Origin of the sequence: Amycolatopsis sp. WAC 01375 (genome assembly GCF_003947325.1) — a bacterium.
Taxonomy (GTDB): domain Bacteria; phylum Actinomycetota; class Actinomycetes; order Mycobacteriales; family Pseudonocardiaceae; genus Amycolatopsis.
Map to the genome: position 1 here is coordinate 1 of NZ_QHHW01000018.1, position 57,671 is coordinate 57,671.

The following is a 57,671-nucleotide window of genomic DNA, read 5'->3' on the forward strand; positions in this document are numbered from 1 at the left end:
GGTGGGCACCGAGGGACGGCTGGGTGGTCAGGCGGACGTCAAGGGTGTGTCGGGGACGTGGAAGGGCCTGACCGAGTCGGTCAACGTCATGGCGGACAACCTGACCGATCAGGTGCGCTCCATCGCCCAGGTCGCGACCGCCGTCGCCAGGGGCGACCTGTCCCAGAAGATCACCGTCGAGGCCAAGGGCGAGGTCGCCGCGCTCGCGCAGACGATCAACACGATGGTCGACACACTGTCCGCCTTCGCGGACGAGGTCACCCGCGTGGCGCGGGAGGTCGGCACCGAGGGCATCCTCGGCGGGCAGGCCAGGGTGCCGAACGTCGCCGGTACGTGGAAGGACCTCACCGACAACGTCAACTCGATGGCGAACAACCTCACCGGACAGGTCCGCAACATCGCCCAGGTGACCACTGCGGTCGCGCGGGGCGACCTCTCCCGCAAGATCGACGTCGACGCGCGCGGCGAGATCCTGGAGCTCAAGACCACCATCAACACGATGGTCGACCAGCTTTCAGCGTTCGCTGCGGAGGTCACGCGGGTCGCCCGCGAAGTCGGCAGTGAAGGACGGCTCGGTGGCCAGGCGGAGGTCGAAGGTGTTTCGGGCACCTGGAAGCGGCTGACGGAGAATGTCAACGAGCTGGCCGGGAACCTGACCCGCCAGGTCCGGGCGATCGCCGAGGTCACCAGCGCGGTGGCCACCGGCGACCTCACCCGGTCCATCTCCGTCGAGGCGCAAGGCGAGGTCGCGGAGCTGAAGGACAACATCAACGCGATGGTCCAGTCGTTGCGCGAGACCACGCGGGCCAACGAGGAGCAGGACTGGCTCAACACCAACCTCGCCCGGATCTCGGGCCTGATGCAGGGCCACCGGGATCTGCGGGTGGTGGCCACGTTGATCATGAACGAGCTGACCCCGTTGGTCGGCGCGCAGCACGGGACGTTGTTCCTCACCGAGACCGGCGAGAACGGCACCCGGCTGCGGCTGATCACCAGCTACGGGCACAGCGAGGACCCGGACACGCCGTCGGGTTTCGCGATGGGGCAGTCGCTGATCGGGCAGGCCGCGCAGACCAAGAAACCGATCGTGGTCGACCGGACACCGCCGGGTTTCGTGAAGATCTCGTCGAGTCTCGGCTCCGCCCCGCCGGTCACCCTGATCGTGCTGCCGATCGTCTTCGAGGACCAGGTGCTCGGCGTCATCGAACTCGCGTCGTTCGGCGAGTTCACCGCCGTCCGCAAGGATTTCCTCGAACAGCTGATGGAGACCATCGGCGTCAACGTCAACACGATCATCGCCAACGCGCGGACCGATTCCCTGCTGGAGGAATCCCAGCGGCTCGCACAGGAACTGCAGGCCCGCTCGGAGGAACTCCAGGCGCAGCAGGCGAAACTCCAGGTGTCGAACGCGGAACTGGAGGAGAAGGCCGAACTGCTCGCCAGGCAGAACCGCGACATCGAGGTGAAGAACTTCGAGATCGAGCAGGCACGCCAGGAGATCGAGGAACGCGCGCAGCAGCTCGCGCTGGCGTCGAAGTACAAGTCGGAGTTCCTGGCCAACATGTCGCACGAACTCCGGACGCCGTTGACCAGCCTCCTGATCCTCGCCGGGGTCCTGTCGCAGAACTCGACCCAGAACCTGACACCGAAACAGGTCGAGTTCGCCAAGGTCATCCAGTCCGCGGGCACCGATCTGCTGCAGTTGATCAACGACATCCTCGACCTGTCGAAGGTCGAGGCGGGAAAGATGGACATCCACCACGAGCCGTTCCCGCTGCGCCAGCTGCTCGACTACGTCGGCACGACGTTCCGTCCGCTGACGGCGGAGAAGGGGCTCGACTTCCAGGTCACCGTGGAACCGAACGTGCCGGAGCTGCTGTTCACCGACGAGCAGCGACTGCGGCAGGTGCTGCGGAACCTGCTGTCGAACGCGGTCAAGTTCACCGAAGACGGCCGCGTCGAACTGCGGGTCAAACTGGTCGACACGATCGTTTCGCCGTCAGGCCCGCTCCCGCACGAATCGCTGGTGGCCTTCAGCGTCATCGACACCGGGATCGGGATCGCCGAGGAAAACCTCGAATCGATCTTCGGTGCCTTCCAGCAGGCCGACGGCACCACCAGCCGCAAGTACGGCGGCACCGGGCTCGGCCTGTCGATCAGCCGTGAGGTCGCCTACCTGCTCGGCGGCGAGATCCGGGCGGACAGCGCGCTGGGAACGGGCAGCACGTTCACCCTCTACCTGCCGGTGGCGAGGTTCGCCATGGCCCCCGGTTCCGAAGACTTCACAGGGGCCACAGTGGACACCGATGGCGCGGAACAACGCGTACTGGTGGTGGAGACCGAGCAGAACAGCCTGCTGACCCTGCTCGCCCGCGGCGTCGCGGCCGACGTCGCGGACAGCCACGGTTCGGTCCAGGTGAAGGCGGTGTCCGATCCGGCGGAAGCGTTCGAGGAGCTGAAGCGCGACAGCTACCGCTGCGTCGTGCTCGACACCAGCATCCCCGGGACGAGCGCGTTGACGTTCCTCAAACGGCTCGCCGATGGCCCGGATCCGGTCGAAGTCCCCGTGCTGGCGTACGCGACCCGCAAGCTCAGTGCCGCGCAGGAACGGTTGCTGCACGGGCACGCGCGGGTGCATCCGGTCGAGCTGCTGCCGTCGCTGGACATGCTGCGGGAGCGCATCATGCTGCACATCTCGGCGAGTGAACTCGAAGGCATCCTGCCGTTGATGCACCAGCCCGAGGTGAGCCCGGAGGAGACGGCTCAGACCACCGAACCGCCCGCCGGACCACCTCGGCTGCGGGGGCGCAAGGTCCTGCTCGTCGACGACGACGCCCGCAACGTGTTCGCGATCTCCGGGATGCTCGAACTGCACGGTCTCTCGGTGGTCCACGCGCCCAACGGCCGCAAGGGCATCGAGGAACTGCTGGCCGACGACGGCATCGACCTGATCCTGATGGACGTGATGATGCCGGAGATGGACGGCCACGCGACGACGGCCGCGATCCGCGAGATGCCGAGGTTCGCCGGCCTGCCGATCATCACGGTGACCGCGAAGGCGATGGAAGGGGACCGCGAGAAGAGTCTCGCCGCCGGGGCGAGCGACTACGTCACCAAACCCGTGAACGCGGAGGAACTGCTGACCTGTATGGAACGCTGGCTCGCGGACTGAGCCGCGCTCAAGCCGTGTCGGCGCTGTTCGCGCAGAGGCGGCGGATGGCCGCGACGATCTCGGTGTTGGGGCTGCCCTTCACGAGGTATTCCGTGACGCCCGCGGAGGCCATCTGGGCGATGGACCGGGTGTCGCTGTGCGCGGAGAACGCCATCAGCCGGGTGCGGGGCACCCTCCGCCGGATCTCCCGCGCCATCCACGCGCCGCCGCCACCGGGGATCCGGACGTCCAGCACGGCGACCTCCGGGGTCAGCAGTTCCGCGAGCGCGACCGCTTCACCGGCGTCCAGCGCGATGCCGACCACCTCGATGTCCGGTTCGGATTCCAGGAGCGCGCGCAACGCGTCGCCGATCACCGGGTTGTCGTCCGCGACGAGCACCCGAAGTCTGGGGGGCGGCGTTCGGTTCATCACGCGGTCCGTGCCCGCGCGGTCTGCGGCGCCGGTGGTGGTCGCGGGCCCCCCGCCGAACTTGGCGTGACTCAGCAAGAGACTCGGCGATCGCCTTCGCTCAGCTGGTCGACGAGTGTCCTGGCGACGTCGTGGATCTTCATGTTGTTGTTACGGCAGAACGAGCGAAGCATTTCGAACGCCGCATCGATGTCGATCTGGTAACGCTCGGCGAGGATTCCCTTCGCCTGTTCGATGGGAAGCCGGTGATCCAGCGCGTACTGGAGTTGCTCGGCGCGGGCCCGGTAGAAGCGGATGCGGTCGCGCATGGCCACGACGTCGTCGGTCGGGTCGGGAGAGCCGGCCGACGTGGCCGTCGAAAGCATGGTCTCGGACATGAAGTGATCGTCGCAGCGGCGTGACCGCCCCGGGAAGAACAGAACGTCCTGACTCGAATGATGCAAATGAACCTGGTCCGGACGGCGGCGGCCACCCGAACGGGCGCCGAACAAGTCCCTTTGGCCTGTCGCAGTGACCGGTCGTGCGCCGTACGCTCTCATCCGAGGAGGAAAACCGTGGAGGTCGGAATGCTCCGGGTGTTTCTGGTCGACGATCACGAGGTGGTCCGCCGAGGCGTCGCGGACATGCTCGAGGAGGACACGGGCCTGTGCGTTGTCGGCCAGGCCGCCACGTTTTCCCAGGCGCTGGCGAGGATCCCGGCGTTGCGACCGGATGTCGCGGTACTCGACGTGCGGCTGCCGGACGGCAACGGCGTCGAACTCGCGCGGGAACTGCGCTCCAAGATGCCCGAACTGAAATGCCTGATGCTCACCTCCTACACCGACGAGCAGGCGATGCTGGACGCGATCATGGCGGGCGCGAGCGGTTACGTCATCAAGGATATCCGGGGGATGGATCTGGTGGCGGCGGTCAAGGAGGTCGGCCTCGGCCGGTCGTTGCTGGACACGCGGGCCGCCGCGACGCTGATGGCGAAGTTCCGCGACGACGCCGCCAAGAAGGGCCCGCTCGCCGGGCTTTCCGATCAGGAGCGCACGCTGCTGGAACTGATCGGCGAGGGACTGACCAACCGGCAGATCGCCGAGCGGATGTTCCTCGCGGAAAAGACCGTGAAGAACTACGTGTCGCGGTTGCTGACGAAACTGGGGATGCAGCGGCGCACCCAGGCGGCCGTGCTGGCCACCGAACTGCGGCGGCAGTGACGGCGCGCCTCAAGCGGAGATGAGCGTGTCGAGTACGACATCCTCCAGCGGGCGGCGCGGCGTCCACGGCAACGGTGAGCCGTAGCCGACGCGCAGCAGCACCTGGGGCCACACGCCACAGCCGAGAAGGCGCCGGAGTTCGGCACGGGCCTCGCGGACCATGGTCGGCGGGGAGATGAACGACGCGTCGAGTCCGGCGCCGGTCGCGGTGAGCAGAACCCGTTGCAGTGCTTGACCGGCCTGGAGCCGGTCGATCCGTTCGTCGGTCAGCGACCCGATCATCACCACGAGCGGAGCAGGCCGCATGCCGCCGTTCGCTTCGCCGAATTCGTCGAGGATCCAGCTTTCGTCGGCGGGAGCGCCTTCGGTCGCGTAGGACGGCACTCCGTCGCGAGTGCCCGCGGCCAGTCCGGTCCAGCGGCCGAGTTCGGCGAGGAAGGCGGGGTCGGCGAGCTGTGCCCGGCGGGCGCGTTCGGTGAGGTCACGCAGGCGACGGCACTGTTCGGCGTCGAGGCGCGACATCCACGCGTGCTCGAGTTCGGTGGCGTGCCGGAGTACGGCGAGCGTGGATTCCGGGGTGGCACGGGACAGGAACGGTCGCCGGTTGGTCCGGCGGCGCGGGATCGCTTGGGCGAGCCGCGAGACCTTCGGATCCGGCGTGCGTTCGGCGAGCGGGCGGACGACGGCCAGCAGATCGGGATCGGTGCGGCTCGGCACGAGGGTCGTCGCCGGGTGGAAACCCGAGGCGTGGATCGCCGTCCTGAGGGTGAACAGGGCGGCGCCGCAGGAGAGGACGAGTTCACGGCCGTCCGGATCCGTGACCGGGAGGATCCGGCGCGGATCGGCGTGGAGTTCGATCCCGGTGCCGGTGCAGCGGAAGAGCCACGGCTGGGTGTTGTGCGTCGACGGCGCCAGAGTGGCCGACCGGAGCACGGAATTCACCTGTTCGGAGTTCAAGCGCCCGACCCCGGTGACTTGTATGGTCATGGTTTCTCCCGCCGCCGTGCCACGGGTAATACGGTTGTCTCGATGAGACGGTCCCCGTCCGCGGTGCGGGGCCGAAAGAGGAGAAAGTCACCACGGCCGCGACTCGTCCCGATCTTCGGAGGCGCAGCAGGATGTCGGCTCATGACCGGCTGGGCGGAAGCGACGACCGGGTCACTGGCGCGCTTTCCCAGCTGCGGGTCCGTGAAGTGCTGGGGGACCTTCAAGAGCGCATCGAACGGCTCATCGGCACGCGCGACAAGATGGACGGCCTGCTCGAAGCGGTGCTCGCGGTCGCTTCGGGGCTGGAGCTGGACACGACGCTGCGCCGGATCGTGCGGGCGGCGATCGATCTCGGTGAAGCCACCTATGGCGCGCTCGGGGTGATCGCGGACGACGGTTCGCTCTCCGAATTCGTCTACCTCGGTATCGACGGTCGGACGGAGCAACAGATCGGGCATCTCCCGAAAGGGCACGGGCTGCTGGGTTTCGTCATCGATGAGGCGAAACCGGTGCGGCTGGCCGACATCTCGCGGCATCCCGCTTCGGTCGGGTTCCCGCCGCGCCATCCGCCGATGCGGTCGTTCCTCGGCGTGCCGATCCGGGTGCGCGACGAGGTGTTCGGGAATCTGTACCTCACCGAAAAACGCGGGGAGGGGTTCACCGACGACGACGAGGTGGTCGTCCAGGCGCTCGCCGCGGCGGCGGGCATCGCGATCGAGAACGCCCACCTCTACGAGCGGGCGCGGATCCGCCAGCAATGGCAGGCCGCCACCAGCGAGGTGACCACGGAACTGCTCGGCGGCACCGACCCCGTCGACGCGCTCAACTTGATCGCCGGGCGGGCACTGGAACTGACCGGTTCCGACCTGACTCTGCTGGCACTACCCGGTTCCGGCGGGCTCGACGTCGGCAAGGACGAGGCCGACGAACTCACCATCGCGGTGTGCGCGGGCGCGCGGGCCGCGGAACTGACCGGGGCGCGGATCAGCGTCGCCGACTCGGTGCCGGGGGCGGTCTACCGCGACCGGACCCCGCGCAGCGTCCCGGAACTGGCACTCGGTCCCGAGGGCGAGTTCGGCCTCGGCCCGACGCTCGTGGTGCCGCTCCGGGCGCGAGAACGCACGTCCGGAGTGCTGATGGCGGTGCGGAATCCGGGCGCGGTCCCGTTCGAGCTCGCCCAATTGCCGGTGGTGGCCTCGTTCGCCGACCAGGCCGCGCTCGCGCTCCAGCTGGCGGCGCGGCAGCGCACGGCGAGGGAACTCGACGTGCTCGCCGACCGGGACCGGATCGCCAGGGAACTGCACGACCACGTGATCCAGCGGCTGTTCGCGGTCGGTCTCGCCATGCAGAGCACGCACCGCCGGGCGGACACCCCGGAACTGCGGCGGCGGATCGGCGAGAGCATCGACCAGATGCACGAGATCGTGCACGAGATCCGTACGGCGATCTTCGACCTCCACGGCGGCGAGGCGGGGCAGCAGGGAGTGCGGCTGCGGCACCGCCTCTACGACTCGATCGCCGAACTCACCGACGAAACCCCGATCCACCCGACGGTCAGCCTGTCCGGGCCGCTCGACTCGATTCCCCTCCCGTTCGCCGAACACGTCGAGGCGGTGGTGCGGGAGACGGTCGGCAACGTCGTCCGGCACGCGCGGGCGAGCGGAGTTTCGGTGAGCGTCACCGTGAAGGACGACGTCCTGCGGATCGTGGTCACCGACGACGGCACCGGGACCGCCGGTGAGCCAGGTGGACTGCGCGACCGTGCGGAGAAGGCGGGCGGGACGTTCCAGGCGGAGACCCGCGACGAGGGCGGCACCAGGGTCGAGTGGTCGGCCCCTTTGCGCTGACCCGAGTCAGTTCGACGACTGCGCGGTGAGGATCCCGTCGACTTCGATCGAGCGGGCGACGTCGGAGGCGACGGTCTCGAGCAGTTCAGCGGTGAGGTCCGAAAGTGCCCGCGTCACCGCGAGATAGGCGCCGATCTGGGAGGCCGAACTGTTTCTCAGCCCGGCCTCCGCGAGTCCGACACCGACGAACTCGCCACCGTCTTCGAGCCGGAGCAACGCCTCCGCGCGCACTCGATACGGCTCGTGCTGCAGGGACACGTCGATCGTCCAGTTGTCCGTCATCGTCGGCTCCGTTCCGGTCATCGAGGCTCTCACCACCGCCGTTCGTGGCACAGGGTCCCAAGTCCTCGCTCTCCGGGAATCGGGGGCGAAAGTCCTCGGAATTCGTGACCGGCGGCCGCTGCGGTCGCCGGGTACCCCGGCCGAAGGTGGACCAATCCCCAGTTTCCCTCGGAGACCACCATGACGATCCCGTTACCCACACCCGTCGATCAGGCGGTGGCGGCCGCCGTCCGCGCGCCGTCCCCGCTCAACACCCAGCCGTGGCGGTTCGTCGTCGACCAGGACCGGATCGAGGTGCGGCTCGACCGCTCCAGGGTGCTCCGGATCGCCGACCCGGACGCCCGTGAGGCACGGCTTTCGTGCGGCGCGGCGATGTTCAACCTGATCGTTTCGTTGCGGTCCAACGGCAAGACCCTCTCGGTCCGGGTCGTACCGGAACCGGGGGAGCCGGATCTGCTCGCCGAACTCGTGATCGGCGACGACCGGTTTTCCTCACCGGAGGAGCGAAAACTCGCCGAAGCCGTCTTCCGTCGTCACACGAACCGCCGTCCGTTCCTGGACCGGCCGGTTCCCGTCTGGGCACGGACGACGTTGCGCGCGTCCGCGCTGGTGGAAGGCGGGCTGCTGGAACTGTTCGGCCGGGGCGACCGGGCGAACGCGGTCGCGCGCGTGCTGCACCGGGCCGAGGCCGCGCAGGCGCGCAACGGCGTGTTCCAGGCGGAGGTCGCGCTGTGGACCCGGCGGGCGGCCAACGCCCCGGACGGTGTCCCGGCACCGGCCGGACCACCGTCGCCGCACGGCATTCCCGCGCAGGAGTCGTTCTTCGCCGCCGAACCCGAAGGCGGCGAGCCGGTGCTCGGCGCGGTCCTTACCGCGGGCGGCGGCCCCGCCGCGGACCTGCGGGCCGGAATGGTGCTGCAGCGGGTGCTGCTGACCGCGACGGCGGCCGGCCTCGCGACGTCGTTCGTCGGCAGGCCGTTCGAAACCCCGGAGACCCGGGTCGCGATGGACCGGGTCTTCGCCGACCTCGGCCGTCCTCACACGGTACTGCGCTTCGGATACGGCCGCCCGGTGCCGATGACGGGACGCCGTGAGGTCGGCGAAGTGCTGCTCCGGCGGACGGAGGCGCCCCTCTGATCCAGGGTCATCTCGTCGACACCCACGTTTCCGATCACCGCCACCCGGCCGTCATCCGCAGCGGGTTCGGTCTCCGTATGAAGATCATGCGGAAATCCTTGGTGGCGCTGGCCATCGCGGGCCTTTCGGTGGCGGCGTCCGCGCCGGCGGTGGCGGACGCGGGTGGGCGCGATCGCGGTTCGATCGTCATCACCGAGCAGGCGTCCAAACGGATCCTGGTGGTGCCCGCCGACCGGACGTCCTGGCAGAACCGGAAGCCGAGCTGGGCGTGGGCACCGAACGCCGCCAACGGGCTGGCGGACCTCGCGGGCTCGTGGAGCAACCCGAGCGACGCGAAACTCGCCGAACGCAACGGCGAGAAGTACCTGCTGACGTCGGCGTCGGGTGGTTTCGCGGCGGTCGTGCCGTATCCGGCCGGCGACCGGGCGTACTGGGCGGCGAACGTCGGCGGGCCGGCCAACCCGCACAGCATCGAACTGCTGCCGGACGGGAACGTCGCGGTGGCGGCCAGCACCGGTGGCTGGGTGCGGGTCTACACCGCTTCCCAGGGGCAGCGCTCGACGACCTACGCCGAGTATCGGCTGGTGGGGGCACACGGCGTGGTCTGGGACGCCGGCCGGAACGTGTTGTGGGCCTTGGGCACCGACGCGCTCGTCGCGTTGAGCGTCGGCGGGCCCCCCGCGGCGCCGGTGCTCACCGAGCAGCGGTCCGTGCCGGTGCCGAGCAAGGGCGGGCACGACCTCCAGCCGATCCCGCATCGGCCGGATCTGCTGTGGGTGACCACGGAAGCGGGCGTGTACCAGTTCTCGAAGACGAGCGGCGGGTTCACCCAGCGCTACGCGGGCGCGCGCGAGATCGACCGGCCGCATGTGAAGAGTGTGTCGACGAACCCCCGGACCGGGCAGATCCTGACGGCCTCGGTGCAGGACGGCCACCTGTGCACGTGGTGCACGGACACCGTCCGGCTGGCCTTTCCACGCGCCGAGCTGGCGCTGCACGGCGCGTGGATCTACAAGGCCCGCTGGTGGATCGGTTGAGCTGAACTTCCGTGTCGGTACCGGCCGTTCGGGGGGCTGCCCGGCCGGTACCGACACACCAGAGAAGAGGGACCCCCGTCGCGAGAATGACGGCTGGCCGCGTCTTTCACCTGACCGAGTGAATCGCCCGGTTCAGCGCGCGGTGCTGACCCATTCGGGGTATCGGCCTCACCCGAGGAAGGTCAGTAGCTCGTCGGTGACAGCCCGCGGTTGCTCCTCCGCGACGAAGTGCCCGGAACCGGCGATCTTCCGCACCCGGACGTCGGCCGCCTTCGACGGCAGCACCGCGGCGAGGTAGTCGTAGTTGAACTCCGAGCCCAGCCCCAGCATCGGGGCGGCGATCTTCGTGTAGGCCTTCTGGTCCTCGATGTCCTGGCCGAACGTCTGGTACCAGCCGTTCCCCGCGCGGATCGCGTCCGGGCGGTCGTACGCGGCGGCGTAGATCGCCCGGTCCCGGGCCGCGATCGAGGCCGGATCGGCCGCCAGATGGTCGAACATCCAGTCGACGAGGAAGCGGGACCGGCCGGCCAACAGCTGTTCGGGTAGCGCCGCGACCTGGTTGAAGGCGAACCACCAGACGTTCACCGGTTGCCCTGGCGGGGCCAGCATCGGGAGCTGGTACAGGCTTTCGTCGGGATGCGAGACGTCCATGAGCGTGACGGTCTTCGTCGCTTCGGGGTGGTTGGCGGCGAAGGCGAACGCGACCATGGCGCCGATGTCGTGTCCGGCGATATGCGCCTGCCGATGGCCCAGCGTGCGCAGGAGGCCGAAGATGTCGCGTGCCATCGTCTTCTTGTCGTACCCGCCTCGGGGCTTGCCCGAGCCGCCCATGCCCCGCAGGTCGACGGCGATCACGCGGTACCGCTTCGCCAGCTCCGGCATGATCGCGCGGTACTGCCACCACGTCTCCGGCCAGCCCGGCAGCAGGATCAGCGGCTCGCCCCGGCCACCGGCGACGTAGTGCAACCGGACCCCGTCGACCTGGGCGTATTCGCTGCGGAACCCGCCGGGGAGGGACCGGGCGAGTGCCGCGTCGCTCGGGGCACCGGACTGGCCTGCCTCGGCGACGCCACCCGAGGCCACGAGCGCGGCCGCGGCCCCCGCGCCGAGGGTGAGCATGGACCGGCGGTTGAGGAAGGAACGGCTGTCTTCGGTCATGTCCCGATCGTGGCCGGACCGAGGCGCCGACCGTGAGCGGTGTTTTCGCCAACCAAGGTCTGTTTCAGGACAGGATGGGTTCGGGCACGCCCAGCCTGGTCCCGAACGTCTCCCGGTAGGACACCGGCGTGACCCCGACCTGTCGCCGGAAATGCGGGCGAAGCGCGGCGGACGAGGAGAACCCGCAGTACCTGGCGATCTCGTCGACCGGGAGATCGGTGGACTCGAGCAACTGCTGCGCGCGGATGACGCGCTGGTGGGTGAGCCAAGTGCCGGGCGCGGCACCGGTGATCTCACGGAACCGGCGATCGTAGTTGCGCCTGCTCATATGCGCCCGCCTGGCGAGTTCGTCGACCGGGAGCGCCGTGTCCAGCCTGGTCAGCGCCCAGGCCATCGTCTCCGACACCGGGTCGCCCTCGTCGAGCTCCGGCATCGGCGACTCGATGTACTGAGCCTGCCCGCCAGGCCGGTGCGGCGGGACGACCATGCCCTTCGCCAGCCGGTTCGCCACCTCCGCGCCGCACCACGAGCGGATCAGGTGCAGGCCGAGGTCCATCCCCGCCGCGCCACCGCCCGCGGTCAGGATGTCGCCGTCGTCGATGTAGAGCACCGATTCGTCGAGGAGGACGGCCGGGAACCGGGCCGCGAGCAGCGGCGCCATCGCCCAGTGCGTGGTCGCGGGGCGCCCGTCGAGCAGCCCGGCCGCGGCCAGTACGAAGGCGCCGCTGCACAATCCGGCCACCCGGGCGCCCCGGTCGTGTGCCGCGCGGAGCGCCTCCAGCGCGGCTGCCGGCGGATCCTCCATCGGCGACCGCCAGTTCGGGACCAGCACCAGGTCCGCGTCCCGGACCGCGCCGAGGTCTTCGGGGACCGGCACGGTCAAGCCGCCGCCTCGCAGCGCGGTCTCCGGTTCGCCGCCGACGACCTTGAGTTCGAGGTCGGGCAGCTCCCCGAAGGCCGAAGCCATCTCGAACACGCCGAACGCGAACGACATCGCGCCGAGCGACGCCCCGTTGAAGACCACCACGGCCAGCCGTCTCATGGGTCGATCCTAGAGACTTTCGAGTTCGAGCCAACCGTGTCTCAGACACGCACTTGCCGCCGCGTGAGTGGCGGTTTCGCGTGTCGTCCGTCCAGACACGTGAGCCGGCCGTCTGATCACACGTGCCGTCCACTCGATCACGCGAAACCGCCAGTTCGGTCCAGCTGGTCGTGAGTGGCCGGGGCTACCGCCGCCGTCCTGTGTCAGGGGAGTAGACCGGCTCGCCGTGCGTGCGTGACGGCTTGCAACCGCGAAGTCGCGTCGAGTTTGCGCATCGCGTCCCGCAGGTAGCTCTTGACGGTTTCCGCGGTCAGGCCCAGCCGGTGCGCGATCTCGCCGTTGGTCAAACCGAGCGCGACGAGTGCTACGGTGTCCAGCTCCCGCGGTGCCAGGCGCACCGCCGGGGGAGCGGCACCGGCGAGGTTGCCACAGACCGCGTCGAGACGGTCGCGGAGAGTGCTGTCGGTGATCTGGCTGGAGAGTGCTCGGAGTTCGCCGTAGACCTCGCGCAGCCGTTCGCGAGGCGCAGCCTCCTCGTGGTGCTCGGCCAGCGGCTTCGCCTCGGCGAGCCGCCTCTCGATCTCGTCCTCGACGGCCAGGGTCTGTTCGAGGTCGCGCGCGGAGTGCAGGGCGGCGGTGATCGTCCGGTCGGAAAGGACGGCCTCGTCACGCAGGCCGCCGTAAAGCACGGCGCGGACGCGGCGGCGCACCACGACCGGGATCGCGACCACCGAGTGGATGCCCTCGTCGCGGACCGGCTCGTCGTAGTCGTGACTGATCGTGGTGGCGCTGTGATAGCCGTTGGCGACGACCGGCCGGGTCAGTGCGAGTGCCTTGCCGCCGAGCCCGCAGCCCGCGCGGACGGACAGGCCGTTCAGCGCGGTGCCGCGGTTGCCGAGGAACGCGGTCAGCCGCATCCGGGGTGAGGTGCCGGCGATCCCGGCGAAGCCGACGGGCAGGCCGGTGTCGCGGCGCAGGTCCGAGACCGCGCCGAGGAGCTGGGCATCGTCGACCGGCATCGGCTCACCCTCCTCGGTGATCCCCCTCGATCGGGGGTGGTGGACGGATCGGGCCCGCCCGCACGATTCCCGGAACTGTACGCCTTCGCCAACGTCCCGGGAGAAACGATGACCGAAGCTCAAGTCCGGCGGTTGCTCGATGTCTACGGCGACGAGCGGGCGAGCGCCGCCGCCCTGCTGTGCGACCGGCATCCGGCGGATGCGGTCGCGTTCACCGTGGTCGAACCCGATCTGGCGGCTCACGATCTCACCTACGGCGAGCTGCGCGAGCGGTCGGAACGGTTCGCCGGGGCACTGCGCGACCTCGGCGTCGAGCCCGGAGATCGCGTCGCGACCCTGATGGGCAAGTCGGCGGAACTGGTCGTGGCGCTGCTCGCGATCTGGCGGCTGGGCGCGGTGCACGTTCCGCTGTTCACCGCTTTCGCGCCGCCCGCGATCGCGCTGCGCATCACCGGCAACGGCACGAAGGTCGTCATCGCCGACTCCGGTCAGCGCTCGAAACTGGCGCCGTCCGCGGATCTGCCCGCCGACCCCGAGCGCCGGATCGTGGTCGTCGGCGACGGTGACGACGGCGATCTGTCGTTCCATGAACTGGCGGCCGATGCCGCCCCTCTACCGGACGCCGCGGTGACCGGCGGGGACGGAGTCCTGGTCGAGCTGTTCACCTCCGGGACCACGGGAACCCCCAAAGCGGTCCCGATTCCCCTCCGCGCGCTCGCGGGTTTCCAGGCGTACCAGGACTTCGCGCTCGACGTCCGCGCCGACGACGTCTTCTGGAACGCCGCCGATCCGGGCTGGGCCTACGGTCTGTACTACGCGATCATGACGCCGATGGCGACCGGCAGGCGGAGCCTGTTGCTGCACGCGGGTTTCTCGGCCGAGCTGACGTGGGCGGTGCTGGCGAAGTTCGGTGTCACCAACTTCGCCGCCGCGCCGACGGTGTACCGCGCGCTTCGCAACGCGGACGCGCCGGTGCCGGAAGGACTCCGCCTCCGGCACTGTTCGTCGGCGGGTGAACCGTTGACCCCGGACGTCCTGGAGTGGGCGTCGTCGAAGCTGGGCGTCGGAGTCCATGACCACTATGGACAGACGGAACTCGGCATGGTGGTTGGCAACGCCTGGCATCCGGATCTGCGCGCCGAGGTCCGGCCGGGCTCGATGGGCCGGGTGCTACCTGGCTTCGCCGTCGAGGTGCTCCGCGAGGACGCCGACGTGATCGCGGAGCCGGGGGAGCGCGGCCGGGTCGCACTGGATCTTCCCGCGAGCCCGCTCCTGTGGTTCCGGGGCTACCGCGACGCGCCCGAGCGCACCGCGGCCCGGTTCAGCCCCGACGGCCGCTGGTACTACACCGGCGACGTCGCCGCCAAGGACGCCGACGGTTACCTGACCTTCGCTTCGCGGGACGACGACGTCATCCTGATGGCGGGCTACCGGATCGGCCCGTTCGACGTGGAAAGCGTGCTGCAGCAGCATTCCGCCGTGGCCGAGTCCGCCGTCGTCGGCGTCCCGGACGCGCTGCGGGGCGAGGTGATCGTCGCGTACGTGGTGGTCCGGGACGCTGTCTCCGCCGACGCCGCGCTGGCGACCGAGCTACAGCAACTGGTGAAGACCAGGTTCGCCGCCCACGCCTATCCGCGTGAGGTGCACTTCGTTCCGGAGCTGCCCAAGACGCCAAGCGGGAAGATCCAGCGGTTCCTCTTGCGGAAACGGCACTCAGGCGCGCAACCCGTCTGACGGAACGCGGAAGTCCACAAAGGACGTTACTGGTCGACCGGCCAGGTCTCGTCTCGCAGCAGCCGCTTGAGTACCTTCCCGGTCGCGTTCCGGGGCAGCTCCTCCACGAAGTACACGTCCCGCGGCACGGCGAAGCGCGCCAACCGGCGGTGGATGTACGCGCGGACGTCTTCCGCGCTCATCCGGGCGCCGCGTTTCGGGACGATGTACGCCGCGAACCGTTGCCCGAACTCGCGATCCGGCACGCCGATCACGGCCGCTTCGTGGACGCCGGGCAGCGCGACTATCGCCTCCTCGACCGGGCGAGGCGACACGTTCTCCCCACCGGACACGATCATCTCGTCCGCCCGGCCGGTGACGAAAAGGCGGCCGGAGGCGTCCTGGTAGCCGACGTCGCCGGTCGCCATCAGTTCTTCCGCGCGCGGCACGCTGGCGCCGTCGGTGTAGCCGTCGAAGAGCATGTCGTTGCCGACGAAGATCTGTCCCTCCCAGCCCGGCGGGACACGGTTGTGGTCGTCGTCGAGGATGGCGACGCGGGTGCCGGGCGGGCAGCGGCCCGCCGTGGTCGGCGCGGCGCGGAGGTCTTCGGGTGTGGCGATGCTGGCCCAAGAAACCTCTGTGGAGCCGTAGAAGTTGTAGAGCACGTCGCCGAAGGTGTCCATGAACTCGGTGACGATCGTGCCCGGCAGCGCGGATCCGCTGCTGGCCACGATCCGCAGCGACGAGAGGTCGTAGCGGCTGCGGATCCGTTCGGGCAGGTCGAGGATGCGCTGCAACATGATGGGAACGGCGAACAGCACACCGCAGCGATGTTCGGCGATGGTCCTCAGTATCTCTTCGGCGTCGAACCGGCGGATCAGCGAAAGCGAAGCGCGGACCGCCATTCCGATCTGCATCCCGGCGAGCCCCCAGCTGTGGAACAGCGGTGCGGCCACCACGAAGCGGTCTCCGGAGTGGAGCGGGATCCGGTCCAGCATGGCGGCCGACGTCGCGAGTCCTTTGGGCGTCGGACGGCGTGCGCTTTTAGGGGTTCCCGTGGTGCCCGACGTGAGGACGACGAGCCTGCCGATCCGGTCCACCGGTTTGAGTTTGGTGGCGGGAACCCCGGCGATCAGCTGGTCGATCGTCGGATAGCCGTTCTCGGTCTCCGGCCAGGTGGACAGCCGCAGGAAATCGCCGGGGATGTCGGCGATGATCCGCGAGAACTCGTCGTCGGCGAGGACCGCGACCGGTTCGTGCAGGCCGATGACGTCCGCGACCGCGCCGGCGGAAAGGCCGGTGTTGAGCAGGATCGCGTCCGCGCCGAGTTTGCTGCACGCGATCAGCGACTCGACCATCGCGGCGTGGTTGCGGCACAGCAAGGCGATCCGGTCGCGGGAGCGGACCCCGCGCGCGGCCAGCGCGTTCGCGAGCTGGTTGCTGCGGTCTGCCGTCTGCTTGAACGTCCGGACGTTGCGTTCGTCGTGCAGCGCGACTTCTTCGGGTACACGGGCGGCGTTGGCGGTGTAGCCGCCGGCGATGGTGGCGCCCCACTGCGACAGCGAGGTGAGCTGCCGGGCGATCTTGTCCGGCCGCGCGGCCGCGAGCACTCCGGCCTTGATCAGTGTGCTGGCCGTGTGCAGCGTGGTGGCCTTGGTGTGCGCCGGTTCCTCTTGGGGCGACGCCGCCCGGCCGGAAAGGTGCAGATCGATCCGCCGGGTCACCGCGCGGACGGTGCGCTTGAACGACGCGGCGGACACGAGCTGCGAATGTGGCGCCGGAAGCATCAGCTGCGCGATGAGTTCGGTGCCGCCTTCGGCAGTCTGCCTCAGCTCGACCGAGACCCAGTTGCCGTCGTTCTCGACGCCGCACCAGACGACGTGCTCGCCCGGCCGCCAGACCCGGGCCTCGATGTCACCGGCGACGAGCGTGCCCTGCCGCGGTTCCAGCCGGACGAGGCATTTCGGGCCGCGCCCGCGTTCGGCGGGCCGCTGGATCTCGCACCAGCTGATCTCCGCGACGAACCTCGAGTAGGACTCGGGATCGCCGATCACTTCCCAAACCTGGCCGGGGGAATGCCCGAGAATCGAGCTCGCCTGGACCACATCGTCTCGCATGCGATTCGCCTCACCACGCGCGTTCGGGTGTTGACCGGGCCGCTGCCGGCGCCTCCTTCGTCTTCAAGTTCGGCGAACCTACCAGCAATCGGCCGAACGCAATACTCCGAACGACCGCGATTTGCCGTCCGGCCAAGGGAGCCGCCTCGGAAAGGGTATGTGCCGCGGCGGCGTGAAGCCGTCCGCCGTCGGTGTTGATCGCGACGTCCGATTCACGCCAGCCTCCGGCGCGTGAGGCGGCGAAGCTGACGGACGTGACAGTTACTACGTCGGCGGCCGAGGCCGCACACACCCGTATCGAGCCCGGAATCCTGTACTTCGGCACCCCGGTGGTGCTCCTGTCGACGGTCGACCAGGCGGGTGCCCCGAACCTGGCTCCGATGTCGTCGGCGTTCTGGCTCGGGTGGCGGGGCATGCTCGGACTGGGCGCGAAATCGAAGACGGCGCAGAATCTCATGCGCAACCGTGAATGTGTTCTGAATCTCCCTTCCGACGCGCTGGCGGGCGCCGTCGACAGGTTGGCGTTGACCACCGGCTCGGATCCCGTCCCGGCCCGCAAGCGCGAGCGCGGATACCGGTACGAAGCGGACAAGTTCGCCCGCGCCGGGCTCACCCCGGTCGCCTCGGAGACGGTCCGGCCGCCGCGCGTCGCGGAATGCCCGGTGACGATGGAGGCCGTCGTCGAGGCCTTCCATCCTCTCGCCGAGGACGATCCGAAACAACGCGGCGGCGTCCTCGTGTTCGAGGTCCGCGTGCAGCGCGTCCACGTCCACGACGACGTACGGATGCCGGGCACCGAAGATCGGATCGACCCGGACCGCTGGCGGCCGCTGATCATGAGCTTCCAGAAGCTCTACGGACTCGGCCCGCAGGTCCACCCGTCGACGCTCGCCGAAATCCCCGAGCGGCTCTACCGGGGACCCGATATCGAGCGGTCGCGGGATCAGTCGTCGCGGGCGAACGAGAACCGGTTCACCAACGGCAACCAGCGCTGATAGGACACGGCCAGGTCCGGCCACGAACCGCCGGCCAGGCCGCGTTCGAGCTTCGGCCGCAGTTCGTGGTCGTTCATGGACCGCACGATTTCGAGTGCGCTGTCTTCGGGACCCGTTCCGTCGAGGTTCGCGAACCACGAGACGGCCTCCGGATGCCCGACGTGCATCGCGAGCAGGACCAGCACCGCGCGGAACGGTGCCTCACGGTCGCCGTCGGAGAGGAACTCCGCCAGGTCTTCCCCGGCGAACCGTGCCCGCAGCAGGCGGTACAGGTTCAGGAGCCGTTTCGCGGCGCGCGGGGACCGGACGAGCGGCGCCAACGTCGGCAGGAAGTCCAGTTCCGCCGTCGAGATCACCAGTCGAGGAGGTCGTAAGTCTATTGTGGACTGTTCGGACGACGGTCGCGGTGCTTCCGCGCGAGGAGGGGAATCGGCCGCGACCGGAGAGCGATCACCGGTGGCCTGATCCGGTCCGGCGGGCGTGGGCGACGGCGAGACATCCTGGACCTCGGTGTCGGCGAGCCCGCGCACGAGCCCCGCGAACGCTGGATCGTCCATGGGGGACAACGTGAACGGCACTTGGAAGATCTTCTCGAGGTAGTTTTCGGCGAAGGTTTCCGGATCGTCGCCGAGCATCTCCTCGTAATGCTGCTCCACGGCCTTCTTGAGCCAGCGGGAGTCGACACCGACCACGACGACGAACACCGGCAGCGCCAGCAGGAGATGAATGGCTTCGAGGACCTGGACGACGACCTTGGGCGGGCAGCGGTCGAGGTCGTCGATGTAGAGCACGGTCCGTTCGATCTTCCCCGAACCGTGGGGTACCTCGGCGAGCATGGTCGCGAACGTCTCGAGATCTTTGCGCAGCAACGAAACCACGCCAAGGTGTTCGACGTAGTCCGAGACCCGGGACTCCGCGAACGACACCAGGTCCAGCCCGGGCGCGAGTTCGGTGACGGCCTTTTCGAGCCTGTCGGACTCGGCGTCCAGTTCGGCAAGGCGCCGCTCGGTCTCTTCGTCCTCTTCGGACGGACCGCCGAGTTTACCGAGCGCCTGGTGGATCCGGTCCGCGCTGGCGCGCATCCGCAGGACGACGGTCAGCGCGGAACTCACCACCGTGAGCCCGCCGAGCACGCCGGACACCTGCGACCGGCCGACGAGCAACGTGACCACCAGTACCGTCACCAGTCCGCCGATCAGGACCAGCAGAGGCACCGGATCCTGCCGCAGCCGTCGCCAGAATTCGGCGACGTCCGACCGCAGTCCGCCGGTTTCCTGCGCCAGCCGTTCGAGATCCTCGGCGGTCGGCCGGTCGACGCCGATCCTGGACGCGATCCACGCCTTGTCCGCCTCGGTGAGGCTGTCGAACACCGCGCGGACGTACTCGCGTGGCTTCCGTCGTCTTCGCTTCGCTTGTTTCTGCTGGGCCGTCAGGGTTCTGCGTTCGAGACGGACCGCGCTGAGCCTGCCGAGAAGCGTCTTCTCGGTCTTGCGGCGTTCCGCGAGCAGATCGGCCTGGCGTTGCAGATCGTTCTCGGCGCCACTCGCGGCGAGGTTGTCGAAGATGTGCGTGGCGAGACTGGCGAGGAGGTTCGCCTCGCTGTAGTGCCAGGCGTTGAAGCTGATCTGACGGACACTCGAACAGTAGGACGACACGGACTTCCCGTGCGTCCCCGCCTCGGTTTCCGCCGTCCGCGCGGAATCGGCGAGCTCGCGGACACGCGATTGCATCTGGCGCATGAAGAAGCTCTTGCCCGAGCCCCAGCTGCCGAACAGGCCGATCGACAGGGGAGGGGTGATCATCCGGGAGACCACCAGGTCGGCGAGCATGCGGACGTCGGTGCCGATGCCGAGGCGGTCGACGCCGTCGTCGGTGTCGGGCCGGTAGTCGGCGACGTGGGCGGCGAAGGGGTCCGGGACCGGGTTTTCGACCGGTCTCGATGGCTGTTCTTCGCCGGACAGGCGGGCGAGCTCGCCGGCTCGGCGAAGAGGTGCCGCCGCGGGGAACATCTGATCCGCGACGAGGCGCTCTCCGCTGGACAAGTTCGCGGCGAGTCTCACGACCGAGGGACGAAGAGGATCGAGGGCCTCACGCAGCCCCGGGTCGTCGTACCGGTCTTCCCGGACGACTCCCAGTGCTCGGCGCGCGGTGTTCCGGCCGAGCCAGGCGGCCAAGGCGCGAGAGACAAGGCCGAAGTTCTCGTCGAGCTCGCGATCCAACCAGACGACGGCGGTGGCCGGACCCCGTCGTTGGGCGAGTTCGATGCTCTGCGGTTTGACGATCAGTTCGTAGTCGGGGAACAACGCCAGCAACGCTTCGTAGGCCGTCCGTCGCGCTCCCGAATTGTGCTCGTAGACGATCACGGTGAACGGCGCGGCGGACAGTGCGGCGCGGACGTTCCGATCGGCGTCCCGCGGCAGATACGGGCGCAGGTCCCCGCCGATGGGTGAGTTCATCAGCAGGATCGACGGATCGACGTCGCGCACCGGCACCATTCGCGGTCCCCTCCCAAGGCCGAACGGGAGGGCAGTCTAGAGGGTGGCCGCTCAGCTGTGGGTGAAACCCCGCCTCCGCTCGGTCATCGATCGCTACCTTCGATCTCATGACTGGGGAGCGGCTCGACGGCAGGTACGCGAAGGTCTGGGCGGCGAGTACGACGTCGGCGTTGGGCAGCGGTCTCGCGACGGTGGCGGCGCCGTTGCTGATCGCCTCCCGCACCGGCGAACCGCTCGTCGTCTCGGGCGGGTTCGCGATGGCGTGGCTGCCTTGGCTGCTTTTCTCCCTGCCGGGCGGGGTGCTGGTCGACCGGGTGGACCGGCGGAAGCTGATGATCACCCTCGACTGGATCCGTGTCCCCGCGGTCGCGCTGCTCGCGGTCGCCATCACGACCGGCAACGTCAGCATCGCCTTGCTGTACGCCGTTCTCTTCGTGATCAACTCGGGCGAGGTCGTGTTCCGGACGGCGAGTCAGGCGATGTTGCCCTCGATCGTCCCGAAAGCGTTGCTGGAGCGGGCGAACGGGCGGCTCTACGCCGGGACGACCTTGACCCACGGCATGCTTTCCGGCCCGCTGAGCGGATTCCTGTTCGGTGCCGCGGCGAGCATCCCGTTCTACGTCAACGCCGGCACGTACGCGGTCAGCGCCCTGCTGCTCGGCCTGATCGCGGGCGCCTACCGGCCGCGGCCCGGCGGCGATCCCGGCGAGCCGGTCGCGCGGCGCTCGATCCGGTCGGAGGTGGCCGAGGGATTCCGCTGGCTCGCGGGACAGCGCCTGCTGCGGACCATGGTCGGGCTGATCGGCCTGCTGAACCTGACACTCGTCGCGGCCACTTCAGTACTGGTGCTACTGGCGAAGGAGCGCCTGGAGCTGGGTTCCGTCGGATACGGCCTGCTCTTCACCTGCATGGCCGTCGGCGGGCTGCTCGGCTCGATCACGGGTGACCGGCTGATCGCCTGGTGCACGCCGACCTGGACGTTGCGGATCGGGCTGCTGATCGAGGCCGGGACCCATCTGGTCCTGGCGACGAGCACGAGCGCGCCGGTGGTCGGGGTGACGTTGTTCCTGTTCGGGGTGCACGGCGCGCTCTGGGGGATCGTCGCCAGTTCGCTGCGTCAGCGGCTCACCCCGCCGGAGATGCTCGGCCGGGTCGGCAGCACGAGCCTGTTCATCGTCGCGGGAGGCAACTGCGTCGGCGCGCTGCTCGGCGGCGCGGTGGCGTCGAAGTTCGGGCTGACGACGCCGTACTGGGCCGGGTTCGTGGTGGCGGTGATCGTATCCGCGCTCACCTGGCGCGTGTTCGACCGCAAGGTCGTTTCCGCGGCCTACGCGCAAGAGCCTGCTGTCAGCCGTTGATCCTGGTGAGCGCGAAGAACTCCTGGCGCGAACGGGCGTCTTCGCGCAGCGTGCCGAGCAGAGTGGAGGTGACGGTGCTCGAACCGACGGCCTGCACACCTCGCAGGGTCATGCACGAGTGTTCGGCCTCGATCACCACGCCGACGCCACGCGGCTCGAGTTGCTCGTCGAGCCAGTCGGCGACCTGTTTCGTGAGTCGTTCCTGAACCTGTGGGCGGCAGGCGAAATGCTCGACGATCCTCGCCAGTTTCGACAGGCCGAGAATCCGGTCGCCCGGCAGGTAGCCGACGTGCGCGACCCCGACGAACGGCAGCAGATGGTGCTCGCAGACGGATCGGACGGGGATCCCCCTGGCGAGGACGAGTTCGTCGTAGTTCTCGTCGTTGGGGAAGGTCGTGAGGTCGAACGGCCGCGGAGTGAACAGCTCGGCGTACGCACGCGCCATCCGGCCCGGGGTGCCGCGGAGGCTCTCGGAGTCCAGGGAGATACCCAGCGCGGTGAGGAGATCGGCGGCCGCGGCCTCGGCGGCCACCAGGTCCGGTCCCGGCCCGGTTTCGTGGACGACGCGCAAGGCGGGAGTGGACATTAGGCCTCCTAGGCTGACCGCGATCCCCAGTGTATTTAACCAAGACTTTTGGGTGTTTTGCCACCCGTCGGCTCATCGTACATGGTAGATCCGCAGTGCAGGATGTTCCGCCGGTTGAGATAGGCGATATCGTGGTGTACGTGACAGTGCCAGACCCGGACGGCCTCGATGCCCCGGCTATCGCCGCGGTGGCGGCACTCGACGACGACCTCCGCCGCGGGATGTACGCCTACGCCCGGCGCGCGCGGCGTCCCGTCACGCGGGACGAGGCGGCGGCCGCGGTCGGCATCTCCCGCAAGCTCGCCGCCTTCCATCTCGACAAGCTCGTGGCGGCGGGCCTGCTCAGATTCGGCTTCGCGGCGGGCCCGATGGTGAAGGTGGGGCGCAGGCCCAAGGTCTACGAACCCGTCGACGAGACCATCCAGGTGCAGCTTCCCGCCCGGCGTCACGAGATCCTTGCCGGCATCCTCGCCGAGGCCGTGCTCGCCGAAGGGCCCGGTGAGACCGCGCGGGATGCCGTGCGACGGGTCGCGGGGGAGCGCGGTTTCGCGGCGGGCGAGGAGGAACGCGCGCGGACCCGGCCCGGCAGGCTCGGCGTGGAACGCGCGCTCACCGTGGCCGAAGGGATGCTCCGCCGCTACGGCTTCGAGCCGAGCCGGGACAGCACGACCTGCGTCCGGCTGCGGAACTGCCCGTTCCACCCGCTGGCCGCGGAGGCGCCGGACCTCGTTTGCGGGATCAACCAGGCCTTCCTCGCCGGTTTCCTGAACGGCGTGCGCGCCGGGAACGTGGAAGCGGCCCTCGTTCCCGGCGCGGCCGAGTGCTGTGTGGAACTACGGCAGGCCCGGTAGACCGATCAGGCGGCGCCGGCGATCTGCCGGGTGGCGACGTTGAGCCGGTTCCAGGTGTTGATGGCGGCGATGGAGAGGACGAGGCTCGAAAGCTGGGTTTCGTCGTAGTGACGAGCCGCCTCGTTCCACACCTCGTCGTCGACCGGGTCGGCCCGGTCCGCGATGCGGGTGAGGGCCTCGGCCAGCGCGAGCGCCGCACGTTCGGCGTCGGTGAAGTAGGCAGTGTCGCGCCACGCGGCCACGGTGAAGATCCGCTCATCGGACTCGCCCGCCTTGCGCAGTTCCTTCGTGTGCATCTCCACGCAGCCGCTGCATCCGTTGATCTGGCTCGCGCGGACGTGCATGAGGTAGTGCGTGGTCTTCGGGACGCCGGTGTCGCCGGTCGACTCCGCCAGCGCGATCAAGGCCTTCAGGGTGGCGGGATTCGCCAGTGCGGGGTTGGGGATCCGGGTTTCCATGATGTTCTCCTCCAGGGTTTCCGTCTTGCTTTCACCGCATTGACGGATGCCCGGAGGCAGATGTGACCGCGGTGGCTGAGTCTTAGGCGGTCGCGGCCACCGACACCCGGTCGCGGAGCGAGACGTTCAGCTTGAAACCCTCCGGTTTCAGGGTCAGCAGTTCCTGCACCTTCAACCGGTAGGACGGGTCGCCGCGCAGGTCGTACCGGCTCAGCAGCATGCCGAGGACCAGCGTCGCCTCGTGCAGGGCGAACTGCCGTCCGATACAGGCCCGCTCGCCGGTCCCGAACGGCTTGTAGACATGCGCCGGACGGGCCCGGTTACGTTCCGGGGAGAAGCGGTCCGGATCGAACGACTCGGGATCGTCTCCCCAGACGGGATCGCGGTGCAGCGACGGGATGAGGACCAGCGCCCACTGTCCCTTCCGCATCGGATACTCGCCGCCGACGACGGTGTCCACCTGTGCTTGGCGGGCGAACGCGGGCGCCGTCGGCCAGAGCCGCAACGCCTCGTCGAGCACCCGCCGGACGTAGCGGAGCTTGGCGACCTCTTCGTAGGAGGGATCGGGGTTCTCACCCCAGACCTTGTCCACTTCGGACTGGGCGCGGGCGAGGACGTCCGGGTTCCTGGCGAGGTAGTACAGCGCGAACGACAGCGCGCCCGACGTGGTTTCGTGCCCGGCGACGAGGAAGGTGATGATCTGGTGCCGGATGTTGTCCTCGTCGAGCGCGGCGCCGGTACTCGGCTGCGTGGTGTTCAGCATGAGCCCGAGCAGGTCGTCGGTGCTCGTGTCGCCCCGGCGCGCCTCGATGACCTCGGCGACGACGGAATGGAGGAACGCGAGGTCGGCTTCGTTGCGCCGGTTCGCCTTGCGGCTGAGAAGCGGACCGATGACCGGCGGCTGGAGCGCCATCCGCTGCGCATGCCGCAGCGTGCGGACCATCGCGGCGACGAACGGGTGTGGTTCCGCTCGTTCGAACGACGAGAAGCTGTAGCCGAATCCCGTCCGGCCGATGGTCTCCAGCGTCAGCTTGGTCATGTCGTCCGCGACGTCGACCTCGCCGCCCGTGTCCCACGCGTCCAGCAGTTCGCGGGTGATCGCCAGCATCGCCGGGTGGTAGCGCTGCATGGCGTTGCGGCTGAAGGCGGGCGCGAGGATCTCGTGCGCGCGCCGCCAGTTCGGCTCTTCGTTGTGCGCGGTGAACAGCCCGTCACCGCCGAGCGGGCGCAGGTTCGAGATCGCGGGCGTGACGTGTTTCGCGAACCGCTTTTCGTCGGAGAGGTCGGCGACCATTCCGGCGCCATGGACGAACACGATGCCGCGGCCGAACACCTTGCGCTCGAAGACGGGGCCCAGCTCGGCGGCGTGCCGCATCGAATCCTGGACCGGCGTCTTCGGCGAAACGCCGAGCACGTCACCGATCAGCGGGATCCGACGCGGGGGATGGGGGAGAGCGGTGGCCATCGAGCCCCTCCAGGGTGAGCGCTGTTGAATCGACATCCAATAGCGAGCGTGGCCTGCTACTGAACCCGTGTCAAGTAGCTACGATGCCCTGATGGCGCCGAGTACTTCCGGGAAGCCCCGCAGCAGGCTGAGCACCGCCGAGCGGCGGGAACAGCTGCTGCGGATCGGCGCCCGCCTGTTCGCGGAGCGGCCGTACGACGACGTGTGGATCGAGCAGGTCGCGGACATCGCCGAGGTGTCCCGAGGGCTCCTCTATCACTACTTCCCGACGAAACGGGACTTCGTCACCGAGGTCATCAGGGCCGAGGGCGAACGGCTGCTCAAGATGACCGAGTCCGACCGCACGCTGCCGTTCGAGGAGCAGTTGACGGCCGGGCTCGACGCGTACCTCCGCTACGTCGAAGCCAACGAGGACGGCTACCGGGCACTGCACTCGGGCACGTCCATCGCCGTCGACGGCGTCCGTGAGGTCCTGGACAACAACTTCGCCGAACAAGGGCGCCGGATCCTCGATGTCCTGTGCCCGGACGGCGAGCCGCCGGAGACCCTGCGGGTGCTCGTCCGCGGCTGGCTGGCCTTCGTCGTCGCGGTCTGCCTCGACTGGCTCAAGTACCGGCGGCTGACCCGGGACCAGACGCGGGATCTGTGCGCGAAGGCGCTGCTCGACATCGTCGACCTGCCAGCATGATATCGGCGCGTTCCTGGATCAGCTTCATCCGCGCGAGCCGTTCGCCGTCGTGGTTGTGCGCCGCGGATCTGGTGACCTGCCCGGCCCACTTCCGGTAGAACATGCCGCAGGTCGCGATGAAGTAGCCGTCGGAGCACGCGTTGGCGGCGAGGACCAGCCCGGTGTCCTCGGACGCGGGCAGCGCCATCCACCCGCCCAGCTCCAGCAGCAGGTCGCGACGGATGCACAACGTCCCGGCCACCACCGAAGACACGTAGCCGTTGCGCTGCCAGTACCGGAGGATCGCACCGCGTTCGATCGGCCCCTCGTCGGGATCGCTGTCGACGCCCGCCGTCGTCCCGTCCGTGAGGAGGTCGAGCACCCGGCAGGTCGTCCAGCCGATCGCCGGATCCTCGAGCGCCGCGATGTCGCGCGCGAGCGCGCCCGGCGCCAGGACGTCGTCCGCGTCGAGTGCCTTGATCAGCTCCCCGGACGCGCGGGACAAGGCCATCATCCGCGCGACCCCGGGACCGCCCCGGCGACCCGAGCCGGGCAGCACTCGCTCGTCGGCGGGAAGGACGCCGTCGAGCAGACCGGTCTCGCCGTCCTCCTGCACCAGCCATTCCCAGGTCCAGCCCGGCGGGAGTTCCTGCGCGGCGAGGGATTCGTACGCCTCGGTCAGGTACGGCAGACTCGGTGGGTGGACCGGGGTGAGGACGCTGATGACCGGCATGCTCACTCCGGGCGGCGAGCGGTGATCAGGAGGTGCTCCTCCGGCGGTGTCCCCGGCTCGTCCGCCGTGAAGATCTCCGAGTGGGTGGCGGTGACCTCCAGCCCGGCCGCTTCGACCCGCCGTACGAGGTCGTCCGGCGCGAAACTGGTCTCGAGGAAGGTGCGGCCGAAGAACTCCGCCGGCACGTTCTCGGCATCCCTCGGCACGGTGACCAGCGCGAAAAGCCCACCCGGCACCAGCCAGCGCGCGATGTCGGCGAGCACGGCTTCGGTGTCCTCGCGGGGCATCTGCAGGAACGGGAAGAAGGCGCAGACCGCCTCCCACGACCCGGGCGGCGAGGTCCACTCGCGCACGTCGGCGTGGACGAAGGTGGCGGCGGGGACCTGCTCACGCGCGAGATCGATCATCACCCGAGAAACGTCGAGCCCGGTTACCCGATGTCCGGCCGAGGAGAGGTCCTCGGCCACCGGCTTGCCGGTCCCGCTGCCGATGTCGAGCACCCTCGACGACGGCGGCAGCGCCTTCAGCAGGTGCCGCACCGCCCTGTCGACCGCCGGTGCCCGCCCGAAGACGTCCTCGTAGGCGGAACCGATGGCGTCGAACAGCTCCGCCGCCGTGACCGGTCGGTCCATTTCGCAGCTCCCCGGATCGAGTGGATCTCCCTCGGGCGAATCTACCGTTCAGGAAGGCCGTCGTCCGCGTCCTCTGAGGACGATGGGCGGGTCCGCCTGTTTAGACTGGACGCGCCGAAGTTCCTGGGGTTTGGGGTCAAAATGAGTGTGCCGAGTGACGAGTTCCACCGGATGCTGGAGGCGCTCGCCGACGTCGAGCGGTCCGACGCGAGGGAGTGGGAGTCGTTCAGCGTGCGCGGGAAGCGCTTCGGGTACTACTGGCCGCGGACCCAGACCGTCGGCCTCAAGCAGACGCTCTCGGAACAGGAAGCCCTCGTGGCCGAGCGGCCCGACGTCTTCGAGGTCCAGTTCACGGCCGGGGGATTCGGCTGGGTCGTGGTCCATCTCGACGGCATCGAAGCCGACGAGCTGACCGAATTGGTCTACGAGGCATGGCGGCTGTCCGCTCCCGAGGAACTGGTCGCACTGGTGCCGCCGCCCTGCTGAGCGTTACTGCTTTTGTGTGTTGACGCGCGTCACTGTTCCGCCGGGAACGTTTTACGGGGCAATGCGTTGTAGAGAGTGTCGGTACGGATGGTGCCCCCGGGCCTCACCCTTCGCCTTCACGGAATACCGGTTCGGCCGGAGCCGTGTCGTGCCACTCGCCGAGAGGCGGCCCACCGTATCGGCCTTTGCTCCCGCTTCCGCTCGCAGGTAACCCCCAGGCCTTCGCTGAGCGGGAGCGGGTCTTTTGTTGTTTGTCGGGTGGTTTCCCGCTTTCGGGTGTTGATGCGGGTCACAATGGTCAGGGCTTGGTGCGGGGGAACATTTCGGGTGGTGGTGCGTTGTAGAGAGTGTCGGTACGGATGGTGCCCCCGGGCCTCACCCTTCGCCTTCACGGAATACCGGTTCGGCCGGAGCCGTGTCGTGCCACTCGCCGAGAGGCGGCCCACCGTATCGGCCACAAACTCCCGCTTCCGCTCGCAGGAACCCCCAGCCTTCGCTGAGCGGAAGCGGGACCTTTTCTTTTGTCCGCGGGTATTTGTCGTGACCGGCGACGGTGCCCGAGTTGTGCCTGTGGTTATCGGGGCGTTCGGCTTCGAATTCGGCTTTGCGGCGGGCCAGTCGGCTTGTACGTCGGCGATGGACGGTTCGATGACGGCGCAGCCGCTGAGCGAACAGGCCCGTGGAGCGCTCGCGTCGACGAGGGAGATTCCGCCGATCTGGTCGCCGTTGTCGATGTCAGGTCCAGAGCACAGGGTGGGAAGAGGTCGACCGCGTCGTGTTCGTGGGTGAGGCAGGTAGTGGCGTGAAGGCTCCCTTCGCCGCGTCTGGTGCGGCGATTGGGCCCCTTGTCGGTCACGACCCACCAGGCCCACCCACGACTCCCGGCTCCGACCAAGCCACCGTTGCTTTACCGTCAATAACGCTGATGCGTCGAGGCTTCCAGTCCGATGTGGAAGGCCCTTGTCCGTCGTCGCTTGCGGCCGCCAGTCGGGCATCAAGGACCGGCAGCCGCGTCATGACGAGATCAGCCGAAGGCGGCCGTGCCCCTACCGGCAGCCCCTCGATGCCACGAAACCCCGTGATACCGGATCATGGGTCGAGAGTCGGTCTGCCCATCTTGCCTTCAAGAAGGCCTCGACCAGTGGGCATGGCGAGGGGCCCGTCGCCGGTGTGGCTGGCTGGCGGGCTCCTCGGGTCACACGTGGTGGAGGGTGTTGCGCCGGGATCTTCGTAGCGGGTCCAGGTATTGGGGTGGGATGAACTCGGGTATCCCATCGGCGGCCATGCGGACTTGCCAGTCGCCGTGGTGGATCAGCCGGTGGTGGAATCCGCACAGCAGCACGAGGTTCCGTAGGTCGGTGGGGCCTCCGTCTGCCCAGTGGTGAATGTGGTGAGCGTGGCAGTTCCTGGGTCGCCGGTGACAGCCGGGGAAGGCACAACCGCCATCCCGGATGTTCAAGGCTCGGCGTTGGCCTGGTGTGACGAACCGTCGCAACCGCCCGACATCCAGCGGCTCACCGGCGGCGCTCATCACGACCGGGAGCATGAGGCAGTCGCAGGCGGCGAGGCGTGCTTCGCGGGCGGTCATCGTCCCGACGAAGTCGAGGCACGCGGTCCCGAGACCGGACTTGAGTGCGTCGAGTCCGATGGTGACCTGCAGCAGGGTGCGGTAGCCGCTGGTGCCGGGCTGATCCGGGCAGGCGATCGCGAGGTCGAGGATGTCGACCCAGGCGTCTCCCATGCGCTCGCATTTCATCCGCAGGTCGGCTTGGCCGAACTCGTCCACCGGCCGTGGTTGCGCATACGCCTCCAAAGCCGCAGCGGTGCGAGCACCCGTCTCATCATCGAGCAAGCCAGTGAGTTTCCAGTAACCGTCTTTGCGGCGTTCCAAGGTGATTTCCCGGCGCGGCTGAGCGGGTTCGGGATCCTTTGGCTCGTTGCCGTCGGGGTCGAGCCAGGCGAGCAGGTTCGCTTCGGCGTCCATCAGTTGGCGAGGTCCGGCGTCGCGGGCGAGGGTGGCGAGGATCTTCTCCGCACTCGCCCGATCCTCAACTGAAGTATCGGCTGGGAGCTTCTTCAGGATCTCCAGGATCTGGTCGATCCGCTCGTCCCCGACCAAACCCTCCGCGGCCACCGCGGCGGTGGCGGGCGCGACAGCAGGAACTTCGGTCCCGTCCAAAGCGCGGGTCGGGTTCAACGCGATCGCGCGATTCACCACCGCACGCGCCTCACCGACCGACAACCCCGCTATATCAGCGAACCAGTTCGCCGTGCGGCCATAGCCGTACAAGTCTTTGACGCCACGAGACTCGATCTCCGCCAGGAATTGCCCCAGTCCGGCGGTGGCCATCCTGATCACCTGCAACGACTGTTGCACGCCATGGGCAAGCTCCAGCTTGCCGGCACGCCACAGTTCTTGCGGCAACTCGGGAAGGACAGTCTCGGACACCCCTCAAGAATACCGCAAAACAATCGAACAGGCGTTCGTAATTTTAAGCAACAATGAGCGGGCACATTTACCACTGACGGGTGATTTGAGTGAGTCTCTTATCCGGTGAGTCAAGCCGAGGAGTTGGCTTGTGCGTTGTGGGATCCGGAACGCGTCCGACTGCTCGGCCGAAGTGGGGCTGGTCGGCATTCTGACCTCGACGGAGCGAATCGCTACGGTCGCCTTCTTGGGCCGCCGTCGACCGCGCGATGTAAGCCGCGCGGGAAGAACCTTCCCGCCGGCGTCTCCAGGGGTCTGGGGTGGCGCGTTCACCGACTGCCGTGCCACGAACGCGCCCTGTGAGCTCGGAGCCCGACAAGTCCAGTCGGCAACTCGAGACAGGAGTAGCGGGTCACGCTCATTCCGAGTGGTCACAGTGCCTCCTCCGTGGCGGTGGGCAGAAGGCCGACTCCGCCTTGACCCATGTCAGCACCCTGACATACAGTCGCCTATGTCAAAAGGCTGACATGAACGAAGGAGCATCACCTTGCCCGCCACCGGCCCGGATTTCATTTCCCTGCAAGCGCGTGACCTCGCCGCTTCGCAGGCGTTCTACGAGCAGTACCTCGGCCTCGTCCGCTCACCGGCCGGACCTCCGCACGCCGTCGTGTTCGAGACGAAGCCGATCGCGTTCGCGCTCCGCGACATCGTTCCCGGCACCGACCTCGCATCGGTCGCGCAGCCCGGTATCGGTGCCGCGATCTGGCTCCACGCCACCGACGTCCAGGCCATTCACGACGCGCTCGTCGCCGACGGGCACACCATCGTTTCCGCGCCGATCGACGGCCCCTTCGGCCGGACGTTCACCTTCGCCGACCCCGATGGCTACCAGATCACCCTCCACGACCGTGGCTGAGGCGAGCATCCTGGTTTTCGGGGCTACCGGGGCACTTGGCCGCCACGTCCTGGACGAGCTGGTCGCCCGGGGTTTCGGCCCCGAGACGATCACGGCGGCCGGTCGGAATCAGGTTCGCCTCGGGGAACTTGATTCCGCCGGGTTCGGCACTGCGGGCATCGATCTGCCGGATTCGGCAGGTGTCGCGGAACTGGTCGCCAGGCATTCCGACGTCGTGTTGATCTCGGGCGGCGACCCGGATCGCCTCGACCAGCACAAGTCGGTCATCGAGGCGGCGAAGAGCGCGAATGTCCGGCACGTCTACTACACCAGCGGAGTTCGAGCCGACGACGAGCGGTTCGAGATCAACGCGGACCACAGGGCGACAGAGGTCGCTCTCATCGATTCCGGCGTGACGTACACGATCCTGCGGAACACCTGGTATGTCGAGAACTACATCCAGGCGTTGGCGGGCCCCCGCTTCACCGGCGTTTTCGTCGCGGCGGCCGGTGACGCCGTTGTCGCGGCAGCCGGCCGGAAGGAAATTGCGGTCGGCGCTCGTCGATTCGGGGATGGACGGCGGACCGGCCCGCTTCTTGGTGAGTCTCGATGAAACCATCGGCGCCGGGGTTTTCGCCCGGGTCGGTGACGACCTTTCCCGGCTCATCGGCAGGCCGACGACCGGCCTTGTCGAGGGACTGACGGCGGAGTGAGCCAGGGGTCGCGAGTGCCGCCACTCACGACCCCCACCGAACTGAAGCCTCAAGACTCCACAAGCGTCCCGCCGGTCAACCGCACCCGCCGGTCCACCTTGATCTCGGTCAGGAACCGCTCATCGTGGCTCACGACCACGAAAGCCCCCTGATACGCACCCAGCGCGCTCTCCAACTGCCCGACGCTGACCAGGTCGAGATTGTTCGTCGGCTCGTCCAGCAGCAGCAGTTGAGGCGCGGGTTCGGCGAACAGGACGCAGGCCAGAGTGGCTCGCAGGCGTTCGCCTCCGGAGAGCACGCCGACGGGGAGCCGGGTTCGCGCGCCTCGGAACAGGAAGCGGGCGAGCAAGGTCATCCGTTGCGACTCGGGGAGGCGGGGGGCGAACGTCGCGAAGTTCTCGGCGATGGTCCGGTCGAGGTCCAGAAGGTCCAGCCGCTGGGAGAGATACGCGATCCGGCCCTCGGCTCGTTTCACCACGCCGCCATCGGGCGAAAGGTCTCCGTTGAGCACCCGCAGGAGCGTCGACTTGCCGGTGCCGTTCCCGCCGGTCAGCGCGATCCGTTCGGGGCCGCGGATCGTCAGGTCGGCTCCGTCGCCCGCGAAGACGTTCCGGTCGCCGTAGCGGACCTGGATGCGCTCGCCGTGGAACATCGTGCGGCCGGCGGGGACGTTGGTGCCCGGCAGGATGAGCGCGATCTTCTGGTCGTCGCGCAGGGAGCGTTCGGCCTCGTCGAGGCGGTTCTTCGCGTCGTTGACCCGGGCGGCGTGCGTTTCGTTCGCCTTTCCGGCGGATTCCTGGGCATTGCGTTTCATGGTGCCGGCGAAGATCTTCGGCAGGCCCGCGCTGCCGAGGTTGCGTGCCGCGTTTCCCGCGCGGCGCGAGGCGCGTTCGCGGGCTTGCTGCATCTCCCGTTTCTCGCGTTTGACCTCTTGTTCGGCACTGCGGACGTTGCGTTCGGCGACCTCCTGCTCGGCCTTGACCGCCGTTTCGTACTGGGTGAAGTTCCCGCCGTGGTAACGGAGATCGCCGCGGTCGAGTTCGGCGATGCGGTCCATCCGGTCGAGCAGTTCCCGGTCGTGGCTCACCAGCAGCAGACAACCGGACCAGTCTTCGAGCACCCCGTAGAGCTTGCGACGGGCGTCGAGGTCGAGGTTGTTGGTCGGTTCGTCCAGCAGCAGGATGTCCGGCCGTTTCAGCAGCTGCGCGGCCAGGCCGAGGGAGATGATCTGCCCGCCGCTCAACGTGCGCAGGCTCCGGTCCAGCCCGAGGCCGTCGAGGCCGAGCCGGTCGAGTTGGGCTCGGGTGCGTTCTTCGATGTCCCAGTCGTTCCCGATGGTGGTGAAGTGCTCTTCGCTCGCGTCGCCGGACTCGATGGCGCTGACGGCCGCGAGTTGGGGAGCGATCCCGAGTACCTCGGCCACGTTCAGGTCGGCGGTGAGCGGCAGCGACTGCGGCAGATAACCGAGGATCCCCTGCGTGGAGACGGTTCCGGAGACCGGCCGCAGCTCGCCGGCGATCAACTTGAGGAGCGTGCTCTTACCCGCCCCGTTGGGCGCGACGAGGCCGGTGCGGCCACCGGGCACGGTGAACGACAGGTCGTCGAAGACCGGCGTGTCGTCCGGCCAGGCGAAGGAGAGGGCGGACACGACGACGAAGGCGTCTGACATGGAAATGACCTCGTGAAAGACAGCGGGCGCCTCGAAGCAGCACCGCGGTGGACGTGGCGTGAGGGGACGACGAATCGGCCACGTCGGCGTCAGCGCCGGTGGCCTGGCAACTCCGGCTCACCCGGAGATGTCGTCTTCACCTGCCACGTCTGGTCTCCATGCTCGTTGATCAGGTCCGTATCTACGATAACAAGACCTGCCGGAGTGTGGCCACCGCAATCCCTCGACGCGGCGTCGGCGAGCCGCGAATTACGGTGCTCATCTGTTTATTCGCCACGATTCCCGGTGATCGGTAATCGTGTGGCCGGAATCATATTCATTGAGGGGTGCGGGCGGGGACTTCTAATGTTCTCGATGGCCATCACCCGATTCCTTGACCCGAGAGGTTTTTCGATGACGTCGAATGGCAGAACCCGAAGACGAATCGCGACCACGGTAACCGCACTGGGGGCGTTCGCCCTGGTCGCTCCGCCGGCGCACGCCGCCGAAACCGCTGTTCCCTGCGACTCCGCCGCGTTGGTCCAAGCGATCGCCGAAGCCAGCGCCACCCCCGAACCGGACACGCTGTCCCTGGCGGCGAAGTGCGTCTACACGCTCACGTCGGCCGCCGATGTCTACTGGAAATCCGGACTGCCTTCCATCCAGGGAAAGCTCACCATCAACGGTAATCACGCCACCATCGAACGTGCCAAGGACGCGCCCCGATTCCGGATCATCTTCAATTGGGGCGATCTGACCCTCAACGAAGTCACGATCGCGGGCGGTCAGGCTCCGGACGGTGTCGGTGCCGGTTCCTCTGGCGTCGGGAATCCGGGCGAGTCCGGCGGCGGTATCAAGAACTGGGGTCCGCTGACCATCACCGACAGCGTCATCAGCGGCAACGCCGCAGGCTCGGGTGCTCCCGGTGCCGCCGCCACCGCCACCACGAGTGCCGGTGGCGGCGGCTACGGAGGCTCCGGCGGTGGGATCTCTTCCTACGGTTCTCCGCAGGTCACGTTGACGATCACCCGCACCTCGATCACCGGTAACGCCTCCGGCTCCGGTGGCCAGGGTGGAAACGGTGTGGCCGCCAAGCCGGGTGGCCAAGGCGGTTCCGCCGGCTTCGGTGCCGGTGTCGACGTGCTCGCCGGCACTGTCCTGCGGCTGACCGACAGCGTCGTCACCGGCAACGGTGCCGGGAGCGGCGGCAAGGGCGGCTCGGGAGGCGCGAACGGCGGTGGAGCCGGACACGGCGGCAGTGGCGGCACGGCCGGCGGCGTGATGATGTCGACCAGCGGAGGTGTGCTGCTGAATCCGGTCATCACCCGCACCACCATCACCGGCAACCAGGCGGGACGCGGCGGCGATGCCGGCGTCGCGGGGCAGGGCGGGTACTCCGGGGTGTCCGGTTACGGAGGTCGCGGCGGCGGAGTCGTCGTGTTCGACGACAGTCTCACACTCGACGCGGCGACGGTCAGCGACAACGCCGCGGGTGAGCCCGGGACCGGTTCTTACCCTTCCCCGGCTTCCGGGGGCGGCATCCACACGATCAACGCACACGTCGCACTCGTGAACGGGGCCGTGTTGAGCGGTAACCGGCCCGACAACTGCACCTACACCGCGGACGTCCCTGGCTGCGTGAACGGATTCCGGGCCGTCGAGGCCACTGGTCAGGACTGGCGGACCGCCGCGGAACGCGACGCGGTCTCGGCCGCGCGCTCCCGCGCGTAGAGGTCAGGAAAGGGTCGTTCAGGACTGAACGACCCTTTCCGGACACTCGCCCTCAGCTCAGCCCGTTGAGGCTGATCGCCCGCGCGTACCAGAGCGCGCTTCGCTTCGGCGTCCGTCGCTGCGTCGCGTAGTCGACGTGTACGAGGCCGAACCGCTTGGCGTACCCCTCGGCCCATTCGAAGTTGTCGAGCAACGACCAGTAGAAGTACCCGCGCAGGTCGACGCCCGCCTCGATCGCCTCGTACGCGGCGCGCAGATGCGAGTCGAGGAAGGCGATCCGATCGGTGTCCGCGATGTCGCCGCCGATGAGGGCGTCCGGATAGGAAGCGCCGTTCTCGGTGATGTACAGCGGGATCGGCCGATACTCGCGATGGACCTGAAGCAGGCATTCGGTCAGCCGCGAAGGCTGGACCTCCCAGCCCGAGTCGGTGCGCGGCGCCGTCTCGTCGGGGACGAAATGGACGTCGGGGGCGCCGAGCCAGCCGGTGTCCGCCGGTTCACTGCCGGGCCGGGGCGTTCCCGCCACCTGGTAGCCGCGGTAGTAGTTGATGCCCAGCCAATCGATCGGGGCGGCGATGGTCGCGAGATCGCCGTCCCGCAAGAGCTCCTCGATGCCGAGCGGTGCCAGGTCGGTCAGCAGATCCGCCGGGTACGAGCCGCGAAGCACCGGGTCCAGGAACAGCCGGTTCTGCAGGCCGTCGATCCGGCGCGCGGCTTCGACGTCCACAGTGGACGAAGGATCGACGGCCGACACCGGGTACAGGTTCAGCGTGATCCCCGACGCCGCCGCCGGGGCGTGCCGCCGCAGGACGTCCATCGCGAGCCCGTGCCCGAGCAGCAGATGGTGCGTGGCGGCGACGGCGGCGCGGGGTTCCTGCCTGCCTGGTGCGTGGATCCCGCGCGCGTAGCCCAGCATCGCGGCACACCACGGCTCGTTGAGGGTGGACCAGTGCGCCACTCGGTCGCCCAAGCGCGCTACGACCGTTTCGGCGTACTCGGCGAACCGGAAGGCGGTCTCGCGTGAGGCCCAGCCGCCCTCGTCCTCCAGGGCCTGGGGGAGATCCCAGTGATACAGCGTCGCCCAGGGCGCGACCCCGGCTTCGAGGAGCTTGTCGATGAGCCGGTCGTAGAACGCGAGCCCGCGGAGGTTCGGTGCGCCGCCGTCGGGCCGGATCCGCGGCCACGACAGGGAGAACCGGTAGGCGCCGAGCCCGAGTCGTCGCATCAGGTTGACGTCTTCGGCGTAGCGGTGGTAGTGATCGGCGCCCGGTTCGCCGGTGTCGCCGCCGACGACGGCGCCGGGGCGGCGGGCGAAGACGTCCCAGATCGAGTCGGTCCGGCCGTCGGCGGCCGTGGCCCCTTCGACCTGGTAGGCCGCGGTGGCGGCGCCCCACACGAATCCGGGCGGGAACAGCAGCGCGGTCTTCGCCCGGACACTGTCGGGATGTGCGGACATGGTCACCCTTTCACGGCACCTTGCATGATCCCGGCCACGATCTGGCGGCCGAGGAGGAGGAAGACGATGAGGATCGGGATGGTGGCCAGGGTGGTCCCGGCCAGCACCAGCGAATAGTCGACGTAGTAGCCGCTCTGCAGCTTCTCCAGCGCCAGCTGGACGGTGGGGTTTCCGGCGTCCAGCACGACGAGCGGCCAGAGGAAGTCGTTCCACGAGGTCATGAACGTGAACATCGCCAGGATCGCCGCCGCCGGGCGGACCGCGGGCAGGCAGACGTTCCAGAAGATCCGGATCATGCTGCATCCGTCGACCCGCGCCGCTTCGATCAGCTCGTACGGCACGGCGTCCACTGTGTACTGACGCATCCAGAAGACGCCGAACGCGGTCACCAGGTTGGGCACGATCACCGCTTGCAGCCCGCCCGCCCAGCCGAACTCCGACATCGCCATGAACAGCGGGATGATGCCGAGCTGCGTCGGCACGGCGAGCGTGATGACGATGAACACGAACAACCCGTTCCGGCCGCGGAACCGCAGTTTGGCGAAGGCGAACCCGGCCAGTGCCGAGAACAGCACCGTGGTGAGGGTGACCGTGCCGGACACGATCAGGCTGTTCGCGAGCGCCTTCCAGAACGGCACCGTGTCGAACACTCTGGCCGCGTTGGCGAAGAAGTTCCCGCCGGGCAGGAAGGGCGGGACCCGCTCGGTGAGCATCCCGCTGTCCCGGCTCGCCACCAGGAACGACCAGTAGAACGGGAAGAGCGAGCCCAGCACGAAGATCGCGAGCACGACGTAGGTCGCCCGGCGCGGTTTGCCGAGCGCCGAGACACTCCGCTTGAGTCCGCTGTGGATGGTGGTCACTTCTTTTTCACCGCCGGGGTCCTGGCGAGCCTGCCGGTGAGGAAGAAGTTCACCAGCGCGATCAGCACGATGATCACGAACAGCACCCACGCGATCGCCGAGGCATAGCCGAGTTCGTAGTTCTCGAAGGCCGTTTGGTACAGGTACAGCGTCACGGTCTGGAACTGGTTGGACGAGCCGCCGTTGTTCGATCCCGGCAAGGCGTCGAACAGTTTGGGCTCGGTGAAGATCTGGAGTCCGCCGATCGTCGAGGTGATGGTGACGAAGATCAGCGTCGGCTTCAGCAGGGGCAGCGTGATGCTGAAGAACCGGCGTGCGGCTCCGGCGCCGTCGATGAGGGCGGCCTCGTGCAGTTCCTTCGGGATGGCCTGCATCGCCGCCAGCACGATCAGCGCGTTGTACCCGGTCCAGCGCCAGTTCACCATGATCGCGATCGCGACATGGCTGCTGAACCGGCCAGCCTGCCAGTCGACCGGGTCCAGGCCGATGGTCTGCAACAGGCCGTTGACCAGCCCGTACTTCGGTCCGAACAGGTTCGCGAAGATGATCCCCAGCGCCACCAGGCTGGCGGCGTAGGGGAGAAGGACGCCGACGCGCCAGCCGGTCGCCCCGCGGAGCCTGGCGCTCAGCAGCGCCGCCAGGAGCACCGCGATGATCAGCTGCGGAACGCTGGAGAGCAGGAAGATGCTGACGGTGTTCTCGAGCGCGTTCCAGAACTGCGTGTCGGCGAACAGTTCCTTGAAGTTCTCCAGCCCGATGAAAACGGGATTGTCGTCGCCCGCCTCCCAGCTGAACAGCGACACGTACGCCGTGTAGAGCAGCGGGAACAGCCCGACGATCCCGAACACGATGAAGAACGGGGCGATGTAGAGGTACGGCGAGACCTTGACGTCCCACCGGCTCAGCCGATGGCGAAGGGTGGGCCGGGGTGACGTGCGCACCCCGGCCTTCCTCCCCTCCGGCGCGATCTTGTCGACGATGGTCATCGGTCAGCGCGTGATCTTCTTCGCGGCGTCGAGCAGTTGCGTCCAGCCCTCGTCCGCGGACTTGCCCTGTTCGACGGCCTGCAGTGCGGGGCTCGACGCGTTCTCCTGGATCTGGCCGTCACCGGGGCCCTTGTACTGCGGCTTGGCGACCTTCTTGGCCTGCTCGGCGAACAACTGGCCGATCTTGGCGCCACCGAAGTAGGCGTCGGTCTCGTTCAGCAGTGCCGGGTCCTCCAGCGCCTTGACCTGGCTGGGGAAGGTGCCCTTCGCCTGGAACGCCTTGATCTGCTGCTCGGGCGCGGTCAGCCAGGCGGCGAGTTCGGCCGCCTCCTTCGGGTGCTTCGACTGCGTGGGCACGGTCAGATACGAACCGCCCCAGTTCCCGCCGCCGCCGGGGAAGGCCGCGGTGACCGCCCACTTGCCGGCGTTCTCCGGGCCGGAGTGCTCCTCGATCACGCCGAGCATCCACGCGGGGCACACCTTCGTGGCGAAGGCGCCCTGTTTGAACCCCGAGTTCCACTCGTTGCTGAACGCGGTCAGCTTGGCCGACTGTCCTTTCGCGACGGCGCCGGTCACCTTGGTCCAGGCGTCCTTGATGCCCTGGTTGGATTCCACCGCGAGCTTGTCGTCGTTGCCGATGTAGCCATTGGGGAGCTGGTTGACCATGGCGTTGAAGTTCTGCGCGGCCGAGTCGAACCACGCCTTCCCGCCGGCCTTGGCGACGTACTGGTCGCCCGCGGCGAAGTAGCTGTCCCAGGTGGCGAACAGGGGTTTGACCGCTTCGGGGTCGGACGGCAGGCCCGCCGCCTCGAGCATGTCCTTGCGGTAGCACATCGCCAGCGGGCCGATGTCCGTGCCGTAGCCGATGACCTTGCCGTCCTTGGTCTTCGCCGCGTCGTACTTCCAGCCGAGCCAGCGGTCGGGGGAGGCCTCCGCCGGGCCGATCTTGGGCAGGTCGTTGAACTTCGAGCCCTTGTCGAGGACGTTCGACAGATGCCCTTCCTCGACGGCGGTGACGTCGGCGAGGCCGGAACCCGCCGCCAGTTTCGTGATCAGGTCCTGGTGGTACGGCCCGCCCTGGCCGGTCTTGCGGTGGGTGATCTTGATGTTCGGGTGCAGTCGTTCGTACTCGGGAATGAGCGCCTCGTAGCCGAACTCGGTGAACGTCGCCAGCGACAGCTCGACCTTCGCGTTCGGGTCCGACGCCGCGGGCGCCGCGCCGTCGTCACCGCCGCACGCCGCCAGTCCGAACGCCGTCATCGTGATACCCAGTGTCAGCACCAGGCCCTGGTGGATTCTTCTCACGTCTCTGTTACCCCTTGCCGGTGGGTGGGAACGCCGTCGCGTCTTGACCAGAAAATGGGAGCGCTCCCAGGATGCGCCGAGTTTGTCGGCAAGGTCCAGTCATGTCAAGGGCTTGTAATGAGAGCGTTTCCATCAGGGGAGCGCTCTCAGCGTTCCGGCCGTCGGAGATTAAGCTGTGGGTGTCCGGATGACGCTGAAGGGTGAAGGTGACGCGGGTGGGGCCTCGACCAGGGGAAGACGGCAGGCCGACGCTGGAAGACGTCGCCGCGTCCGCCGGGGTCAGCCGGTCGACGGCGTCCCGGGCGCTGAACGACGACGGCTACGTCAGCGCGCGCTCCCGCGAGCGGGTGCAGGCCGCGGCCCGCGAACTCGGCTACTCCCCGAACCAGGCGGCCAGATCCCTGGTGACCAGGCGGACCGGCGCGGTCGCGGTCGTGCTGTCGGAGCCGGAGGCGCGGCTGCTCGACGACCCGTACCGCACCGCGGTCATGCGCGCGGGCTACCGCGAACTCGCCGACATCGGCTGCCAGATGGTCTTGATCTTCAGTGACACCCGCGAGGACCTCGACCGCACGGTCCGGTTCCTCGATGGTGGGCACGTCGACGGCGTGCTGGTGTTCGCGCCACACCGCACCGACCCGTTGCCCAAGGCATTGCGGCAGTTGAGGATCCCGGTGGTGTACGGCGGGCAGGCGGCCGGGCTCAAACGCGGTGTCCACGTCGTCGACTTCGACAACGAGGGCGGCGCGAAGCTGGCTGTCGCGCATCTGGTCGAGGCAGGCCACCGCCGGATCGCCACGATCGCCGGTCCGCAGGACCAGAGCGCGGCGATCGACCGGCTCTCCGGCTGGCGCAAGACCCTGCTCGACGCCGGCCTCGACCCGGGGGACCTGGTCGAGGAGGGCGACTTCACCCTCACCGGTGGCGCGAAGGCGATGTCGAATCTGCTCGCGCGGCGCCCCGACCTCGACGCCGTCTTCGTGGCCAGCGACATGATGGCCCTCGGCGCGCTCCGCACCCTGCATTCCGCCGGACGGCGGATCCCCTCCGACGTCGCCGTCGTCAGCTTCGACGACAACGCGACCTTGGCGCCGGAGATGGACCCGCCGCTGACCTCGGTGCATCAGGACCCGCGCGAGCAGGTCCACGCGATGGTCGAGACCCTGCTGGCGCTGATGGACGACCGCGAGCTCAAGCCCCGGCAGCGGATACTGCCGGTGTCGCTCACTCGTCGCGCTTCGAGCTGAGCCCGCGTCATACCGGGGCGATACCTTCGAGCGTCGGTACGACCGGGGCGATCCTGCCGTCGCGGGTGAAGGTCAGCTTGTCGATGGTGGTTTCCCGATGCGTGCCGTCCCCGCCGGGGATGGCGAAGCGGTGATAGGCGATGTACCACTCGTCCTTGCCCGGCACCCGCACCATCGACGAGTGCCCGGTGCCCTTGATGCCCAGCTTGGTGTCCTTGGCGAGGATCAGCCCGCGGTCGGTGAACGGGCCGGTGGGGCCGCTCGCGGTGGCGTAGGCGACGCGGTAGTCCTCGCTGCGGGTGTCGTCGATCGACCAGCTCAGGTAGTAGGTGCCGTTCCGCTCCACCATGAAGAGCCCTTCGCGGAAACCGCCGAGCCCCGTGATCCGCTGGATCGCGGCGGGGTCGAAGGACACCATGTCGTCGTTCAAGGGCACGACATACGCTTCCCCGTTGCCCCAGTAGAGGTACGGCTTCCCCGAGCGATCGATGAAGACGGCCGGGTCGATCGCCTGGCCGCCGCCGGGGTTCTTCGCGATCAGGGGCTTGCCGGAGTCGACGAAAGGACCGGTCGGTGAGTCGCCGACCGCGACACCGATCTTGGCGTCGGCGCAGAAGTAGAAGTAGTACTTGCCGTTCCGTTCGGCCATCGTGGGCGCCCACGCGTTCTTGTCCGCCCAGTTGACGCCGGGACCGAGGTCGAGCGCGACGCCGTGGTCCGTCCAGTCGACGAGGTTCTTCGACGACCACGTCGAGAAGGTCGTGCCGCCCCAGCCAGGGAAGCCGTCAGTGGTGGGATACAGGTAGTAGGTGTCGCCGATCGCGACGATGTTCGGATCCGCGTTCAGCCCGGGGAGCACCGGGGTCCGGAACTCGCGGGCTTCGACGGTCCAGACCCGGACCTGCCCGCCCGGTGCGACGACGGTGTACTTCTTGGGGCGGCGAAGGTCGACCGGACGCCCGTCGCCGGGTTTGAGAGTCGCGCCCGGGGCAAGGCCGAACTTCGGGTTGAGCGCGCGCAGGTCGGTGCCGGGACGGACGGGGAGCACGACCGTGCCCGCGCCCGGGTCGATGACGGCCGGCGCCTTGAGGGCATCGAGGGAGACCGAGCGGATCAGCGTGCTGTTCGATGGCAGCCCGGCGACTTCGGTACCGGAGAGCGCGCGGTTGTAGAGCCGGACGTCCTTCATCTTGCCCTTGAACGTCTTGTCGGCCGAGTAGACCGACCGGCCGAGGTAGTTGGCCGCGGTGACCCCGCCGCCGAGGTCGGCCGGTCTGATGGTGACCTTGTCGTCGCGTGCCACCTCGACCCCGTCCAGATACAGAACGGCGCTACCGCCGCCGACGGTGAGCGTGACGTTCTTCCACACCCCGCGGGGCAGGCCGCCGCTCGACGCGGCTCCCTGTTCGGTGGTCCAGTCGCCGGTCGCGATCGCGCCCCGGAATCCGCCCGTCTCGGTCCCGCCGGTACCGAAGAGGTAGCCGTCTCCGGCGCCCGAGGGCCCGGTATTGCCGAAACCGTAGAGGAAATACGGCGTCTGCTGGCCGGGATCGACGAGGACGTCGGCGGACACAGTGGCCGCGGGCGCACCGTTCAGCAGGCTGTTCGGCAGTTGCACGTGACCGTTGACCCCGCCGAACTCCAGCGCGCCACCTCCCCACTTCACGTCACCGGCCAGTGCTCCGTCGTAACCGTGGCCGGAGCGGTCGGCGGCGGTCGAGCCGGTCTTGCCGTCGAGGGGCCAGTGCGCCACCAAGCCGTTCTTGTCCGCTTTGGCAGGGGTGGGCGCTGCGGTCAGCCGGTCGAGTTCCGCCTGGGTGACCGGCAGGACGGTGCCGTGCCGGGGTGACGCGGGCAGCTTCGCCCCGGGCGACATGGTCCACTTCCCGGACGCGAGATCGGTCGTCTCGAACGGGACGTAGCCGCGGCCGCCGTACTCGTCGATGAACAGGTACCACTTGTTCTCGGTGTTGGACTTGAACCCGGTCGGGCCCTCGCCGCGGGACAGCCCCGGATCGCCCTTGCCGATGCACTCGGCGACGAAGTCGTAGGACGGGTCGAGCAGATCGGTCGACTTCTCCGCGGTGATGTACTTGCTGCACGGCGACGAGGACGTGGGATCGCGTTCGTCCTTGGTGAACCGGTAGTAGGTGCCCTTGTCCTGGATCACCGTCGAGTCGATCACGGAGTAACCCGGGTCGATCCACACCTTCGGCTTGCTGAAACCGACGAAGTCGCGTGTCGTGGCGTAGAGCATCCGGTTGTAGCTGGTGCCGGTGTGCGCCGGATCGTTTTCGGCGTACAGCTTCGAAGCCCAGTAGACGACGTAGGTTCCGCGCTTGGCGTCCCAGAACGCTTCGGGCGCCCAGGTGTTGCCCGCGGTCGGCGGCGACACCTCGACACTGCGCTGCCGGGACCAGGTGACCAGATCGGTGGACTCCCAGACCATGATCGAGCGGCTGCCCGTACGCTGCGCGGCGTCCCAGCCCCGGCCGTTGTGGATCTTGAGGTCGGTCGCGAGCAGATAGAACTTGTCGCCGTCGGGGGAGCGGAGGATGAACGGATCGCGGACGCCGAGTTCGCCGAGGCTGGACCTGAGCGCCGGCCTGCCGTTGTTGAGCTCGGTCCAGTCCAGCGGATCGTTGCCCTTGCTGGCCGCGGTGTAGATCTGTTCGCCGTCCGGTGTGCCTTCGCCGGTGAAATAGAAGAAGCTGTAGCCCGCGAGGGCTTGCCGCGCCGGTTTCGGGGGAACCGTGGCGGTGAACCGCCGGGTCGCCGTGTCCCGTCCGCTCGTGACGACCGCCGTGAGCGTGACCCTTTTCGTGGGTTGGCCGTCGGCTGGGCGAGCGACCTCGCCGGTCGGGGTGATGACGGCGGGATCCGAGGACTGCCAACGGATCGTGGTGCCGCCGGGTCCGGTGCCAGGAAGGGTGAGGTTGCCCCGGACGTCGTCGAGACCGGGGACGGCAAGGGTGTCCGCCGTGTCGCGCGCTCCCTTCGGGTCCACTGTGGACGCCGCCGTGGCCGGCGCGGTGGCTGTCGTGGTGAGCAATGCGACGGAAGTGAGAAGGACGCCGATTCGGCGTGGACGCAAGGGGATCATCGTTGAGTGCTCCCTTGACGGGGAATGTTAACGTTAACATCGAATTGTGCACGCTGACCGTAGAACGGCGGGCTCCACGCGGTCAAGGGAGGTGTCGGTGCGGGTGGTCGTGAGTGGCGATTCGGGTTAGAACCCGAATCGCCACTCACGACCACCTGGCCCACCGTGTTTCCGTCGGCTCGGGTCGCGTGGTTCGCGGCCAGGTGCCCGTGACCCGACTGTGACTCGGCGAGACCTTGACCCTGTTCGTGTTATCGCTAACACTTGCGGCACTCGTCACCCGGCGAGGAGCGGCGACAGGAGACAGGCGATGGCACGCGAAAGCAGCGAGGGCGGCAACTCGGCCGTTTCCTCCGTGGGCAAGCAGGCCAGCCTCACCGATGTCGCCGCGCTCGCGGGTGTTTCGCATATGACGGTCTCGCGGGTCATCAACGGCACCGGGCCGGTGCGCGCCGAGACGCGCGTCCGGGTCAACGCCGCCATCGAGCGATTGGACTACCGGCCGAACTCGGTGGCCCGCGCGCTGGTCACCGGCCGGTCGGGCACGCTCGGCGTGGTCGCGTTGGAGGCCAACCTCTACGGCCCGGCCAGCACGCTGAGCGGGATCGAGCACGCCGCCCGCGAGGCGGGTTACGCGACGACCATAACGAGCATCAGCCGTCCCGGCCGGTCGTCCATCACCGACGCGGTGGAGCGGCTGCGGCGCCAGGCCGTCGAAGGCATCGTCGTGATCGCCCCGCACGTCACCGCCGGGCGTGCGCTGGAGGCCGCGCCCAATGACGTCCCGCTCGTCGCGGTCGGCGGCGGGAAGGAGGCGCCGGTGCCGGTGATCTCGGTGGACCAGTACGACGGCGCCCGCCGCGCGACCGAGCATCTGCTGGGCCTCGGGCACGAGACGGTCTGGCACGTGGCCGGGCCCGAAGACTGGCTGGAGGCGCTCGACCGTGAGCGCGGCTGGCGGGAAACCCTGCAGCGGCACGGCGCGCGGATCCCGCCGGTGGTGCGGGGCGACTGGAGCGCGCGGTCCGGGTATGCGGCGGGGCGGTCCCTCGTCGGCGAAAAGGGACTGGACGCGGTTTTCGTGGCCAACGACCAGATGGCCCTCGGCTTTCTTCGCGCCTGCACCGAGGCCGGCGTGAACGTACCGGGGGAGATGCGCATCGTCGGTTTCGACGACGTGCCCGAGGCGGCGTACTACACGCCGCCGCTGACGACGGTGCGCCAGGACTTCGTCGAAGTCGGCAGGCGCACGTTCGACCTTCTTCGTCGCCGGATGAACGGTGGCGAAGAACAAGCCCGTGACCTGGTGGTTCCCGAGTTGATCGTGCGGGAGAGCACCGGAATTTCGTGAAGCCGGAGCTGCCCTCGTTGGGCTTCCCGGTGGAGTGTTAACGCTAACTCAATTGATCAGTGCGGATCTAGGAGTAGATGTGGCGAGAAAATCGTGGACGGCGATAGTGGCGGCCGGACTGTTCGCGCTCACCGCGTGCGGTGGTGGCGGCGGAGCGGGTGGCGGCGGGGCCATCACCCTCGGTTTCGCGCAGGTCGGCGCGGAAAGCGGCTGGCGGACGGCGAACACCAAGTCGATCCAGGAGTCCGCGAAGACGGCCGGGATCGAGCTGAAGTTCTCCGACGCACAGCAGAAGCAGGAGAACCAGATCGCCGCGATCCGGTCCTACATCCAGCAGAAGGTCAAGGTGATCGCCTTCTCGCCGGTCGTGGAGTCCGGCTGGGACACCGTGCTCAAGGAGGCGAAGACGGCGAACATCCCGGTGATCCTGACCGACCGGGCTGTCGACTCGCCGGACAAGACGCTGTACAAGACCTTCCTCGGCTCGGACTTCGTCGCCGAAGGCAAGAAGGCCGGCGAGTGGCTGGCCAAGGAGTTCGGCTCGGCGACGGGCGACGTCAGCATCGTGGAACTGCAGGGCACCACCGGTTCCGCGCCGGCGAACGACCGCAAGAAGGGCTTCGCCGACGTCATCGCGTCGAACCCGAAGTTCAAGGTCGTCGCGTCGCAGACCGGTGAGTTCACCAGGGCCAAGGGCAAGGAGGTCATGGAGGCCTTCCTGAAGTCCCAGCCCAAGATCGACGTGCTGTACGCGCACAACGACGACATGGCCCTCGGCGCCATCGAAGCGATCGAGGCGGCAGGGAAGGTGCCCGGCAAGGACATCAAGATCGTCTCGGTCGACGGCGTCCGTGACGCCCTGCAGGCACTGGCCGACGGCAAGATCAACCACGTCGTCGAATGCAACCCGCTGCTCGGCCCGCAGCTGATGGACCTGGTGAAGAAGGTCGCCGCCGGTGAGCAGGTGCCCCCGCGCATCGAGACCACCGAGACCGAATTCGACCAGGCTGCCGCGAAGGCCGCGCTGCCGCAACGTCAGTACTGATCCCGATCCCGCGTCCCCCCCCCCCGAGAACAAGGTCAGCGATGACAGAACCCCCTGCGATTCTGCGGATGAGTCACATCCGGAAGGAATTCCCCGGCGTGGTCGCCCTCGACGACGTCTCCTTCCGGATGTTCCCCGGCGAGGTGCACGCCCTCATGGGTGAGAACGGCGCCGGCAAGTCCACCCTGATCAAGGTGCTCACCGGCGTTCACGGGGTGGACGCGGGCACGATCGAACTCGACGGTTCCCCGGTCGCGTTCAGCGGTCCCGGAGAGGCACAGCGCTCCGGCGTGAGCACCGTCTACCAGGAAGTGAACCTCTGCCCGAACCTGTCGGTGGCGGAGAACATCTGCCTCGGCAAGGAGCCGCGACGGCGCGGCCGTATCGACTGGCGCGAGACGCGCCGCCGGGCGGCCGCGCTGCTGGCCAGGCTGGACGTCGAAGTGGACGTTTCGGCGGAGCTGGGCGGCTGTTCCATCGCGGTGCAGCAACTGGTCGCGATCGCCAGGGCGCTCGACGTCGACGCGCGGGTGCTCGTCCTCGACGAACCGACGTCCAGTTTGGACGCCGGCGAGGTCGAGCAGCTGCTGAACGTGGTGCGATCGCTGCGGGAGCAGGGGATGGCGATCCTGTTCGTCTCCCATTTCATCGAGCAGGTCTTCGCCGTCGCGGACCGGATGACGGTGCTGCGCAACGGGAAGCTGATCGGGGAATACCGCACCGAGGACATCACCCCGGTCGACCTGGTGACCAGGATGATCGGCAAGGAACTCGAGGCCCTCGAAGACATCGAGGACGCGGGGCACAGCCGTTCCGACCTGGCCGGGGCGCCGGTGTTCCTCGAAGCGGAGGACGTCGGCCGCAAGGGCGGCGTCGCGCCGTTCTCGCTCGACATCCGGGCGGGCGAGGTCGTCGGCTTGGCCGGGCTGCTCGGCTCCGGTCGCACCGAACTGGCCAGGCTGCTGTTCGGCGCCGATCACGCGGACGGCGGGTCGGTGCGGATCAACGGTGAGCCGGTGTCGCTGAAGAGTCCGCGGGCCGGTCTCGACCACCGCATCGCGTTCTGTTCGGAGAACCGCAAGACGGAGGGCCTCGTCGAGGAACTCACCGTGCGCGAGAACATCGTGCTCGCGTTGCAGGCCTCGCGGGGCTGGGCGCGGCCGATCCCGCGGCGGCGGCAGGACGAGATCGCCGAGCGCTACGTCGAAATGCTCGACATCCGGCCCGCCAACGCGGAAGCGAAGGTCGGCGACCTGAGCGGCGGCAACCAGCAAAAGGTGCTGCTCGCGCGGTGGCTCATCACCGAACCCCGGCTGCTGATCCTCGACGAGCCGACACGCGGTATCGACATCGGCGCCAAGACGGAGATCCAGCGGCTGGTCGCCCGGCTCTCGAGCGAGGGGATGGCCGTCGTGTTCATCTCCGCGGAACTCGAGGAGGTGCTGCGGTTGAGCCACCGGGTCCTCGTGCTGCGCGACCGCGCGGTGGTCGCCGTACTGGACAACGAAGCGCTGACCGCGGACCGCGTCATGGCGACGATGGCCGAAGGAGTCGCACGATGACCAAACATCGCTTGTTCTGGCCTGTCGCCGCGCTGCTGGCGCTGCTGCTCGGCGACCTCATCGCCCATCCGGCGTTCTTCGCGATCGAACTCCGCGACGGGCACCTTTACGGGAACCTGATCGACATCCTCAAGAACGGTGCCCCGCTGATCCTCATCGCGATCGGCATGACCTTGGTGGTGGCGACGCGGGGGATCGACCTCTCGGTCGGCGCGGTCGTCGCGATCAGCGGCGCGCTCGCCTGCCTGCACATCAGCGGACTCGGCGACCAGAACAGCCTCGGCGGGACGCTGGCCGCGGTCGGGATGGCGCTGGGGCTCGCCCTCGCTCTCGGCGTGTGGAACGGCTGGCTGGTGGCGGTCCTCGGCATCCAGCCGATCATCGCGACGCTGATCCTGATGGTCGCGGGCCGCGGCATCGCCCAGCTGATCACCGGCGGCCAGATCATCACCGTCAATTCGCATCCCTACGAATGGATCGGCAGCGGGTTCACCTTCGGCCTGCCCAGCGCGATCCTCATCGCGCTGGCCGTGTTCGCCATCGCCGCGGTGCTGGTCCGCCGGTCGGCGCTGGGGCTGCTGGTCGAGTCGGTGGGCGGCAACCCGGAGGCGGGCAGGCTCGCCGGGCTCCGATCGTCCCGGCTGATCTGGCTCACCTACGTCTTCTGCGCGCTCTGCGCCGGGATCGCCGGGCTGATGATCAGCGCGAACGTGCACAGCGCCGACGGCAACAACGCCGGGCAGTTCATCGAACTGGACGCGATCCTCGCCGTCGTCATCGGCGGGACGCTGTTGACCGGTGGCCGGTTCTCGCTCACCGGTTCGGTGATCGGCGCGCTGCTCATCCAGACCTTGACGACGACCGTGTACGCGCTCGGCATCGCGCCGCAGGCGATCATGCTGTTCAAGGCCGTGGTCGTGCTGGCGGTCTGCCTGCTGCAGTCGCCGGTGTTCCGCAAGAAGCTCGCCAGACGGCGGAAAGCGGCGCCGCCGCCTGCCGCCGTCCTGCCGGAGAAGGTGGAGGCCGGGGTATGACGACACTCGACCGCATCAAGGGCTATCGGCCGCGGCAACGACATCTGCCGATCCTGGCGACGATGGCGATGCTCGTCGGCGCGTACATCTACGGCGCGTCGAGCTACACGGCGTTCGGTTCCGGGCAGGTCGTGCTCGACCTGTTCATCAACAACGCCTTCCTGCTGGTCGTCGCCGTCGGCATGACGTTCGTGATCCTCACCGGCGGTATCGATCTGTCGGTGGGTTCGGTCGTGGCGCTGTCCACTGTGGTCTCCGCCGACCTCCTGCAGAACCAGGGCTGGCCGGTCTTCGCGGTGATCCCCGCGGTGCTCGCGATCGGCGCGGCGCTGGGCTTCGGGATGGGCGTGCTGATCCAGGTCTTCGAGATCCAGCCGTTCATCGCCACCCTGATCGGGATGTTCTTCGCCAGGGGGCTCTGCTACACGATCAGCACCCAGGCGTACTCGATCGACGACCCGACGGTCGCGAGCCTCGCGCAGACGCAGATCCCGCTCGGTGCGGAGCTGCACATCTCGATCGGCGTGGTCGTCGCGCTGGTCGTGGTCGCCGTCGCCGCGTATGTCCTTTACGGAACGCGGTTCGGCCGGACGGTTTACGCGATCGGCGGGAATCCGAAGTCGGCGCTGTTGATGGGCCTGAACGTCGGCCGCACGCGGATCTCGGTCTACACGCTCAGCGGGTTCTGCTCGGCGCTCGGCGGTCTGCTCCTGGTGCTGTACAAGTCTTCCGGCGATCCGCTGAACGGCGTCGGGCTGGAACTGACCGCGATCGCGGCCGTCGTCATCGGGGGCACGTTGCTCACCGGCGGCTCCGGCTACGTCCTCGGGACGGTGCTCGGGATCATGGTGCTGGGCATCATCCAGACCCTGATCACCTTCGACGGCACGCTGAACTCCTGGTGGACCTCGATCATCACCGGTGCGCTGCTGTTCGCCTTCATCGTCCTGCAACGCCTCGTCGGCAGACGAGCCACGTGACTCGCGTGATCAAGGGCGTAACTCGCGTGATTGGAGCCGTAACACGCGTGATTGGAGCCGGATCAGCTGGAGACACGTGAGTTACGGCTCCAGACACGCGAGTTACGGCTTCAATCACGCGTGAGCGTGGTTTTCGACCAGAAATGTGAACGCTAACAATGCGGGAGAAGAAGTGAGTACAGGGGAGCCGCTGGTCGTCGGCGTCGACTTCGGGACGCTGTCCGGCCGGGCCGTCGTGGTCCGCGTCCGTGACGGCGCGGAGCTGGGCAGCGCGGTTTCGGAGTACCGCCACGGCGTGATCGACCGGATCCTGCCGCGGACCGGGCACGGTCTGCCGCCGGACTGGGCACTGCAGGTGCCGTCGGACTACGTCGACGTCCTCCGCACCGCCGTGCCGGAAGCCCTCCGCGCCGCCGGCGCGGATCCCGCCGACGTGATCGGTATCGGCACCGACTTCACCGCTTGCACGATGGTGCCGACCACGGCCGACGGCACGCCGCTGTGTGAACTGCCCGAGTTCGCCGGGAATCCGCACGCCTACGTGAAGCTGTGGCGGCACCATTCCGCGCAGCCGCAGGCGGACCGGATCAACGCGCTGGCACGGAAGCGCGGCGAGTCCTGGCTCCCGCGCTACGGCGGGTTGATCTCCTCGGAGTGGGAGTTCGCCAAGGCGCTGGAGGTCTTCGAAGAGGCGCCCGAGGTCTACGACCGGATGCGGCACTGGGTCGAACTCGCCGACTGGATCGTCTGGCAGCTCACCGGGACCTACGTGCGCAACGCGTGCACCGCCGGGTACAAGGGCATCCTCCAGGACGGCCACTACCCGAGCTCGGAGTTCCTGGAGGAGCTCGCGCCCGGCTTCGGGTCCTTTGTGGACGACAAGCTCGTGCATCCGCTGGGCGCTCTCGGCGCCAAGGCGGGAAGCCTGAGCGCACAGGCGGCGGAATGGACCGGCCTGCCGGAAGGCATCGCGGTCGCCGTCGGCAACGTCGACGCGCATGTCACCGCGCCCGCCGTCCAGGCGGTGGAGCCGGGGCAGATGGTCGCGATCATGGGCACCTCCACCTGTCACGTGATGAACGGCGCCGAACTGCGCGAGGTGCCGGGGATGTGCGGCGTCGTCGACGGCGGGATCGTTTCCGGGCTATGGGGCTACGAGGCCGGGCAGAGCGGGGTCGGCGACATCTTCGCGTGGTTCGTCGGGCACGGCGTCCCCGCGTCCTATGTGGACGACGCCAGGGAAGCCGGGATCTCCGTCCACGAACTGCTCACCCGGCTCGCCTCGGTACAGGAGATCGGCGAGCACGGTCTCGTCGCGCTCGACTGGCACAGCGGGAACCGGTCGGTGCTGGTCGACCACGAACTGTCCGGCGTCGTCGTCGGGCAGACGCTCGCGACGCGGGCCGAGGACACCTATCGCGCGCTGCTGGAGGCGACCGCTTTCGGCACCAGGACCATCATCGAGACGTTCGACCGCGCCGGGGTGCCGGTCACCGAACTGATCGTCGCCGGAGGCCTGGTCAGGAACCCGCTGCTGATGCAGATCTACGCCGACGTCACGAATCTGCCGCTTTCGGTGGCCGGTTCGGCGCAGAGCCCCGCGCTGGGCTCGGCGATCCACGCCGCCGTCGCCGCCGGAGCGCATCCGGACGTGCCTGCCGCCGCGCTCGCGATGGGCTCGGTCCGCCGCGCGGTCCACCGGCCGATCGCCGAAAACGTGAAGGCCTACGACGACCTCTACGCCGAGTACGCCGCGCTGCACGACTACTTCGGCCGCGGGACCAACGACGTCATGCACCGGCTCGCCGCCCGCCGCCGTGCCGCCAGGAAAGGACAGCACCGATGAGCCTCGCCGTGGAGATCACGGACACCTTCGAAGAGCTGCGGGACACCGTCGCCCGGTTACACAGCGAGCTGACCCGCTACGAGCTGGTCATCTGGACCGCGGGCAACGTGTCGGCGCGCGTCCCCGGGCACGACCTGATGGTGATCAAACCGTCCGGGGTGTCCTACGGCGACCTGACCGCCGACACCATGGTCGTCACCGACCTGTACGGCGAAGTCGTCCACGGCGATCTGGCACCGTCTTCGGACACGGCCGCGCACGCCTACGTCTACCGGCACATGCCCGAGGTCGGCGGAGTCGTCCACACGCATTCGACGTACGCCACCGCGTGGGCGGCGCGCGGGGAACCGATCCCTTGCGTGCTCACGATGATCGCCGACGAGTTCGGCGGGGAGATCCCGGTCGGACCGTTCGCGCTGATCGGCGACGACTCGATCGGCCGGGGCATCGTCGAGACCCTGCGGTCCAGCCGGTCGCCCGCGGTGCTGATGCGCAACCACGGCCCGTTCACCGTCGGCCGCACCGCACGGGACGCGGTCAAGGCCGCGGTGATGGTCGAAGACGTCGCGAAGACCGTCCACATCGCTTCCGCGCTGGGAACGCCGGAACCACTGTCCGAACAGGACGTGGACCGGCTCTATGCGCGCTACCAGAACGTCTACGGCCAGCAGGGAGAGAAGTGAGCACACAGCGGAAGACCGAGGTCTGGTTCCTCACCGGGAGCCAGGCGCTGTACGGCGAGGAAACCCTCGAGCAGGTCGCGGGTCAGTCGTTGCAGATCCAGCGGATGCTGGCCGACACCGGCCGGATCTCGGCCGGGATCGTCGCGAAGCCGGTGCTGACCGAGCCGTCGGCGATCCGGCGCGTGATGCTCGAGGCGAACGCGGACGACGCCTGTGTCGGCGTGATCGCGTGGATGCACACGTTCTCGCCGGCGAAGATGTGGATCACCGGCCTCGACGCGCTGCGGAAACCCTTGCTGCATCTGCACACCCAGCTCAACGAGGCACTGCCGTGGCAGTCCATCGACATGGACTTCATGAACCTGAACCAGGCCGCGCACGGCGATCGCGAGTTCGGCTACATCCAGACCCGGCTCGGTGTGCCGCGCAAGACCATCGCCGGGCACGCGGCGGATCCGTCGGTCGCCGACCGGATCGACGCCTGGATCCGGGCGTCGGTCGGCCGCCAGACGATCGGCTCGCTCAAACTCGCCCGGTTCGGTGACAACATGCGCGACGTCGCGGTCACCGACGGGGACAAGGTCGAGGCGGAGCTGAAGTTCGGCGTCTCGGTGAACACCTACGGCGTCAACGAACTCGTCGCGCTGGTCGACGCGGTGCCCGACGCCGAGGTCGACACGCTCGTCGAGGAGTACGCCGACTCGTACGCGCTCGCTCCGGAGCTGACCAAGGCGGGGGAGCGGCACGAGTCGCTGCGCTACGCGGCCCGGATCGAGCAGGGGCTTCGCACGTTCCTGACGAACGGCGGTTTCGGCGCGTTCACCACGAACTTCGAGGATCTCGGCGGCCTGCGCCAGCTCCCGGGTCTCGCGGTGCAACGCCTGATGGCCGACGGCTACGGCTTCGGCGGCGAGGGGGACTGGAAGACGTCCGCGCTGCTGACCGCGGTGAAGGCGATGGGCCGCGACTCCGAGCGCGGGACGTCGTTCATGGAGGATTACACCTACCACTTCGGTCCCGGTGAACCGAAGATCCTCGGCGCGCACATGCTCGAGGTCTGCCCGAGCATCGCCGCCGCCAAGCCTTCATGCGAGATCCACCCGCTCGGCATCGGCGGCCGCGAGGATCCCGTCCGGCTGGTGTTCGACGCCGCCGCCGGTGACGCCGTCGTGATCGGCCTCGCCGACCTCGGCGACCGGTTTCGCCTGGTGGCCAACGAAGTCGAGGTCGTCGCGCCGGACGAGCCGCTGCCGAATCTGCCGGTCGCGCGCGCGGTGTGGAAGCCGTCGCCGTCGCTGGCGACGTCCGCCGAGGCCTGGATCACCGCGGGCGGACCGCACCACACGGTGCTCACGCAGGCCGTCGGCGCCGAATCGATCCGAGATTTCGCCACCATGCTCGACGTCGAGCTGCTGGTGATCGACCAGGCGACGACACCCGCTTCGATCGCCGACCGGATGCGCTGGAACCAGGCCTATTACCGGCTCGCACAAGGATTCTGATCGGTCCCCACCGGAGAGAAGGAACAATGAAGTTCACGAAACTGGCCACAGTGGCCGTGGCGGTCGGCCTCGGTGCCGCGCTCACGGCCTGCGGTTCGAGTGAGAAGTCCGTCGATCAGCAGGCGGCCGCGAGCGGTGCCGCCGGCGGCCTCGTCGGCGTCACCATGCCGACCAAATCGTCGGAGCGCTGGATCCACGACGGCGACAACATCAAGGCGGCGCTGGAGAAGCTCGGCTACCAGGTCGACCTGCAGTACGCAGAGGACGACATCCCCACCCAGGTGAACCAGATCGAGAACCAGATCACCAAGGGCGCGAAGCTGCTCGTGATCGCCTCGATCGACGGCACCGCGATCACCACCCAGCTGCAGGAGGCCGCGGACAAGAAGATCCCGGTCATCGCCTACGACCGGCTGATCCGCAACACCCCGAACGTCGACTACTACGCGACCTTCGACAACTTCAAGGTCGGTGTGCAGCAGGCGACATCGCTGCTCACCGGGCTCAAGGTGCTCAAGGAGGACGGTTCGCCCGGTGAGGGCAAGGGACCGTTCAACGTCGAACTCTTCGCCGGTTCGCCGGACGACAACAACGCGACGTTCTTCTTCAACGGCGCCATGTCGGTGCTGAAGCCGTACCTGGACAACGGGACGCTGGTCGTCAAGAGCGGCCAGACCGCGTTCAACGTCGCGGCGATCCTGCGCTGGCAGGCGGCGACCGCGCAGCGGCGGATGGAAGACCTGCTGACCAAGACCTACAGCTCCGGCGACAAGGTGCAGGGCGTGCTCTCGCCGTACGACGGCCTCTCCATCGGCATCCTGTCGGCGCTGAAGAGCAACGGCTATGGCACCCCGGGCCAGCCGTATCCCGTGGTCACCGGCCAGGACGCCGAGGTCGCGTCGGTGAAGTCCATCATCGCCGGCGAGCAGTACTCGACGATCTTCAAGGACACCCGCAAACTCGCCGAGACCACGGTCAAGATGGCCGACGCGGTGCTCAAGGGCGGCAAGGCCGAGACGAACAACACGACGGACTACAACAACGGCCAGAAGGTCGTCCCGGCGTTCCTGCTGGAGTCGGTGATCCTCAACAAGGGGAACTACCAGAAGGAACTCATCGACTCGGGCTACTACAAAGCGGAACAGCTGAGGTAGCGACGTGACCGACGAAATCCTTCGGATGCGGGGGATCACCAAGACCTTCCCCGGCGTCAAGGCGCTGCAGGACGTCAACCTGTCGGTGCGCAGGGGAGAGATCCACGCGATCTGCGGCGAGAACGGCGCGGGCAAGTCCACGCTGATGAAGGTGCTCTCGGGTGTCTACGCGCACGGCTCGTACGACGGCGAGATCGTCTTCGACGGCGAGCCGTGCGCGTTCTCCGCGATCCGCGACAGCGAACGCCGCGGCATCGTGATCATCCACCAGGAACTCGCGCTGTGCCAGCAACTGTCCATCGCGGAGAACATCTTCCTCGGCAACGAGAAGGCGCGCGGCGGGCTGATCGACTGGAACAGGACCAACCAACAGGCCGGCGAACTGCTGCGGCGCGTCGGCCTGCGGGAGAACCCGGTGACGCCGGTGCTCGACATCGGTGTCGGCAAACAGCAGCTCGTCGAGATCGCCAAGGCACTGTCCAAAGAGGTCAAACTGTTGATCCTCGACGAGCCGACGGCGGCGCTGAACGACGACGATTCGGCTCATCTGCTCGAACTGCTGCGCGGCCTGCGCGACGACGGCGTCACCTGCGTCCTGATCTCGCACAAGCTCAACGAGATCGCCGCGATCGCCGACTCGATCACCATCCTGCGCGACGGCAGGACGATCGAAACACTGGACGCGGCCGCGGTCACCGAGGACCGGATCATCGCCGGGATGGTCGGCCGGAAACTGGAGAACCGGTTCCCGCCGAGGGAACCGCGGATCGGTGACGAGGTCCTCCGGATCGAGGACTGGACCGTGCACAGTCCGACGCAGCACGGCCGCGTCGTCGTGGACGGCGCGAGCCTGACGTTGCGCCGCGGCGAGATCGTCGGGTTGGCCGGACTGATGGGCGCCGGGCGGACCGAACTCGCGATGAGCGTGTTCGGCCGTTCGTACGGCAAGGACATCTCCGGACGGCTGGTCAAGGACGGCAAGGAGATCGAGGTGCGCACGGTCGGCGACGCCGTCGCCAACGGGATCGCGTACGCCACCGAGGACCGCAAACGCTACGGACTCAACCTCATCGAGGACATCCAGCGCAACATCTCGGGCGCCGCGCTGGGCAAACTCGCCCGGCGCGGCTGGGTGGACGAGAACGAAGAACACCGGGTCGCCGAAGAATTCCGCAAGAGCATGAACATCAAGGCACCGGACGTGCGCAGCGTGACCGGCACGCTCTCCGGCGGAAACCAGCAGAAGGTCGTGCTGTCCAAATGGATCCTCACCGATCCGGACGTGCTGATCCTCGACGAGCCAACCCGCGGCATCGACGTCGGCGCGAAGTACGAGATCTACACGATCATCAACCGGCTCGCCGACGAGGGGAAGGCCGTCCTGGTCATCTCGTCCGAGCTGCCGGAACTACTCGGTCTGTGCGACCGGATCTACACGTTGTCGGCGGGCCGGATCACCGGCGAGGTCGGCCGGGACGAGGCCACCCAAGAGGTCCTCATGCGGGCGATGACCAGGGAACAGGAGTAAGACATGAGCACCGCCTCCGCTGACACCGCCACCGGTGTCCCGGAACAGCAGGGAGCCGCGCCGGCCAGGGCACCGCGCCGGATCTCGTTCAACCCGCGCGAGAGCGGCATCTACGTCGCGTTCGCGCTGATCGTCGTGTTGTTCTCGATCCTCACCGGCGGCGCGCTGCTGGAACCGCAGAACATCTCGAACCTGATCGTGCAGAACTCGTACGTGCTGATCCTCGCGATCGGCATGATCCTGATCATCATCGCCGGGCACATCGACCTGTCGGTGGGGTCCGTGGTGGCGCTGACCGGCGCGATCTCGGCCGTGCTGATGGTGAACATGGGCATGGCGTGGCCGCTCGCGCTCCTCATCACCCTGGCGGTCGGCGCGGTGATCGGGGCGTGGCAAGGGTATTGGGTCGCTTACTTCGGCATCCCGGCGTTCATCGTGACGCTGGCCGGGATGCTGATCTTCCGCGCCCTCACCCTGACCGTGCTCGGGAACCAGGGGATCGGGCCGTTCCCGGACGAGGTGCGGACGCTGGCGAACGGGTTCACCGGCGGCTATCTCGGCAACATCGGGCTCGGCCCGCTCGGCGGCGCCGACGTGGTCAGCCTGCTGGTGGGCGTCCTCGCCATCGGCGGCGCTGTCGTCTCGCGATGGCGCAAGCGCACGGCCCGGCTGAACTACCTGCAAGAAGTCGACCCGCTGCCGATGTTCCTGCTGAAGATCGCCGCGGCGGCCGCGGTCGTGCTGTTCGTGGTGGTGCAGCTGGCGCGGT

At 68.3% G+C, this 57,671-nt stretch carries 47 protein-coding genes (1 of these 47 running past the window's edge); 26 read left to right on the forward strand and 21 right to left on the reverse strand.

Translation table 11 applies throughout. The annotated features are described in order from the left end of the window. The coding region (locus tag DL991_RS08445; RefSeq protein ID WP_125782704.1) for a response regulator at window positions 1-3,172 on the forward strand (3,172 nt) is incomplete at its 5' end. A gap of 7 nt (window positions 3,173-3,179) precedes the next feature. Here the strand turns inward: DL991_RS08445 and DL991_RS08450 are convergent. Both DL991_RS08450 and DL991_RS08455 read right to left on the reverse strand, forming a co-directional pair. After that, entirely contained in the window at window positions 3,180-3,581 is a 402-nt protein-coding gene (locus DL991_RS08450; protein WP_233598724.1) for a response regulator transcription factor, read from the reverse strand. A gap of 71 nt (window positions 3,582-3,652) precedes the next feature. Further along, a complete protein-coding gene (locus DL991_RS08455; protein WP_125782706.1) occupies window positions 3,653-3,958 on the reverse strand; it encodes an ANTAR domain-containing protein in 306 nt (101 codons plus the stop codon). Window positions 3,959-4,147: 189 nt separating this feature from the next. Here DL991_RS08455 and DL991_RS08460 point away from each other — a divergent pair, with 189 nt between their 5' ends. Further along, on the forward strand, window positions 4,148-4,780 hold the full coding sequence (locus DL991_RS08460) for a response regulator transcription factor (protein WP_199746749.1): 633 nt from the start codon (window positions 4,148-4,150) through the stop codon (window positions 4,778-4,780). A 9-nt stretch (window positions 4,781-4,789) separates the two neighbouring features. Here DL991_RS08460 and DL991_RS08465 read toward each other — a convergent pair whose 3' ends face one another. Beyond that, window positions 4,790-5,767: a nitroreductase family protein gene (locus DL991_RS08465; protein WP_125782710.1), complete on the reverse strand. Its 978-nt coding sequence runs from the start codon at window positions 5,765-5,767 to the stop codon at window positions 4,790-4,792. 131 nt (window positions 5,768-5,898) lie between these two features. Between DL991_RS08465 and DL991_RS08470 the strand changes: the two genes are divergently transcribed. Next, entirely contained in the window at window positions 5,899-7,614 is a 1,716-nt protein-coding gene (locus DL991_RS08470) for a GAF domain-containing sensor histidine kinase (RefSeq protein WP_125782712.1), read from the forward strand. Between the two features lie 6 nt (window positions 7,615-7,620). Here DL991_RS08470 and DL991_RS08475 read toward each other — a convergent pair whose 3' ends face one another. Next, on the reverse strand, window positions 7,621-7,917 hold the full coding sequence (locus DL991_RS08475) for a dsRBD fold-containing protein (RefSeq protein ID WP_125782714.1): 297 nt from the start codon (window positions 7,915-7,917) through the stop codon (window positions 7,621-7,623). 159 nt (window positions 7,918-8,076) lie between these two features. Between DL991_RS08475 and DL991_RS08480 the strand changes: the two genes are divergently transcribed. Both DL991_RS08480 and DL991_RS08485 read left to right on the forward strand, forming a co-directional pair. Next, window positions 8,077-9,033 (forward strand): hypothetical protein, encoded by a 957-nt coding sequence (locus DL991_RS08480; RefSeq protein WP_125782716.1) that lies wholly within the window; start codon window positions 8,077-8,079, stop codon window positions 9,031-9,033. Window positions 9,034-9,110: 77 nt separating this feature from the next. Further along, entirely contained in the window at window positions 9,111-10,070 is a 960-nt protein-coding gene (locus DL991_RS08485; protein WP_125782718.1) for a DUF6528 family protein, read from the forward strand. Window positions 10,071-10,238: 168 nt separating this feature from the next. Here the strand turns inward: DL991_RS08485 and DL991_RS08490 are convergent, their stop codons facing one another. From DL991_RS08490 to DL991_RS08500, 3 genes are all read right to left on the reverse strand, one after another. Next, the gene (locus DL991_RS08490) at window positions 10,239-11,228 is read right to left on the reverse strand and encodes an alpha/beta fold hydrolase (RefSeq protein WP_125782720.1); all 990 of its coding nucleotides are present in this window, start codon (window positions 11,226-11,228) and stop codon (window positions 10,239-10,241) included. A 64-nt stretch (window positions 11,229-11,292) separates the two neighbouring features. Continuing rightward, window positions 11,293-12,270 (reverse strand): GlxA family transcriptional regulator, encoded by a 978-nt coding sequence (locus tag DL991_RS08495; RefSeq protein ID WP_125782722.1) that lies wholly within the window; start codon window positions 12,268-12,270, stop codon window positions 11,293-11,295. Between the two features lie 203 nt (window positions 12,271-12,473). After that, window positions 12,474-13,289 (reverse strand): helix-turn-helix transcriptional regulator, encoded by an 816-nt coding sequence (locus tag DL991_RS08500; RefSeq protein WP_125782724.1) that lies wholly within the window; start codon window positions 13,287-13,289, stop codon window positions 12,474-12,476. Window positions 13,290-13,397: 108 nt separating this feature from the next. Here DL991_RS08500 and DL991_RS08505 point away from each other — a divergent pair, with 108 nt between their 5' ends. Beyond that, window positions 13,398-15,023 (forward strand): AMP-binding protein, encoded by a 1,626-nt coding sequence (locus tag DL991_RS08505; RefSeq protein WP_125782726.1) that lies wholly within the window; start codon window positions 13,398-13,400, stop codon window positions 15,021-15,023. A gap of 26 nt (window positions 15,024-15,049) precedes the next feature. Here the strand turns inward: DL991_RS08505 and DL991_RS08510 are convergent, their stop codons facing one another. Beyond that, entirely contained in the window at window positions 15,050-17,119 is a 2,070-nt protein-coding gene (locus DL991_RS08510) for an AMP-binding protein (RefSeq protein WP_125782728.1), read from the reverse strand. 254 nt (window positions 17,120-17,373) lie between these two features. On the opposite strand from DL991_RS08510, the gene DL991_RS08515 reads away from it, so the two are divergent. Then, window positions 17,374-18,114, forward strand: coding sequence for a flavin reductase family protein (locus tag DL991_RS08515; RefSeq protein ID WP_199746748.1), 741 nt, complete (start codon window positions 17,374-17,376; stop codon window positions 18,112-18,114). On the opposite strand, the gene DL991_RS08520 is transcribed toward DL991_RS08515, so the two are convergent. Next, the gene (locus tag DL991_RS08520) at window positions 18,063-20,609 is read right to left on the reverse strand and encodes a P-loop NTPase fold protein (RefSeq protein WP_125782730.1); all 2,547 of its coding nucleotides are present in this window, start codon (window positions 20,607-20,609) and stop codon (window positions 18,063-18,065) included. The two genes, DL991_RS08515 and DL991_RS08520, sit on opposite strands and share 52 nt — an antisense overlap. Window positions 20,610-20,716: 107 nt before the next feature. Here DL991_RS08520 and DL991_RS08525 point away from each other — a divergent pair, with 107 nt between their 5' ends. Beyond that, complete coding sequence (locus DL991_RS08525; protein ID WP_125782732.1) at window positions 20,717-21,967, forward strand: MFS transporter; 1,251 nt, start codon at window positions 20,717-20,719, stop codon at window positions 21,965-21,967. Here DL991_RS08525 and folE read toward each other — a convergent pair. Then, window positions 21,957-22,553, reverse strand: coding sequence for a GTP cyclohydrolase I FolE (folE, locus tag DL991_RS08530; RefSeq protein ID WP_125782734.1), 597 nt, complete (start codon window positions 22,551-22,553; stop codon window positions 21,957-21,959). The two genes, DL991_RS08525 and folE, sit on opposite strands and share 11 nt — an antisense overlap. 134 nt (window positions 22,554-22,687) lie before the next feature. Between folE and DL991_RS08535 the strand changes: the two genes are divergently transcribed. Continuing rightward, window positions 22,688-23,404, forward strand: a complete 717-nt coding sequence (locus DL991_RS08535) for a metalloregulator ArsR/SmtB family transcription factor (RefSeq protein ID WP_125783079.1) — start codon at window positions 22,688-22,690, stop codon at window positions 23,402-23,404. 5 nt (window positions 23,405-23,409) lie between these two features. On the opposite strand, the gene DL991_RS08540 is transcribed toward DL991_RS08535, so the two are convergent. Both DL991_RS08540 and DL991_RS08545 read right to left on the reverse strand, forming a co-directional pair. Further along, window positions 23,410-23,862, reverse strand: a complete 453-nt coding sequence (locus DL991_RS08540; RefSeq protein WP_125782736.1) for a carboxymuconolactone decarboxylase family protein — start codon at window positions 23,860-23,862, stop codon at window positions 23,410-23,412. An 82-nt stretch (window positions 23,863-23,944) separates the two neighbouring features. Beyond that, window positions 23,945-25,327: a cytochrome P450 gene (locus tag DL991_RS08545; protein ID WP_199753873.1), complete on the reverse strand. Its 1,383-nt coding sequence runs from the start codon at window positions 25,325-25,327 to the stop codon at window positions 23,945-23,947. A 91-nt stretch (window positions 25,328-25,418) separates the two neighbouring features. Between DL991_RS08545 and DL991_RS08550 the strand changes: the two genes are divergently transcribed. Continuing rightward, a complete protein-coding gene (locus tag DL991_RS08550; RefSeq protein WP_125782740.1) occupies window positions 25,419-26,015 on the forward strand; it encodes a TetR/AcrR family transcriptional regulator in 597 nt (198 codons plus the stop codon). Here the strand turns inward: DL991_RS08550 and DL991_RS08555 are convergent. Next, window positions 25,933-26,727: a glycosyltransferase gene (locus DL991_RS08555; protein WP_125782742.1), complete on the reverse strand. Its 795-nt coding sequence runs from the start codon at window positions 26,725-26,727 to the stop codon at window positions 25,933-25,935. The two genes, DL991_RS08550 and DL991_RS08555, sit on opposite strands and share 83 nt — an antisense overlap. A gap of 2 nt (window positions 26,728-26,729) precedes the next feature. Further along, entirely contained in the window at window positions 26,730-27,359 is a 630-nt protein-coding gene (locus DL991_RS08560; RefSeq protein ID WP_125782744.1) for a class I SAM-dependent methyltransferase, read from the reverse strand. A 141-nt stretch (window positions 27,360-27,500) separates the two neighbouring features. Between DL991_RS08560 and DL991_RS08565 the strand changes: the two genes are divergently transcribed. Further along, window positions 27,501-27,845 carry an MmcQ/YjbR family DNA-binding protein gene (locus DL991_RS08565; protein ID WP_125782746.1) on the forward strand — a complete coding sequence of 115 codons (345 nt, stop codon included), beginning with the start codon at window positions 27,501-27,503 and terminating at the stop codon, window positions 27,843-27,845. A gap of 1,195 nt (window positions 27,846-29,040) precedes the next feature. Here the strand turns inward: DL991_RS08565 and DL991_RS08570 are convergent. Then, complete coding sequence (locus DL991_RS08570; RefSeq protein ID WP_125782748.1) at window positions 29,041-30,294, reverse strand: HNH endonuclease signature motif containing protein; 1,254 nt, start codon at window positions 30,292-30,294, stop codon at window positions 29,041-29,043. A 526-nt stretch (window positions 30,295-30,820) separates the two neighbouring features. On the opposite strand from DL991_RS08570, the gene DL991_RS08580 reads away from it, so the two are divergent. After that, window positions 30,821-31,189 carry a VOC family protein gene (locus tag DL991_RS08580; RefSeq protein WP_125782750.1) on the forward strand — a complete coding sequence of 123 codons (369 nt, stop codon included), beginning with the start codon at window positions 30,821-30,823 and terminating at the stop codon, window positions 31,187-31,189. Further along, a complete protein-coding gene (locus DL991_RS08585) occupies window positions 31,182-31,781 on the forward strand; it encodes an NAD(P)H-binding protein (protein ID WP_158634395.1) in 600 nt (199 codons plus the stop codon). Before DL991_RS08580 ends, DL991_RS08585 begins: the two co-directional genes overlap by 8 nt. Before the next feature lie 149 nt (window positions 31,782-31,930). Here the strand turns inward: DL991_RS08585 and abc-f are convergent, their stop codons facing one another. Beyond that, a complete protein-coding gene (gene abc-f, locus DL991_RS08590) occupies window positions 31,931-33,550 on the reverse strand; it encodes a ribosomal protection-like ABC-F family protein (RefSeq protein ID WP_125782754.1) in 1,620 nt (539 codons plus the stop codon). Window positions 33,551-33,943: 393 nt separating this feature from the next. Here abc-f and DL991_RS08595 point away from each other — a divergent pair, with 393 nt between their 5' ends. Further along, on the forward strand, window positions 33,944-35,260 hold the full coding sequence (locus DL991_RS08595) for a hypothetical protein (protein WP_233598726.1): 1,317 nt from the start codon (window positions 33,944-33,946) through the stop codon (window positions 35,258-35,260). Window positions 35,261-35,312: 52 nt separating this feature from the next. On the opposite strand, the gene DL991_RS08600 is transcribed toward DL991_RS08595, so the two are convergent. The 4 genes from DL991_RS08600 to DL991_RS08615 are packed head-to-tail and all read right to left on the reverse strand — an operon-like array spanning window position 35,313 to window position 39,867. Beyond that, window positions 35,313-36,722 carry a GH1 family beta-glucosidase gene (locus DL991_RS08600; protein ID WP_370305890.1) on the reverse strand — a complete coding sequence of 470 codons (1,410 nt, stop codon included), beginning with the start codon at window positions 36,720-36,722 and terminating at the stop codon, window positions 35,313-35,315. Further along, window positions 36,719-37,576: a carbohydrate ABC transporter permease gene (locus DL991_RS08605; protein ID WP_125782756.1), complete on the reverse strand. Its 858-nt coding sequence runs from the start codon at window positions 37,574-37,576 to the stop codon at window positions 36,719-36,721. Before DL991_RS08605 ends, DL991_RS08600 begins: the two co-directional genes overlap by 4 nt. Further along, window positions 37,573-38,562 (reverse strand): carbohydrate ABC transporter permease, encoded by a 990-nt coding sequence (locus tag DL991_RS08610; RefSeq protein ID WP_125782758.1) that lies wholly within the window; start codon window positions 38,560-38,562, stop codon window positions 37,573-37,575. The genes DL991_RS08605 and DL991_RS08610 overlap by 4 nt, the downstream gene beginning before the upstream one ends. A 3-nt stretch (window positions 38,563-38,565) precedes the next feature. Beyond that, complete coding sequence (locus DL991_RS08615) at window positions 38,566-39,867, reverse strand: extracellular solute-binding protein (RefSeq protein ID WP_125782760.1); 1,302 nt, start codon at window positions 39,865-39,867, stop codon at window positions 38,566-38,568. A gap of 200 nt (window positions 39,868-40,067) precedes the next feature. Between DL991_RS08615 and DL991_RS08620 the strand changes: the two genes are divergently transcribed. Beyond that, window positions 40,068-41,114, forward strand: a complete 1,047-nt coding sequence (locus DL991_RS08620; protein WP_199746746.1) for a LacI family DNA-binding transcriptional regulator — start codon at window positions 40,068-40,070, stop codon at window positions 41,112-41,114. A 7-nt stretch (window positions 41,115-41,121) separates the two neighbouring features. Here the strand turns inward: DL991_RS08620 and DL991_RS08625 are convergent, their stop codons facing one another. Continuing rightward, window positions 41,122-44,217 carry a family 43 glycosylhydrolase gene (locus DL991_RS08625; RefSeq protein ID WP_125782762.1) on the reverse strand — a complete coding sequence of 1,032 codons (3,096 nt, stop codon included), beginning with the start codon at window positions 44,215-44,217 and terminating at the stop codon, window positions 41,122-41,124. Between the two features lie 310 nt (window positions 44,218-44,527). Between DL991_RS08625 and DL991_RS08630 the strand changes: the two genes are divergently transcribed. The 11 genes from DL991_RS08630 to mmsB all read left to right on the forward strand — a co-directional run. Next, the gene (locus tag DL991_RS08630; protein WP_125782764.1) at window positions 44,528-45,568 is read left to right on the forward strand and encodes a LacI family DNA-binding transcriptional regulator; all 1,041 of its coding nucleotides are present in this window, start codon (window positions 44,528-44,530) and stop codon (window positions 45,566-45,568) included. 79 nt (window positions 45,569-45,647) lie between these two features. Beyond that, a complete protein-coding gene (locus tag DL991_RS08635) occupies window positions 45,648-46,613 on the forward strand; it encodes an ABC transporter substrate-binding protein (protein WP_199746745.1) in 966 nt (321 codons plus the stop codon). Window positions 46,614-46,681: 68 nt separating this feature from the next. Next, window positions 46,682-48,175: a sugar ABC transporter ATP-binding protein gene (locus tag DL991_RS08640; RefSeq protein ID WP_233598728.1), complete on the forward strand. Its 1,494-nt coding sequence runs from the start codon at window positions 46,682-46,684 to the stop codon at window positions 48,173-48,175. Next, window positions 48,172-49,209: an ABC transporter permease gene (locus DL991_RS08645; RefSeq protein WP_125782768.1), complete on the forward strand. Its 1,038-nt coding sequence runs from the start codon at window positions 48,172-48,174 to the stop codon at window positions 49,207-49,209. The genes DL991_RS08640 and DL991_RS08645 overlap by 4 nt, the downstream gene beginning before the upstream one ends. Next, window positions 49,206-50,189: a galactofuranose ABC transporter, permease protein YjfF gene (gene yjfF / locus DL991_RS08650; protein ID WP_125782770.1), complete on the forward strand. Its 984-nt coding sequence runs from the start codon at window positions 49,206-49,208 to the stop codon at window positions 50,187-50,189. Before DL991_RS08645 ends, yjfF begins: the two co-directional genes overlap by 4 nt. Before the next feature lie 172 nt (window positions 50,190-50,361). Further along, entirely contained in the window at window positions 50,362-52,035 is a 1,674-nt protein-coding gene (gene araB, locus DL991_RS08655) for a ribulokinase (RefSeq protein ID WP_125782772.1), read from the forward strand. Further along, complete coding sequence (locus tag DL991_RS08660) at window positions 52,032-52,718, forward strand: L-ribulose-5-phosphate 4-epimerase (RefSeq protein ID WP_125782774.1); 687 nt, start codon at window positions 52,032-52,034, stop codon at window positions 52,716-52,718. Before araB ends, DL991_RS08660 begins: the two co-directional genes overlap by 4 nt. Further along, the gene (gene araA / locus DL991_RS08665) at window positions 52,715-54,220 is read left to right on the forward strand and encodes an L-arabinose isomerase (RefSeq protein ID WP_125782776.1); all 1,506 of its coding nucleotides are present in this window, start codon (window positions 52,715-52,717) and stop codon (window positions 54,218-54,220) included. Before DL991_RS08660 ends, araA begins: the two co-directional genes overlap by 4 nt. A 26-nt stretch (window positions 54,221-54,246) precedes the next feature. After that, the gene (gene chvE, locus DL991_RS08670) at window positions 54,247-55,374 is read left to right on the forward strand and encodes a multiple monosaccharide ABC transporter substrate-binding protein (protein ID WP_125782777.1); all 1,128 of its coding nucleotides are present in this window, start codon (window positions 54,247-54,249) and stop codon (window positions 55,372-55,374) included. A 4-nt stretch (window positions 55,375-55,378) separates the two neighbouring features. Next, a complete protein-coding gene (mmsA, locus tag DL991_RS08675) occupies window positions 55,379-56,902 on the forward strand; it encodes a multiple monosaccharide ABC transporter ATP-binding protein (RefSeq protein ID WP_199753878.1) in 1,524 nt (507 codons plus the stop codon). 3 nt (window positions 56,903-56,905) lie between these two features. Further along, window positions 56,906-57,671, forward strand: partial view of a multiple monosaccharide ABC transporter permease gene (gene mmsB, locus DL991_RS08680; protein WP_199753880.1) — the 5' portion only. Its footprint extends 482 nt past the window's final position; the window shows 766 of its 1,248 coding nt (coding positions 1-766); its start codon is at window positions 56,906-56,908; its stop codon lies beyond the right edge, outside the window.

Bases quoted from the DNA above. Each gene is read 5' to 3' on its own strand.
- DL991_RS08625 (WP_125782762.1), bottom strand. From the start codon at position 44,217: ATGATCCCCTTGCGTCCACGCCGAATCGGCGTCCTTCTCACTTCCGTC.
- DL991_RS08640 (WP_233598728.1), top strand. From the start codon at position 46,682: ATGAGTCACATCCGGAAGGAATTCCCCGGCGTGGTCGCCCTCGACGAC.
- DL991_RS08480 (WP_125782716.1), top strand. From the start codon at position 8,077: ATGACGATCCCGTTACCCACACCCGTCGATCAGGCGGTGGCGGCCGCC.
- DL991_RS08510 (WP_125782728.1), bottom strand. From the start codon at position 17,119: ATGCGAGACGATGTGGTCCAGGCGAGCTCGATTCTCGGGCATTCCCCC.
- DL991_RS08465 (WP_125782710.1), bottom strand. From the start codon at position 5,767: ATGACCATACAAGTCACCGGGGTCGGGCGCTTGAACTCCGAACAGGTG.
- DL991_RS08660 (WP_125782774.1), top strand. From the start codon at position 52,032: ATGAGCCTCGCCGTGGAGATCACGGACACCTTCGAAGAGCTGCGGGAC.
- DL991_RS08455 (WP_125782706.1), bottom strand. From the start codon at position 3,958: ATGTCCGAGACCATGCTTTCGACGGCCACGTCGGCCGGCTCTCCCGAC.
- DL991_RS08520 (WP_125782730.1), bottom strand. From the start codon at position 20,609: ATGGTGCCGGTGCGCGACGTCGATCCGTCGATCCTGCTGATGAACTCA.
- DL991_RS08645 (WP_125782768.1), top strand. From the start codon at position 48,172: ATGACCAAACATCGCTTGTTCTGGCCTGTCGCCGCGCTGCTGGCGCTG.
- abc-f (WP_125782754.1), bottom strand. From the start codon at position 33,550: ATGTCAGACGCCTTCGTCGTCGTGTCCGCCCTCTCCTTCGCCTGGCCG.
- DL991_RS08560 (WP_125782744.1), bottom strand. From the start codon at position 27,359: ATGGACCGACCGGTCACGGCGGCGGAGCTGTTCGACGCCATCGGTTCC.
- DL991_RS08610 (WP_125782758.1), bottom strand. From the start codon at position 38,562: ATGACCATCGTCGACAAGATCGCGCCGGAGGGGAGGAAGGCCGGGGTG.
- DL991_RS08505 (WP_125782726.1), top strand. From the start codon at position 13,398: ATGACCGAAGCTCAAGTCCGGCGGTTGCTCGATGTCTACGGCGACGAG.
- DL991_RS08500 (WP_125782724.1), bottom strand. From the start codon at position 13,289: ATGCCGGTCGACGATGCCCAGCTCCTCGGCGCGGTCTCGGACCTGCGC.
- DL991_RS08545 (WP_199753873.1), bottom strand. From the start codon at position 25,327: ATGGCCACCGCTCTCCCCCATCCCCCGCGTCGGATCCCGCTGATCGGT.
- DL991_RS08495 (WP_125782722.1), bottom strand. From the start codon at position 12,270: ATGAGACGGCTGGCCGTGGTGGTCTTCAACGGGGCGTCGCTCGGCGCG.
- DL991_RS08490 (WP_125782720.1), bottom strand. From the start codon at position 11,228: ATGACCGAAGACAGCCGTTCCTTCCTCAACCGCCGGTCCATGCTCACC.
- DL991_RS08475 (WP_125782714.1), bottom strand. From the start codon at position 7,917: ATGACCGGAACGGAGCCGACGATGACGGACAACTGGACGATCGACGTG.
- DL991_RS08450 (WP_233598724.1), bottom strand. From the start codon at position 3,581: ATGAACCGAACGCCGCCCCCCAGACTTCGGGTGCTCGTCGCGGACGAC.
- chvE (WP_125782777.1), top strand. From the start codon at position 54,247: ATGAAGTTCACGAAACTGGCCACAGTGGCCGTGGCGGTCGGCCTCGGT.
- DL991_RS08540 (WP_125782736.1), bottom strand. From the start codon at position 23,862: ATGGAAACCCGGATCCCCAACCCCGCACTGGCGAATCCCGCCACCCTG.
- DL991_RS08470 (WP_125782712.1), top strand. From the start codon at position 5,899: ATGTCGGCTCATGACCGGCTGGGCGGAAGCGACGACCGGGTCACTGGC.
- DL991_RS08555 (WP_125782742.1), bottom strand. From the start codon at position 26,727: ATGCCGGTCATCAGCGTCCTCACCCCGGTCCACCCACCGAGTCTGCCG.
- DL991_RS08595 (WP_233598726.1), top strand. From the start codon at position 33,944: ATGACGTCGAATGGCAGAACCCGAAGACGAATCGCGACCACGGTAACC.
- yjfF (WP_125782770.1), top strand. From the start codon at position 49,206: ATGACGACACTCGACCGCATCAAGGGCTATCGGCCGCGGCAACGACAT.
- DL991_RS08630 (WP_125782764.1), top strand. From the start codon at position 44,528: ATGGCACGCGAAAGCAGCGAGGGCGGCAACTCGGCCGTTTCCTCCGTG.
- DL991_RS08550 (WP_125782740.1), top strand. From the start codon at position 25,419: ATGGCGCCGAGTACTTCCGGGAAGCCCCGCAGCAGGCTGAGCACCGCC.
- folE (WP_125782734.1), bottom strand. From the start codon at position 22,553: ATGTCCACTCCCGCCTTGCGCGTCGTCCACGAAACCGGGCCGGGACCG.
- DL991_RS08460 (WP_199746749.1), top strand. From the start codon at position 4,148: ATGCTCCGGGTGTTTCTGGTCGACGATCACGAGGTGGTCCGCCGAGGC.
- DL991_RS08565 (WP_125782746.1), top strand. From the start codon at position 27,501: ATGAGTGTGCCGAGTGACGAGTTCCACCGGATGCTGGAGGCGCTCGCC.
- DL991_RS08485 (WP_125782718.1), top strand. From the start codon at position 9,111: ATGAAGATCATGCGGAAATCCTTGGTGGCGCTGGCCATCGCGGGCCTT.
- DL991_RS08525 (WP_125782732.1), top strand. From the start codon at position 20,717: ATGACTGGGGAGCGGCTCGACGGCAGGTACGCGAAGGTCTGGGCGGCG.